The sequence below is a fragment of the Brevibacterium sp. FME17 genome, from assembly GCF_014897515.1.
GTDB lineage: Bacteria > Actinomycetota > Actinomycetes > Actinomycetales > Brevibacteriaceae > Brevibacterium.
The window spans coordinates 1-57,671 of the sequence record NZ_JABUYD010000024.1 but is presented as its reverse complement, the minus strand read 5'-3'; the positions used below and the strand labels follow the sequence as shown (position 1 = coordinate 57,671).

Below are 57,671 nucleotides of genomic sequence, written 5' to 3'. Positions count from 1 at the left end.
AGTTTCCACACGCGAGATTCGGGCAACCACGATTACGGAGGAGTCAAACCAGTCACTGTGTGCACGAAGAAGGTGACTGGGATCAAGATGGCCTCCCAACTGCGCTACAAAAACGCTTTGATGTGGGTGAAAACCGGTATTCAGGTACCGCAAACCGCGCAGGCCAAAGATCTCAAAGTTGGTAAGTATAAATACAAGGACAAGAAAGACTGGGCGGTCAAGTTCCAGCAGAAGAACATGAACTACCTATGCAAAGGTAAGAAGAAGCACAATTGGTCAGCCAGTACGATTGGCCGGCTCCGCTATCACGGACACACATACTGGGCTCGCGTCTACGCAAGCCCACGCAGCGCAAACTGCGGACCGCACTGATTCTCCTAGAGAAAGACTAGAGACATGAGCAACCAAACTGTGTATCTGTTATTCGCTGAACAGACCTCCCCCTTCGACGATGAAGAATTGATCGACCCGTTGGTTGGTATTTTTGCTAGCAGAGCCGAGTGTCTTCGCGTCCAGAAGGAGCAGCCAGAATACAAAATCAGCTGGGAGGAACGTGAGGTCGAGGATGCGGACGACCACACGATCGAATCCGGTGACACCGTTTACGCATACCACTACATGGCGACGTACAGACCGACTCCCGATGGTGGAGAAGCGATCGAGCTCTTGAGCGATGCCGCAGTTGAGGACATCTTCTTCCAAGAAGAGAACGCCCGGAAGAAGCTTGAGGTCGGTGACCTCCAGGTGATCAAGGTCGGTGAACTTCGGCTGAAAGGTGATTTTCAGATTATCGAAGGCTAACGCGCCAGAGTAGTTTCAACCTTGAAGAGTGGCCCACGCAAACGCGCTAGGGCCACTCTCTTTTTGTCTCCCGCGTGTCGTCTCTGGCATCTTTCCCGTGTCCGGTCGCATGCTCCGTGCATGATAGTTCGCAACCTCACCGCCGACGCCCTCGGGAAGACAGTCACCCTCCCGACGTTGGCACACCTCGGTCGCTGCGCACGCGGCACACTCCACAACATCACCCTCGAAGCCGCCACCGACACCTCCACCCTCACCATCGGAGACCACCGGCACTCGGCCCCCAATGACGCGACCATCCACGTCACCACCGAAGTCAGTGGGCTCTGATGGTCAAGCGCAAAGACATCGATCGCAGCGGGTGGGACCCGGCCAAGTGCCAAGGATTCAGCAAGTCCACCCAACGGCAGTGCAACTCCTACCCCGTGCACGGACTCACCGTCTGCCGGGTGCATGGGGGATCCAGCAAGCGCGCCAAGACCGCCGCCACCCGCAACCTCGAGCAAGAGAAGCTCACCCGTGTTGCCCGACGCCTCGGCACACCCCACACCGACCTAGACCCCGCACAGGCACTCCTGGACCTCGTCGCGTCCAAAGCCGGCGAGGTCGAATGGCTCAGGCATCAGGTGGAGCTCCTCGAAACGGACGGTGAACTCTGGTGGGGGAAGACGAAGGAGTCCGAGGAAGACAACCCTATGGGCGGAAAGTCTGAGACCGTCCAGGAAGCCCGCCAGCACGTTGTCTACACGCTGTTGCACAAAGCCCAGGACCAGCTCGCCCGGTACGCCAGCGAAACGTTGAAGGCGGGTGTGGATGAGCGACAAGTCCGCATCGCTGAGCGCACTGGTGAACAGTTCGAAGCAGTCATCACCGCCCTGTTGCCCGCGATCGGTGCCACCCCGGAGCAGATGAAACTCGCGGCAGCCGAGATCCCGAAGATCCTCCGCAACGTCGGGGGAGGCGCCAAGTGACGATCCAGCAGGTGCAAGCCCAACGTGAACGCATCCGCCGTGCTGCCGGTCTCCTCGCGGTCGAACACCATGCGGCAGGCTCCACGCCCGCAGGCATGACGATCAAAGCCCACGCCCTGTCAAGCTCCGGGACGGTTCTATAGATTGTCAAGCGATTCCGAGGTCCACTTTGAGATCATTAAATACCTCTCTAGCAATGAATCGCTTCAAGCCCCGCATGGCGTCCTTCTTCGACAGTCCCTCGCTTTGCCGACGCTCCATGTAAGCGATCGTCCTCTCGTCGTATCGCAGCCGGCAGACTGTCACCATGTGCAGTGCTCGATTCGCTTGCCGGTCACCACCACGATGAAGCCGCATTCGATGCGACTTTCCTGACGAAACTGGTATCGGAACTGTGCCACACAGTCGGGCGAACGCTGCCTCCGACGTCAACCGGTCGATATTCTCTCCGGCAGTGATCACGAACTGAGCAGCGTGCCTGGTGCTGATCCCGACTCGTGACAGCAGAGTCGGTGCCACAATCGTGACCAGCTTGTCCAGATGACCATCGAGCGTGGCGATCTCTGTGTCGAGGTCGCGTACTCGGTGGGCTAGTCCATGCAGACACAGTTTGGCGGCCTGTTCGGGGTCGTCAAGACGATCGCCATCTGCTCGAAGCTTGGCGCACTGTCTGGCCAGCCCTTTGCCCGATCGCGCATCCAAGCGCTCACGAAGAGAAGCGGGAGCAGTGATGGCAACGTCTTGGAGCTGAACAAGAGCCACAGTACGCGCTTTAACCGCCGATGCCCGGACCACGGTTAGCTCTCTGATGGACTCGATGATCTCGGTCGACACCTTTGGCACCGCGGTTGCTTCACCGGCCAGTGTCTTGCGCACATCGACCTCATGATCGACCAGGAATCTTGACAGGCCTGCAGCGTACGAGCCCGTTGATTCCAGTCCGATCTTGTCGACGGCCCCGAACCCAACTACCCAGTCCAGCAGTTTGTTGTATCCGCTGGTGGTGGCGTTGAACTGCCGATCAGCGATCTTTTCGCCTGTCCGGGTCAGTATCGTCACATGGTGAGTGTCCTTGTGCGCATCGACTCCCGCGATGATGGTTTCGTGAGTCGAAACAGGTAAGGCCTTCATGATGTGGTCCTCTCCTTCACGAGTAACGTGTTGGATGACTCGAGCCGGGCCGGGAGGACACAACAGTGATGAGACATGTTGAACAGGGTCCTATGAAGTCACATCCCCGCTCAGCCTGGTCTTCCAGACTTTGCTCGAGGCTCCTGGCGGTATCGACGAGTCCTGGGCAGGACAACTCCGAAAGCCGAAGCGTCAGTTTCATAGGAAGTCAGATCCCGCCAGAAGCCTCACTACCATTCTCGCTGTTTCGTAGAGGCTGTTTTCCTTGGTTTCCTAAGCGGCTACCGACTCGATGTCATCCTGGTTGATCCACGCAGCATGCACCTCGAACGGCGGCCGGTACCCGATCGCCGAATGCAAGCGTTCCTGGTTGTACCAAAAAACCCATTTCGACGTCTCTGCCATCACCTCAATCAACCCCGACCACTCTTTCCGATCAATTAACTCAGCCTTATAAACCGAGTTCAGCGCCTCAGCCATGGCATTGTCGTAGGAATCCCCACGGGCCCCCACAGACGCCACGACCTCTGACTCCGCCAGGGTCTCGCCATAGCGAATCGACCGGAATTGCACGCCGCGATCCGAGTGGTGGACAAGCCCGGATACGTCCTCGCCGGCACGGAATTTCGCAGCCAGAGCCATCGTCAACGCATCCCTGGCTAGAAACTCGCGCATATGGTTCGTCACCTGCCAGCCCACGATCTCACGATGGAAGACATCGAGGATGAACGTCGTGTACACCCACCCAGCAGTCGTCGGCACGTACGTGATGTCAGCGACCCAAAGACAGTTCGGTCCCGCTGCTGAGAACTCGCGTTCGACGAGGTCGTTCGGGCACTCCTCGGCCCTGGCCGAGGCCGTCTTCGGACGCTTCCGCTTCCGACGGATCCCGTCGATGCCCAGCCACCTCATCAACCGCTCGACCGTGCACCGGGCGATGTTGCCGAACCGATCTGCGTAGTCACGGTTGATCGCCTTCCACATCTTGCGTACCCCGTAGCACGAATAGTTCGCCTCATAGACGTCCTTGATGACGACTATGAGTTCCCGGTCCCGAAGAGTCCGGGCAGAGGGCTGCCGCTTTCTGAAGGCGTAATACGAGCTCACAGCAATCCGCGCAGCAGTCCCTGACAGGGCGCGCACGATTGGCTCGACTCCAAACTCGTGTTTGTTCTCGTCGATGAAGTCAACGATCACTTTGATGGGCGGTCGAGCTCCGCCGCGAAGAAAGCCGAGGCCTTCTTCAGGATCTCGTTGGCCCGTCTTGACTCGGCTAACTCGGCTCGCAGACGGCGGTTCTCAGCTTCAAGGTCGACTGACTCCGTCGGCGTAGCTTTACCGGAGTCCTTGTGTTTGCGCACCCAGACTCGCAGGGTTTCTTTGCTCAGCCCGAGTTCGTTCGCGACGCGGGTGATGGCCCCGTTCGCAGTATCGGGGTCAGCTTGGGCATGCATGACGAGCTCGACGGCACGAGCCTTGAGTTCGTCGGTGTATTTCACTGGCACGAGAGAATCTCCTTCTTCCAATCTCCCTGCCTCTATTATCCCCGGAGCGATTCACTTTTCGCATACCCGGGACCCGTGAGATTCCTCTTTTAGCTGATCAGGGATCCACAGGTATGGACTTCCGTCGGCGAAGTGACAATACTCGGTCCCAGGTGCCTTCTGCGTGAAGGACCACGAACTGTGACATCACGATTCGACGAAGAGGAGACGTGTTATGAACACCCCAGAGAGCATTGCCTACACCGCGAAGGCCGAAATCACCGGAGGCCGTGACGGTCATGGAACCACGGATGACAAGGCACTCGACGTTGACCTGCGCAGCCCCAAGGAAATGGGCGGACCCGGTGGCGGAACCAACCCGGAGCAGCTCTTCGCTGTCGGCTACGGGGCCTGCTTCCAGGGCGCAATGGGCCTGGCCGGCAAGGAACTCGGGGTCGACACCTCGAAGTCCGTCGTCAACGCCGAAGTCGGAATCGGCAAAGAGGGCGAGAGCTTCGGAATCAGCGTCAAGCTCACCGTGACCATCCCCGGCGCCGACCAGGACACCGCACAGAAGGTCGTCGATCGCACCCACGAGCTGTGCCCCTACTCGAAGGCCACGCGCGGAAACATCCCGGTCGAGCTCGTCGTCCACGGCTCCTGACCAACATCCACCGACCATGCCGGCACCCGAGAAGCTACTCGGGTGCCGGCATGAGTTGTGGGAGTACACATGAGCATTGACCTCGCTCTCACCGTCGTCGGCAGCATCAACGCTGATATCATGGCCACCACCCAGCGCCTGCCCGCAGCCGGTGAGAATCAGATCGCGGTCTGTGAAGGGGCGAATGCGCATGTGAGCCTCGCCGGGCGAGAATTCCACGCCCATGAGTCCGTGCTCACGCAGCTCGAAATCTCCCTTGACCTCATCACAGAACTGTCACATTCCGTGCGCGGGCGATTCGTCATCAACGCCGCACCGGCATTGCCCTTACCCGCCGAGGTGGTCGAACGCGCCGATCTCATCATCGTCAACGAAACCGAATACGACCTGCTCCCGCAGCTGCCTGAGGCGAAGCTGGTTGCAGTCACGTACGGCTCGCAGGGCTCGGCCCTGTACGAACACGGTCGGCAGGTGGCCTTCGCGAAGGCACTGCCCCGCAGCCCGGTCAACACCGTCGGTGCCGAAGCAGTGATGGACCCGTCTGCCCAACCCGAATTCCACCAGCTCGACCACTACCTGCGATCGGTGGCTTCCACTGACACCGAGGCGACTTCCACGGAGGCTATGACATGACAGATCCAGCAGACCATTCGCGCACACTGTTCACCGGTCTGAGTGCCTTCCCGCTGACCCCGATCCGGGACGAGGAGATCGACGAGGCTGCATATGAAGGACTGATCGGCCGCCTCGTCGCAGCCGGAGTCGATTCGATCACCGCCCTGGGCTCGACCGGGTCATACGTCTACCTCACCCCGGACGAACGTGCCCGGGTCGCCCGACTGACCGTTGACCGTGCCGCCGGGATTCCCGTGTTCGTCGGGGTCGGTGCACTGCGCACACGGGAGGTGCTGGCCAACGTAGGCGCCGCTGAGGCCGCTGGCGCCCAAGGCCTCCTGCTCGCTCCCGTCAGCTATCAGCCGTTGACCGAGGACGACGTATTCGAACTCTTCCGGACGGTCACTTCGGCAAGCGATCTTCCTGTCGTCGTCTACGATAACCCCGGCACGACGCACTTCACCTTCACCACCGACCTCTACGCGCGCCTGGCCGCGCTTGAGGGCGTGGCCTCGATCAAGATCCCCGGACTGGCGATGTCACCACCGGACTTCACCGCTCATGTCGAGGCGATCCGTGCCGCCACCGACAACCAGGTGAGTATCGGGGTCTCCGGCGACGCCTTCGGTGCAGCTGGACTCAATGCCGGCTGCGATGCCTGGTACACGGCAGTCGGTGGGACCCTGCCGAGCCCAATGCTCGCCATCACCCGAGCCGCACTCAACGGTGAGGCGGAGAGAGCATCGGAACTCTCCGCGCAGCTCCAGCCGTTGTGGGACCTCCTCGCCGAATTCGGCGGCAGCCTGCGAGTCACCGCCGCCATCGCAGAACATCTCGGACTAGTCGGCGCCTCGTCCCTGCCCCTGCCGATCCTTGGCCTGACCGATACTCAGAAGGAAAAGGTCGCCGAGGTGGTCGAGACCCTCAATCTCAGCTGATCGACCGAAGGTGCTGATGGGCCACAGGATCAGTCGATCTTGCCGATGGGTTCGCGTTTCTCCGCTTGGAACTGGTCCTCGGCACGACCGCGGGCCCAATAGGCAGAGATCGACAGAGACTCTCGTGGCACCTCGTGTTCCTTGAGGACCTTCCGAATCGTTTTGATCGTCTCCCGCTCGCCATGGGCGAAGACCTGCGGTGTTCCCTCGGGCCAGTTGAGACCGCGAACAGCGGCAATGAGCTCATCGTCATTGTCGACCCAGACCACGGTGATGCCAGCCGGTGTCACCGGAAGCACACGGTCTGCTTCCTCGGCTACGGCGGCGATGACGGTTCCCTTCGCCTCGGTGTCGATGGCTTCGAGGGCCGTGCTCACGGCAGGGATCGCGGTGTGGTCGGCGATGAGCAGGTGCCATGGGGCATCCGGATTCGGCTGGTATTTGCCTCCGGCGCCGACCATGACCAGCGTGTCGCCCGGCTGAACCTGTTTGGCCCAGGGCCCGGCGACGCCCTCATCACCGTGGATGACGAAGTCTAGGGACAGCCATTTCTCGTCCTCGTTGAACTCCCGCACGGTGTAGGTGCGGTTGCGGGGAAGCATCTCCGGGGAGTTCTCGCGCAGTTCCGTCAGATCGTAGGGCGGGGTCAGCCCGTGTGCGGGGTCGGCGAACATGAGTTTGACGTATTTGTCTGTCGCCTCGTTCGGCGAGATCGCGTCGAAGCCGTCGCCACCGACCGTGATCCGAATGAGGTTCGGGGTGATGTCTTTGACCTTTTGCACGGTCAGAACGGCCTGTGGGCGAGGCGGGCGCGGGGCACGAGTCTCTGAGACCGGTGGGTTCGTCATGAAGCTCCTTCTCATTGGATAAGTTAGCCTCACCTTAGCAAAGGGGTTTGTCAGACGGCTCTCTGGGACCAATCCTCACGCAGCCGACGCAGACCCTTGAGCGCCTTGGGGGAGTCGATGTATTCGACGTCGGGTAGGGACGAGCTCGGACTCTTGCACAGGAGCATGTCCTCGGGGTCCATCAGCGCGATGCGCTTTCCGTCCTCCTCGAGCCGACCCATCGCCTCGGTGAGCATGCGCCTGGCCACCGCATTGATCTCGTTGACCCGGCGCAGGTCGAGGACGAAGGCCTCTACATTGGATTCGGGTGCGTCCATGGTCCGGATGACGTTTTCGGCACCGCTCCACTGGATCAGACCCTGCAAGCTGCAGATGCGGACCATGACGCCCTGAGAATCCACGAAGCGGCGGTCACGACGAATGATCGAGCGGGCAGGTTCGGGCGCGTCCATGATGTGCAGACTCAACTCGCGTGAGAGAGTCCGGAAGATATTGGCTCCGCGAACACTCGTCCCGTGCTTGTCCAAGCGCGGAGAGAAGGTGGCGATGCCGACCTGCCCGGGCAGGACCCCGAAGACTCCGCCGGAGACGCCGGACTTGGCGGGTATGCCGACCTCTGTCATCCAGTCACCGGCAGCGTCGTACATGCCACACGTCATCATGACGCCCAGGACATGTCGGTTCACACGGGGTGAGAGCACCTGCTTGTCGGTGATGGGATTGACCCCGCCCGCGGCCAGAGTGGCGGCCATGATTCCCAGATCTTTGGTGGTGACGACGACCGAGCACTGGGCGATATAACCTTGGACCACCTCGTCGGGCTGGTCGGTGTAGACACCATAGGACCGGAGCATATTGGCGATCGCGACATTGCGGTAGGCCTCACCCCATTCGCCTTCGGCCACCGAATCATCGATGTGCAGCTCGCGACCGGCGAACTCGGACAGGCCGGCCCGAACAATCTCGATCCGCTCGGCCAGTGAGGTGCCCGGCTCACCCAGGAGCGAATGGATGACCATGGCTCCGGCATTGATCATCGGGTTCAGCGGCTTACCGGACATCTTGTCCAAAGAGATCTCGTTGAAGGCTTCGCCGCTGGGCTCGACACCGACCATCTCGAGGACCGCTGCCAGCCCTTCCTGCTCGATGGCCATGCCGTAGATGAACGGCTTCGACATCGACTGGATGGAGAACTCGTATTCCGAATCACCCGAGGCATATTCGACCCCGTCGAGGGTGGAGATGCAGATGCCCAGTTTCTCCGGATCGGCCGAGGCCAGATCGGGTATGTAGTCCGCGTTCTCACCGGACCGGTCTGATCTGTGACGATCGAGAGTCTCGTCCAAGAAATCAGGGATAGGGGATCGCATTGCACCTCCTGCAGTGTGATGAAATTCGGCTGAGTGTGTTGGGGCCCGCTGTTGCCCGACTGCTATTCTCACATACCCCTGTGCAGGTGGGGAGACTATCCTGAGTGTGCTGTCCCGTCGAGGCGCAGCACGGTCTCGAGCAGTACCTCGATTCCCGGGAGAATGTCATCGAGTTCGGTGAATTCTTCGGGACAGTGGCTGCGGCCATCGTGCGAGGGCACGAAGATCATGCCCACCTGAGTCATGGCGGCGATGATCCCCGCGTCGTGACCGGCGCCGGAGAACATTGTGGCGCGTGTGTGACCAAGCTCATCGGCCACCTCGGCGATGGTGGAGGTGATCGGTTCGTGCAGCGGCACGGGCGCATCGTCCGTGGTCCACTCCATCTCCACATGCACACCGCGTGCATCAGCATTCTGACTGGCGGCATCGGTGAGCCTGCGCTGCGCCTCATGCAGCCATGAACCGTCGGGGCCGCGGAATTCGCCTTCGACGCTGGCATTGGCCGAGACGACATTCACAGCCTCGGGAGTGAACTGGATCTGACCACTGGTGCCGCGGGTGTTCGTCCCGGACTCGGCGATCGATTCAACGGCGAGCACGGTGCCGGCGGCCGCACACCCGGCGTCGGCGCGGACATCCATCGGGGTCGTACCGGCATGATCCTGCCGTCCGGTGAAGAGCGCTTTGAAGTGATTGATCCCGGTGATCGTCTCAACCACGCCGATCTGTCTGCCCATCCGCTCCAGCTCCGGCCCCTGCTCGATGTGGAGTTCGAGGAACGCGGTGACCTTCGAGAAGTCGTAGCGTGCATCGAGGAAGGCTTCGGGGTCGATCCCGGATTCAGGCAGAGCTTCGGCGAGGCTGCGGCCACTGGTGTCCGTGGCGGCCAGAGTAGTGCGGTCGACGAGTCCGGTCATCGCCCGGGAGCCTACGCAGAAGAAACCGAAGTCGTTGGGCTCCTCGTTGAAGAAGACCACGACCACAAGATCATGGTCGAGTCGAACGTTGTTCTCCCGCAGCAGCCGCACGACCTCGATGGCGCCGAGGACTCCGGTGATCCCATCGAAGCGGCCACCGCCGTCAACGGTGTCGGTATGGGACCCGAGCATGATCTCTCGCCCGCCGAGGCGACCGGGCAGCACCCCGATGACATTGCCGGCCCCGTCGATCCGTGTCGTTAGGCCCGCCTGCTTCATCAGTGTCCGAGCGTAGTCGCGACCGGCGACGTCGAACTCGCTCAGCGCTCGCCTCGTCCACCCCGGACGGTCCGAGTCGACGAGAGTGGAAAGCTGGGTGAGTTCGGACTCGAAGCGTTGTCCTACCGGGGTGATGGTGCTCATCATTGAGCCTTTCTGGTGGTGCCGTCAGAGGTGGTCCACACCCAGAGTAGCGTTCTCTGCCTTGCGGTACCGGCGGTTCCTGCCGCCCAAGACCACCAATGCCAGCAGCGCCGCGATGACCGAGGCGCTGAGAATCGCGACCTTCGCATAGTCGTGGTCCGGGGAACCCGGGGCGAAGCTGAGTTCGGCGACCAGGAGGGACACCGTGAACCCGATTCCTGCGAGCAGACCGACCCCTGCCAGATCGGGCCACTTCAGGCTCTGGTCCAGTCCGGCCGAGGTGAATCGGGTGACCAGCCACGTCGAAGTCAGAATCCCCAACGGTTTGCCCACAATTAGGGCTGCCATGATCGCAAAGGTCAGCGGCTGTGTGAACGCCGTAGCCAGCCCCTCGAGGCCGCCCACGGCGACACCCGCGGCGAAGAAGGCGAACACGGGGACCGCGAACCCCGCGGACAGGGGGCGCAGGCGGTGTTCTATCATCTCAGCGAGGTTGGGCCGCTCTTCGTCGCTCTGAGCGTTGAGGCGGGAGCTCTTCGCCTTGCGAGCCTGACGTGCCTTTCTTCGGCTGGCCAGGGCGGGGATGGTGAACCCGAGCAGCACGCCTGCGATTGTGGAGTGGACACCGGAGGAATGCATGAGCGCCCAGGCGATGAGTCCCAACGGCAGCAGGATGACCCAGGCTGCCCAGGCGCGGTCGACGAAGAATGTTCTGAACCGGGAGGCGATGAGTCCGTAGGCGATGATGACCGCAACGGCCGCCAGGAGGGGGACGAAGGTAATGGTCTCGGTGTAGAAGACGGCGATGATGCCGATCGCCAGCAGATCATCGACGGCGGCGAGGGTGAGAAGGAAGACGCGCAGCGACTTGGGCAGATGGGAGCCGATGATTGCGAGGATCGCGACGGCGAACGCGATGTCCGTCGCAGTGGGAATCGCCCACCCGCGCAACAGCTCCGGGTGGGAGACCATGAGCACCGTGTAGATGAGGGCAGGGACGATGACCCCGCCGGCAGCAGCAGTGATCGGGACGATGGCCGTGCGGAAGCTGCGCAGATCCCCGTGGGTGAACTCGGTCTTCAGCTCCACTCCGACCAGGAAGAAGAAGATCGCCAGCAGACCGTCGGCGGCCCACGTTCCCAGACTCAGCTGCAGGTGCCACGGGGCGAAGCCGACCTCGATGTCTCTGAGCGCGAAGTATGAGTCAGAGAGCGGAGAGTTCGCCCAGATGAGAGCCGTGAGAGCGGCGATGACGAGGAGTCCGCCGCCCACGGTGTCCTTGCGCAGGGACGTGAACAGGCGAAAGCCGGTGGCGGGTGCGGTGGCGGGGGATGGTGAAGTCACGATGGGTCCATTTCATTGCCGGAAGGTGTGCTTCTCCGGCCCGACACTTGTGCGGGTGCTCTGATGAAACAGTCAGTGATCGAACGCCGAGGCGGTCGTGCTCATGACGGCGTGTTCAGAGGGCAGTCTGTTCAGTCAGCAGTTTGCGCAGATAGCGGGCCGGGGTTGGTCACCGGCCAGAAGTGGAGCTGTGCCCGACATCATCAGTCCCCACGAGGTGATGTAACCATTTGTGCCTGAGTGCCCAAGGACCCACACCTGCGGTGTGAATACGGAGTCGGGCTGTGTGGGAATCATCGGGGCCAGTTTACCGGACGCCCCCGCACGTTCACGAGTCCAGCCTGCGGGCTCAGGACCCCAGACCGCCGGAGAGCCGGGCGTGGAGGCGCTCTGTGTACTCATTCATGCCGATGAGTTCTACGCTCTTGCCCAGCTGCTCGTATTTCGTCACGATCGCATCGAGGGCTGCCACGGTCGAGGCATCCCAGACATGGGAGCCGCTCATATCGATGACGATGCGATCGGGATCGTGCGAATAGTGAAACTGTGTTGTCAGATCATTCGACGAGGCGAAGAACAGCTCGCCGGTGACCCTGTAGTGTGCGCTCGCCCCAGCTGCGGCTCCAGCCTCGGTGACCTCTCGGTCGACGGTGACGAAGTGTGCGACGCGTCGGACGAAGAGAACACTGGCGATGAAGACTCCGATGACCACGCCGATCGCAAGGTTTCCGGTGAGAACCACGACGACCACTGTTGCGATCATGACGAAGGTTTCACTCTTGGGCAGCAGCTTCAGAGTCGAGGGGCGGATCGAATGCCACTCGAAGGTGTCGATGGACACGATCATCATGATCGCCACGAGTGCGGCCATGGGGATGATGCTGACGATATCGCCGAGTACGACGACGAGGATGAGAAGGAACGCTCCGGCCATGAACGTCGATATGCGAGTCCGCGCTCCGGAGGCCTTCACATTGATCATCGTCTGACCGATCATGGCGCATCCGCCCATGCCGCCGAAGAGGCCGGAGATCATGTTCGCCACCCCCTGCCCCCAGCTCTCACGGGTCTTGTTCGAATGGGTATCGGTGATCTCATCGACAAGTTTGGCCGTCATCAGCGACTCCATCAGACCGACGAGCGCCATCGCCAGCGCATACGGCGCGATCGTGGTGAAGGTGTCCCACGTCAGAGGAACATCTGGGATGAAGAGTTGGGGCAGGCTGCGGGGCAGTTCACCCTGATCACGCACCGTGGGCACATCGACGGCGAAGAGCACTGTGATGGCGGTGATGAGGACGATGGAGACTAGAGGCGCGGGGACGATCTTCGTGAGTTTCGGCATCAGCACCATGACGAGGATTCCGAGCCCCACCAGTGGGTAGACAAGCCACGGCACTCCGATGACATGGGGCAGCTGGGCGGAGAAGACGAGGATCGACAGTGCATTGACGAAGCCGACCATGACGCTGCGGGGAATGAAGCGCATGAGCTTGGCAACCCCTGAGCCCGCCAGCAAGATCTGGAAGACTCCGGCCAGCATGACGGTTGCGATGAAGAAGTCCATGCCGTAGGTGCGGGCGACGGGGGCGATGACCAGGGCGACGGCCCCCGTCGCGGCCGAAATCATCGCCGGCCGGCCGCCGAGGAAAGCGATCGATACAGCCATGATGAAGGCGGAGAACAGCCCGACCTTCGGATCGACCCCGGCGATGATGGAGAACGCAATCGCCTCCGGGATGAGCGCCAAGCCCACGACGAGTCCGGCGAGAACCTCACGAGTGAGCAGCCGCGGTGAACGCAGTGCAGCGAGCACGGAGGGTTCAGGGCGGTACCGGGCGGGATCGTCGCCTAAGTCAATGATGGGTGATGTCGTCACCAGACGAACATTACCGGCTCGTCTCCGGCGCCGTGTAAGTCAGTTCAGCGAGACGCCGGTGCCGTGGAGGCTGACGACCAGGCCGCTATCGGTGGCCTTGATATCGGTGAGTTCGAGGCCGGCAGGCAGGGAGTCGAGGTCGATGACGATGTCTGAGATCGACGAAGTCAGAAACGAGGGGATCGAATCGATGTCGACCTCAGCTGATCCGAGCCTGATCGTGGTGGCATCGACGACGACCTGTCGGGACTGTGCCTTGGGTTCGATGCCGACGAGCAGATCCTGACCGAGCAGTGAGCCCTTGAGGAAGAGCTTGTCGTCGATCGTGATGAACTTCATGCCGCTGGGCAGCGTGGCGTGTTCGGCGGCCAGCGAGTCGATCGTCTCCAGCGGAATCACCCCGCTTGCCTCCACCGTGCCGATCGGTCGTGAGGTGTCGACGGGAACGTCGAAGAGTTTCGCATCGACGTCGGTGAAGTCGACGTTCTCATAGTGGGCCCGATCGGCAGTGACATGCACTGTATTGAGCTTTCCCCCGGCCATCTGCGTCAGCACCGGGAAGCCATCGACGTTCACATCTGCATCGCCGTAGGGCTTAAGGCCCTCGGTGATCTTCGACTCGGTGGTGAAGTCGACCACCCGGTCGGCGGCGATGAAGCCGATGAGCAGCGTGGCCACGATGATGACCGCGGTGACGATGAGTTTCGTCCGCCGCTTTCGTCGCCGAGGTGGTTCGTGCGGGTACTCCAGAGTTCGAGCCGTCGTCATGGGCACCATTGTCGCGTACCGTGACTGTCCCTGTCGCAGTGGGACCGATTCACTCCTCGACGATGACCACGTCGAGGGTGCGCGGACCGTGGACGCCCTCGACGCGTTTGAGTTCGATGTCGCTCGTCGCCGAGGGCCCGGAGATGAACGTCAGTGCCGCCTCCGGAGTCAGACGTGCGATCCCCTCGGGCACGATATCGACGATGTCGGCGACGCGGACGACACACACGTGATGATCGGGTACGAGCGTGATCGCCCTTCTGCCGCACTCCGGTGATCCGTCGAGGACGATGGTTCCGGTCTGCGCGATCGCCACCGCCGAGGCGGTCACCACTGCCGCCTGCGTGTCGAGTTCGGGGACGCTGAGCTCCTGACCCGGAGTGTCGACCGAGATCTCACCGGAGAATTCCTGCAGCCAGGCCTCGTCGAGTCCGCGGGGCACGACGATTTTCGAACCCGTCTCAAGGAGTCCTGCGATGGTCGCAGCAGGGTCGCCGGTGACGCGGTGGACGTTGGCTTTGTAGTCCTCAAGTCGGTCGACGAGGAGTTCGATGAGGTCCTCGCCGGAATGTGTGCCGGTGCGCAGATAGTCCGCGCTCTGATTGACCATGCCCCCGCCGGCTGCGGGAGTCGTCGAACCGGCGTCATCGGAGGTGTCCTCGGCGCCGTGGCCCGCACCGGTCCTGGACCCCGCAGCTTCAGCGGGTGAACCGGTGGGGACGGTCCCGGAGGCGGAGGAGACGTACTCGCCCCCGCCTCGGCGACCGAGGGCCTGATTGATGCGGCCGAGGATTTCTTCTCGTGCGGTGTCCGTCATGTCTCGTCGTCCTCTTCCTCTGCACGGGCCTCGTCCTGGGTGCGGGCTTCGTCCTCGGACCACAACGCCCTGAAGCTCTTCTCCGGCAGCCCGGGGATGTCACGGCTCGAGGTCCATGCGCCGGCGATGCCCGGCAGCGAGTTGATCGGATTGCCTCCGGTGGCCTTGTGGGCGAGGGGCAGACCGGATTCGGCCGCGGCCATCCTCTTGCCCTCGCTCATCATCCACGACGCTCCGGTCAGCGCTGTGTCGAGCTGGGAGGAGACAGGGGAGTGGTTGGCTTCGACGTCCTCGTTGCGCAGGTGGACGAGGATCTCGGGAATGTTGATCTTGACCGGGCACACGTCGTAGCAGGCTCCGCACAGGCTCGAGGCATAAGGCAGCGACCCGTTCTCCTCGGTCTTCACGCCGGTCATCAGCGGTGAGAGGATAGCGCCGATCGGACCAGGGTAGGTCGATCCGTAGGCGTGGCCGCCGGTGCGTTCGTAGACGGGGCAGACGTTCATGCACGCCGAGCAGCGGATGCAGTTGAGCGCCGTGCGTCCGTGCTCATCGGCCAGGGCGCGGGTGCGTCCGTTGTCGAGGATGACGAGGTGCACGTTCTGCGGACCGTCACCGGGAGTCTTGCCCGTCCAGAAGGAGGTGTACGGGTTCATCCGCTCCCCGGTCGAGGACCGGGGCAGCAGCTGCAGGAAGACCTCGAGATCGTCGAAGCTGGGCAGCAGCTTCTCGATGCCCATCACCGTGATCAGGGTCTCCGGCAGGGTCAGGCACATGCGGCCATTGCCCTCTGATTCGACGACGCCGAGCGTCCCGGTGTCGGCGATGCCGAAGTTCGCTCCGGAGATCGCGACCTTCGTCGTCAGGAACTTGGAGCGCAGATATCGTCGGGCTGCCTCGGCGAGGACCGCCGGTTCGTTCGTCAGCTCATCGGCGTCGGGCATCTTGTCCATGAAGATGTCGCGGATCTCATCGCGGTTGCGGTGGATGGCGGGGACGAGGATGTGGCTGGGCTTGTCGTCGCCGAGTTGGACGATGAGTTCGGCGAGGTCGGTTTCGAGCGCATCGATGTCCTGAGTCTCGAGGTGCTCGTTGAGCCCGATCTCCTCGGTCGCCATCGATTTGACCTTGATCACCTCACGACGCCCCGAGTCGAGGACAGGAGCGTTGGCCTCGACGAGTTCGGTGACGATGGCGTTGGCCTCATCGGCATCGCGTGCCCAGTGGATGATTCCGCCGGCAGCGGTGAACTTCTCTTCGAACTGCGCCAGATACTCGGGCAGGTTCTCCATCACATGATTCTTGGCTCGTGATCCCGCCTCGCGCAGGGCCTCCCAGTCATCAAGTTCGGCCACGACCTCGGCGCGTTTATCGCGGATCGAGGCGGTGGCATGTCCGATGTTGTCGCGCAGCTGTTGGTTCGACAGATGTCGGTGCGAGACCTTCGCGAAGGACTCGTCTTCGATGATGTTGCCCTGCCCACCGGGGATCTCATGGTCGTCGTGGTGTGTGGACCGCAGCAGCGGCATTCCCAGAAAGGTCATCGCAGGCTCCCTCCACTCACGGTTGCTCCTTCACTTTGGACACGCAATGGGTCCTCCTTGGTCGAAGCGAGGATCCGAGCCAGGTGGACCGTGGACTGCCCGACTCGCAGACCCGACTGGACTTTGCTCGGCTCCGTCGGGCGCGTGCTGTCTCCGCTCGAGCCCAGGTGGTCATCGCCACCAGCGCCCACGACAGCCGTGAGGTGGTCCGTATTGTCATCGCTATTGTCATCGCACGGATCGTTTGAGCTTGTGTGCTTCACATGCACGGCCGTGACGTCTGGGGTGCCCTCGAAATTCCCGGTGCGTTGGAAGCGGGACATTCCGCCGCCCATGTGCAGGAGACAGGACGCGTCTCCGCCGGTGCAGACCTCGGCGCCGGTCGACTGGACGGTGCGGATCTTATCGGCGAGCATCGTCGAAGAGACCTCCGGGTTCTTCACCGAGAACGTCCCTCCGAAGCCACAGCACGAGTCCGCGAGCGGAAGTTCGACGTAGTCGATCCCCTCGACGGAGCGCAGCAGATCGGACTGCCGATCACCGAGACGCAGCAGGCGCATCCCGTGGCATGAGGGGTGGTAGGTCACGCGGTGGGGGAAATACGATCCGAGGTCCGCTGTGGCATCCGTGACGCCTTGGACATCGGTGAGGAACTGGGAGAGTTCATAGGTGCGTCCGGCCACTTCGGCGGCTTCCGAGGCCAGGGCATCGTTGCCCATCCGGCTGGCGACCATGGGCTGTTGGTGTCCCAGCGAGGCCACACAGGAGGCGGAAGGGGCGACGGCGACGTCCCATTCGGTGTCGGTGAAGGCCCGAACGTGGTTGGCGATGACCGGTTCGGCCTGCGCGAACTTGCCGGAGTTGATGTGCATCTGACCGCAACAGGACTGGCCTTCGGGGAAGATCACCTGATGTCCGAGTCTGCGCAGAATCGTCACGGTCGCCTGAGCGACCTCCGGGTACATGGCATCGACGATGCACGTGGCGAACAGTGCAATCTTCATCTGACCTCCAAGCCGAGTTGCCTGCAGCGCCAAGAATCGGATCCGGGGCATGGCCTCTGGGCGGAGGTCGATCGAATGCGACGGAAGTGGTTCTTGTCACAAATGTGGTCAGACCATATCATAGAGGAAAGTTCCAGCAAAGACCTCGGTGCTGGTGACATCGGCACCGCGCAGATGCCGGGCCTTCTGACTGACTCACGGACGGCGAAAAGACAATTACGATGAATAAGGCTTATGAAATAGTGCTTGCCGGAATCGAGCGTGCGTTCCTCGACGGCAGCCTCACCCTGGGCGACCGGCTGCCGGGGGAGCGGAGCCTGGCCGAGCGCTTCGGCGTTTCGCGCTCCAGTGTGCGCGAAGCCATCCGCATCCTCGACGCCGTCGGCCTCATCCGCTCCGGCGTCGGATCGGGGCCAGGAGCCGGATCGGTCATCGTCTCCGAGCCCTCGGTCGGCCTGTCACGGGCCCTGAAGCTGCACGTCTCGGCCCGACATATCGCCCCTGCGGATGTGCTGACGACACGAGTCGTTCTCGAATCCGATGCGGTCGCCACCGCCGCAGAAGCTGTCGCCGCCGGTCACGATGAGGCCGGGGCAATCGTCCCAAATGGGGGACTGGGTGAGGCCCACCTCAAGCGAGCGGATGAGCTCCTGGCTAAGATGCGCGAACCCGGCATCGTCAAGGAATCCTTCCACGATCTCGACGCCCGATTCCACCGTGAACTGTGCGCTGCCGCAGGCAACCCGGTCACCGACATCATCCTCGCCTCACTCTCGAGCAGCATCATCGACTATGTCTCGTCGGCGGCCGCCGCGACCCAAGACTGGGCCTGGGTGCAAGCCGAACTTACGAAACAACACGCCGGTCTCCTCGACGCCATTCTGACCGGCGATGCTGACCGGGCGCGGCGCGAATGCGCGGCCCATATCCATTGGTTCGCCAGCACCACCGACATCGGTGCGGCACGAACATGACCAGCACAACAGGAACCTGACCCTAGGATTGGCACCATGAACCCTTCACGCACACAGAACATCAGGACCGTCTCTTCGCGTCTCAACTCATTCCACTCGGCCATGTACTTCTCCGAGACCGTGGGGCAGGAATATGCCAAACACGGACTCGAAACCGGAGTCGAAGGGACCCTGGCGGCACGGTCGGCGCCCTTGGGTCGCGTGAACGCCGGGGTCGTCAGCGCCGCCTACTACAACTACTCACACGCCTTCCTCTCAGACCAGTTCCCGAAGCTGTGGGAGAAGGTCTCACCGGAAACCATGGTCCAAGCTCGCTTCGATGCGGTGGCCGTCTTCATGGCCGAACTCTTCGAATCCCGCGAGGACATAGCCCTGCTCACCGAGGCGGCCACGGAGCTGGCCACAGCCATGACGCCGGTGCTGGCGAATATGGACTTCTCGGGTCGGGTGTTGGCCCAGGCCACAGCGGACGCAGTCTCCGCGCACACGGCCAACACCGCGTTCGAGCAGCTATGGGACGTGGCGACGATTGCCCGAGAATTTCGGGGAGACGGCCATGTGGCCTCGCTCGTGACGGCAGGTGTTCCAGGCATCGACGCACTCATGCTCGATGTCGCCACGGGCGCCTCGTTCAAGCCGCGTGCGGCGCAGAAGACCCGTGGATTCACCGATGAGGAATGGAAGAGCGCGCAGACGCGCCTGGCCGAAGCCGGACTCATCACCGTCGATGCCGACGAGCGCGGCTTCGACCTGCCGGCCATCACCGATGCCGGCCGCGATCTCAAGGAACAGGTCGAGCAGCTCACCGACGGCACGGTCGCCGCCGCCTGGTCAGCACTCAGTGATGAGGAGATCGAGGCACTCGTGTCTCCGAGCCGCAGCCTGATCAAAGTCCTGGCCCAGTCGGGTGCCTTCCCGGCCACGATCTTTGCCCAGCCGGCCAAGAAGGCCAGCTGAGCGTCGGACCAGCGTTGGGTCTGACTCGAGACAGCGTCGAATCAGCATCGAGGCAACTTCGAGCCAGCCTCGTATCAGCGTCGAGTTGAGGCCCTCTCCACGTGGGAGCGGGCGTGCTCGATCGCACAGGGCAGGTCATCGAAGAGGTGCCTTTTGTCCCTGAGCGCACCGAGGACACCGACGTGCCGAAACAGATCGACGTGGGCGTCCTTGACGCCCTTGATGAGCACCGTGATTCCGCGGCGTTCGAAGGTGTGGACCACCTCGGCGAGGATGCGTGCACCGGAGGCATCGACGAGTTCGAGCTGAGACATCCGCAGGATCACGACGAGGATCCCGTCGAGTTCCATGACCTCGTCGAAGACCCGATCGGAGGAGGCGAAGAACAGCGGCCCATCGAAGCGCACGATCGAGATCGAGTCGTCGCCGGGCTGCGTGTCCTCTCCAGCGGAGACCTCTTCGATCGTCACTCCTGTCGTCCGGGACAGATTGCGCAGCGCGAAGGCAGCGGCCACCACCATGCCGATTCCGACGGCGATGATGAGATCGAAGGAGATCGTGATCAGCGCGGTGATGACGAAGCCTGCGGCATCGGAACGCGTGGAGCGCATGATGGCACGCACCGTGGTCAGATGAACCATCCGCACCGCGGTGACGAAGAGGACTCCGCCCAGTGCCGCGAGGGGAATCTGGCCTACCGGCGCGGCCGCGGCGAGGACGATGGCCAGCAGAACGAGGGCGTGGACGATCGATGCCAGCCTGGTGCGACCACCGGCCCGGATATTGACCGAGGTGCGAGCGATCGCACCCGTGGCGGGCATGCCGCCGAAGAGTGAGGAGCCGATGGACGCGATGCCCTGTCCGACCAACTCCCGATCTGGACGGTAGGCGCCCGCATCCGACATCGAGGAGGCCACCCGTGCCGAGAGCAGCGATTCGATCGCGGCCAGCGCCGCGATCGTCCCCGCCGCCGGCAGCAGCCCACCGATGGCACCGAGGTCGATGGCCGGGACAGAGGGCAGGGGCAGCGAGCGTGGAATCGCTCCGATGGTCGCCAGAGGATTGGGCACGAGAGCGGCGAGGACCGTGGCGATGACGATGCCGACGAGCGAACCCGGGATCGAGGAGTGGATCTTCGGTGCCAGGACCATGCACACGACGACGATCGCGACCGCCGTCAGAGAATAGGGCAGATAGGACCAGTCAGCCTCGCCGATGAGCTGAGCGGCCGCGACGAGCGCATTCGTACTGTGCTCACCGGGCCGCGAATCTGCCGGCGTGGTGACGAACGGGACCTGCTGCAAGAAGATGATGGAGGCTATGCCCAGGGTGAACCCCTCGATCACCGGCCAGGGAATGAATGAGACCGCGCGCCCCAGACGCAGCAGCCCGGCAGCCACGACGATGATCCCGGCGATGAGCGTCACCACCACCACAGCCTCGGCGCCCTGAGAGGCGACGATGGGCACGAGCACGACCGCCATGGCACCGGTGGGTCCCGAGATCTGGACATGCGAGCCACCGAAGACCGCAGCGAGCAACCCCGCCACGATCGCAGTGATCAGGCCCTGCTCCGCCGTGAGGCCCGAACTCACACCGAAGCCGAGCGCCAGCGGAAGGGCGACGATGCCGACGGTGACACCGGCAACGAGGTCCTTGGGCCAGGAACGGCGGGTCTCGCTGTAGTCGGAGACGCCCGGCAGCAGAGAACGCACCCGCTGGAAAGCGGCCCGCAGGGTCGCCGAGGTGGTGGTAGGCGAAGTCATGACGTGGGCTCGCCCGTGGCCGCGGTGCTGCCCGCAGTCGCGGCGTTGTCCACAGCTGCAGGGCCACCTGGAATCTGCGGCAGCGTCTGGGCCTGGGCTAAGCGGCCCCCATCGTCTTCGAGCATCGACAGCAGCAGCGACCTGGCCACGGAGAGCAGTTCGGCGGTGCGCCGGTCGGCAAGGCGGTAGTAGACATGGCTGGCCCGACGCTCCGATTCGACCAGGCGGTGTCGGCGCAGAACGGCAAGATGCTGGGACAGATGGGAGGCTTCGAGCTCGGTCTCGGCCTGCAGATCGGTGACACTGACCTCCGGAGCACCGGCGAGGAGCTCGAGGATCCGGATTCGATACGGGTGGGCCAGGCCCTTGAACAGGTTCGCTTTGACCTCATACAGAGGCCGCTGCATGTGATTTAGTGGCATGATGAAGTCATCATTTCACAAGTACGAAGAAAACGGCGCATTGCGCGGTTTTCTTAAATCGGTGCGGGAGCGCTGCGATGCCGGCTCAGCGCGAGATATGTGACCCCACCTCGGCGGCAATGGACTTCGCCTCTTCTGACGTCGGCCCCTCAGCTGAGAAGACGGCCTTCCGGTAGTACTGGAGCTCCATGATCGAGTCGAGGATGTCGCCGAGGGCACGGTGGCCGCCGTGCTTCTCTGGGGACTGGAAGTAGGCGCGGGGGAACCACTGCTTGCTCAGTTCCTTGATCGAGGACACATCGATGATCCGGTAGTGGAGGTGATCGACGAGCTCAGGCATCTGCTTCGTGAGGAACACCTTGTCGGTGCCCACGGAATTGCCGCCCAATGGTGCCTTGCCGGCCTCCGGGACATGCTGCTTGATGTACTCGAGCACCCGAGCCTGCGCGTCGGCGACCGTCGTACCCGCATCGAGTTCGGTGATGAGTCCCGAACTCGTATGCATCTGGGTGACGAAGTCGTTCATGTTCTCCAACGCCGCAGCGGAGGGCTTGATGACGATGTCGATGCCCTCGTCAAGGGGATTGAGGTCGAAGTCGGTGATCACAGCCGCCACTTCGATGAGCTCGTCCCTGACTTCGTCGAGGCCGGTCATTTCACAGTCGATCCACACAATTTTGTCGTTGCTCACCAGCCCAGCTTAAAGCAGAGCGTGGGCCGTGGGCATCTCGCTTCGCTGTGCGCACCGACACACGCTGAGTACACGCACAAAAACAATACGCGCGCAGTGACTTAAACTTGGACTGTCCCACGGGTCAACGTGGGACCAGAAGAGACTTTGTTGAGGGAAGGGTTCGTACGTGCGCTACACACTTGCTGTGATTCTCATGGTGGTGGGTGTCGTTGTCGGAGGCCTCGGAATTCTGCAGAAGACCCTGTGGGCGCCGGACGACCAGATCACCGCGACCACAGAGATCGATGCAGACACACCGGCTGTCGTCGTCGACCCCGGAATGCTCAATCTCTACGAAACCCCCGCGACCCTCGAGGCCAAGGGCTCCGGTGATCTGACGATCGCTCAGGCCCCGATCGAAAACGTCGACGCCTGGACCGGAAACTCCCCAGTCGCACACGTGACGGGACTGGCACCCGATGGCGGACTGACCGTGAAGCCCGAAAACGGCGATGCCAAGATGCCCAGCCCGGCCGGAGCCGACCTCTGGACCGCCGAAGTCACCGGAGCAGACTCGGTCAAGCTCGACTGGACCGATGATGCGAACCGGACAGGCTTCCTCATCGCCGGCAGCGGTGAACCAGGCGACGTCAAGACCGTCACCATCTCCTGGCCCAACCACGCGGAGACCCCTTGGGCCATCCCCCTGATGATCATCGGCGGGGCACTGTTCGTCGGCGGCATCGTCGTTCTCTTCTTCAACCGCAAGAGCGCGAAGAAGGAGAAGAATCGGCGCACGGCCCGCCAGGAACGCCGCCGCAAACTGGCGGAATACGGAACCGCATTCGCGATCGTGCCGGTGCTCGCTCTGAGCGCCTGCGGACCTGAAGAGCTGCCCAAGCCTGAGCCCTCGGAGGCCCCGAGCACTGCAGCAGCCGGCGTCAACGACGACCAGGCCAAACGAATCCTCGACTCCGTGGCCGACGACATCAAGGCTGCGGATAAGAAGACTGACAGCGCCAAGCTGAAGAAGCGTGCAACCGGGCCTGCCCTGCAGCAGCGCGAAGACGCCTACAAGGTGCAGGAGAAGGTCGAGAAGCAGAAGCTGCCGCCGGCAGTGGCCAAAGAGAAGGTCGTCGTCAACTACACCGCGGCCACCGATTCTTGGCCGCGCATGACCAGCCTCATCACCTCGGCGGGCAATGACACCCAGCTCCTCGTCCTGACCCAGGAAGATCCGCGCTCCGACTACAAACTGTGGTCACAGACCCAGTTGGTCCCGGGCACCAAACTTCCCGACATTCCCGACTCCCGACAGGGATCGGCACTCCTTGATCCGAAGACCAAGGACTTCGTGACGACCCCGGAGAAGGCAGTCTCCGACTACGCCAAGGCGCTGGGTTCGGGGAAGGACTCGAAGGAAGCCAAGAAGTTCGAGACCGATGACTTCTCGAAGTCGATCTGGAAGAACCAGGCAGCACAGAAGAAGAGTGCCGAAGACGGCAAGGCCGAGGTCGACTACAAGTACACCTCGGGCAAGGAGATCGTCGCGCAGGGGACTGCCGGAGACGCCGCCGTCGTCACCGGAGTCGTCGAGGCCGAGTCCACGATCTCTCCGGAATCCGTTGACGGACGCACCGGAACCTTGACTCTGTCCACCCCGCAGAAGGAGCTGACCGGATCCGACAGCACCCAGAAGCCGGTGACGACGAAGACAACCCAGGTCCTGACGTTCCTCGTGCCCAAGGATGGCAAGGTCCGCCTCATCGGCGGCCTGGAGACTCTCAGCGGCGTCGAACTGAAATAGCCCGGGCTTAGAATAGTCGGCTGGTCCCGAGGCTGAATAGTCGCAGGGCCGCAGTTTGAAATAGTCGCGGGCCCGGCGGTGTTGATACGTTCTATGCTGGATGTCATCAGCACCGTCGGAGCTTAAGAATTCCCGACGGACCTCAGCACTGTAGGATTCCCGACGGATACGCACCACGCACCGTACGAATTCGCACTTCCCGCAACAAAGGAGACCACGTGTCAATGGATCCCTCGCAGGACAACGCACAGCCGAACCAGGGACTCGACCTGTCCGCGGTGCGCAGCAAGAATCTGCCGCACGAGGAGCAGCGCGGTGGACCGGGGCAGGTTGCCAACGCAGCGGCGGACCCGAGTGCGGTTCCAGTACCGGCCTTGGTATTCGACGTCGACGAGGCCAGCTTCAACGACGTCATCGCGATCTCTGACCGGGTTCCCATTGTCATTGACCTGTGGGCTGATCGCAGCGAGGAGAGCAAACAGCTCTCTCCGGTCATCGCACGCCTCGTCGAGTCCTTCGGCGGTCGGCTGGTCCTGGCACGCGTCGATGTCGACGCCAATCCGCGCCTGCAGCAGGCCTTCGGCGTCGAGTCGATCCCGAACGTCATCGCCATCGTCAAGGGCCAGCCCGTACCTCTGTTCCAAAGTGTGCTGCCCGAGCCGCAGGTGAAGGCCTACTTCGATGAGCTGCTGAAGCTGGCCGGCGAGAACGGTGTCACCGGTCATGCTGTGGTTGCCGGAGCCGAGCAGGAACCAGCGGGCCCCGCCCACCCCGAGGCAGAAGAGGCCCTGAGCCAGGGAGACTTCGACACAGCCGAATCCCTGTTCAAAGCTGCCCTGGCCACATCGCCGGCAGATGAGGAAGCGAAATTCGGTCTGGCCAGAGCCGGACTGGGGCGTCGCCTCATCGATGCCGATCCTCAGCAGCTCATTGCCACCGCCGATGCGAATCCGAAGGACGCCGAAGCGGCCAAGGCGGCTGCCGATGCAGAGATCGTGGGAGGCAACCCGAGCAGTGCCTTCAATCGACTGATCTCTCTGATCCGCGTCAGCGCAGGCGATGAGAAGGAAGCGCTGCGTCTGCGGGTTCTCGAACTCTTCGAAGTCCTGGGCGCGGATGATCCGGCCGTGACCAAGGCACGCACAGCATTGATGAGGGCCTTGTTCTGAACCAGAGAATCCGTCTCACCACAGCCATTCTGTTCGCGGTCGCAGCGGTGATCGTGGCAGTACTGGTGATCTCAGCGCTGTCCGTCGTCGGCACCGACGAGGTCACCGAGACCGACGCCTTCAAGGTCAAGGACGGCGCCTATGCCGTCGTCCTCGACGAGGCGATCGTTCCCTATTCGGGCACCAGCGTCACCGTTGAGGCCGCGAATGCCGACGGTAAGAAGCTGTTCGTCGGCACCGCCAACGGCGTCGACACTGACAGCATCCTCGATGGTGTGGCACAGGAGCAGATCAGCAACGTCGAGTTCCCGAACACTCTCGAGCACCGATTCATCCCCGGCGACGCCGCTCCCGAAGCGACGCTGACAGACAGGGACTGGTGGACCAGCAAGGACACAGGGGAGAAGGTCGCGAAGACCTTCGACCTCGACGCCGACCCGCAGGTGCTCGTCATCTCCGCCGCAGACAAGGGCGAGAATCTCGATGGAACCACGGTCTCGCTGAAGATGCGTGTGGAGGGAGTCCTGGCATTGAGCCTGCTCGGCATCGCATTGGGCATCATCTTCGCCGGATTCGCGGCCTACTTCTTCCTGCGCTGGTTCAATTGCCGGATCCGACCGGAGAAGAAGCCGGTCGCGCGAAAGACTGACCGCGGGTCGGGTCCAGGGGCCGGCCTCGGCGCTGGGGCGAACGCACAGGATTACACGACGGGCACCGGTCGGGTGCGAAGCTCCCGCCTCGTGAAGAACCCTGATGAGGCGAAGGCAGAGCCACCTCGGCGGAGGAACACACGAGGCAGGCGCTCACTGCGCTCGGTCACAGCGTTGAGCCTGACGACGGGAATGGCCTTGAGCGGATGCAGTGCGCTGCCCGTGGCGCAGCCGCACAGCCCTGAGATCACGCCCTACGAGCGCACAGCGATGCGCCCGGGTGAGGCCGGGAAATTCATGACCGACTACACCGAGTCGCTCGATAAGATCCTCGACGACGGAGGCACCGACCTCGAGAAGATTCAGGGCGAACCCCTGATCGATCGGACCCGCGCCCAGATGCAGATCGCGAAGAAGGCTAAGCAGAAGCTGCGGGCACCGAATTTCAGCGAGGTCGTCGCCGGTAGCCCGAGCTTCACCGAGTACCCGATGTGGTTCTACGCCTTCGGCACCTCCGACGGTGATAAGAAGCTCACACAGGTCCAGCTCGCGACCCGGGAATCGGCGGCGGCGGATCCGATCGTGCGCACCGCCTCCTACATCCCGACCGATCAGACGCCGACGCTCATGGCCGACGGGCACGGGGCAGTCAAGCCCGGGCCCAAGGGATTCGACGATGAGATGACGAAGACCGCGGACCAGGTCTCGAAATTCCTCGCCGACGGCAAGGCCGATAAGGCCGATGCCAAGGGGCTGAAAGAAGGCGGGTTCAAGGATTTCAGGGGCTACCTGGGCGACCTGCGGGGTAAGGACTCCGGATTCGACAAGGTCGATATCTCCTGCAAACCCTACGAGAAGCTCGACTTCACCTCGATGACCCTGAGCACCGAGCACGGCGCCATCGGGATGGGCGAGGTCCGCTGCACCCTGACGATCAAGGTCCCCGACGACTATTCGGTCGACCTGGGTGACACCATCGAGGCAGTGAAGACTAACGACAAGGACGGCAACACCGTCAAGGTCGACACTGCCCATCCGTATGTGCTGATGAAGACCAAGGATGAGCTGAGCGCCGTGTCCACCGACTGGAACGTGCTGTCCTCACACATCGAGTGACAGTCTCGTACATCGAGTGAGACTCACGCATCAATTGACAGTCAGGCCCCGCCGCGGTTGGGCCTGACTTTTCAATTTGGGTGGTCTTCGCTGGTGCGGCCTCGGTCGGTGTGACCTCAGCTGGCGCGGATTCTGCGGCCCACGAGGGAGAGCCACCAGAGTCCGACGAGCGGCAGGATGAGCGGGATGAACCCGTAGCCGCTGCCGAAGGACGACCACACGGAGGGCTTCGCGAAGTCTTCCGGATGGGTGAAGCTGAGGATGCCGACGACGATGACGCCCACGAACTCGATCACGCAGGCGCCGATCGCAATCCGGTGCGAGATGCGGTTGCCGATGACCAGGCAGATTGTGGCCACGATGTAGATGATCGCGGCGATCACGGACAGCGAATACGCGACCGGTGCCACGTCGAACTCGCGGATGACCTGATAGCCCGCGCGAGCTGTGGCCGATAGAGCGAAGACTCCGTAGACGGCAGTCAGTGCCCGGCCCGGGCCGGTGTGCATCGCCGAATACGGTGAGCGATTGCGTTTCGCGGCGCGGTCCTTCTTCGCCGAGGCGGCCGCTGAGCGGACACCGCCACCGTCGTGTCGCTTCTTCAGTGCCAAATCTGGTCCAATCTCTCGATCATGACGATCACCGTCAGTCCTGCTGCTGCGAGCACGCCCGGCCCCCATCTGCTCAGTTCCGCGAACGCCCAGAAACCAGCCAAGGCGATGACGAGGATCGCGGTGATGACGTAGCCGAAGTACAAGAGCGGATCGACGCCGTGGGTCGACCCGAACGTGGCGATCGAGAGCACCAGCTGCACGATGAGCAGCAGCAGAAGCAGTGCAGTCGCGCCGAGCAGCAGTTTGCCGGCGGGTCTGTTGCGGATGGTTTCGACGATCGACCAGATGGCCAGAACGGCGGAGACGGCATAGAGCACGATGGTGAAAACGGTGAACACCCGACCCAGTTTAGTCGGCACCGGACTAAGAACTGTCACCGGAGCACTCCTAAGCACTCAACGGTGCGCAACAGAGCACTCAACTGTGCGCGAAGAGAGTCCGCGCCCAGATTCCACGGACCTGTAGAACAATAGATGTTGTTGATACTGTCGGAGCATATGCCTGACACCTTCGATGACTTCTTCCCACGCACCTCGACAGTAATGGACCGTGGGGACCGCCTGCGCAGAGTTCCTTGGGCCGCGTTGGTCACCTTCGTCGCCGTCTCCTTCGGACTTGCCTGGCTGGTGAGCATGCCTCTCTGGCTGGCCTCAGGGGACAGCCAGGCATCGGCTCTGTTCAACCGCATATTGCCGGTGGTTACGATGTTCACTCCGCTCATTGCAGCAGCGGTCGTGGTGTTCGTCATGAAGGTGCCCCGTCGCGAGTGGGCACGGTTCCTTGGCCTGTGGCCGCTGCGGCCCGCCAAGCGAGTCGTCTGGTTCGCGGTCATCATGACGGTGGCGCCCATGGTGCTGGTGTTTGCATGCATCGCCATCTCGGCCCTCTTCGGGTGGATCCACCTCGATCTCGTTCACTTCTCCGGCTTCCAAGAGACGCTCGATGCCCGTATCGAAGAGTCCATGCTGCGGCCGATTGCCCTGGCTTCGGTGGCGGTCATTCCACTGGCGTCGGTCTTCAACGCGCTGCCGGCCTTCGCTGAGGAAGCAGGCTGGCGGGGCTGGCTGTTGCCCGCATTGCGGCCACTGGGAACCTGGCCGGCACTGCTGCTCAGCGGGGCCATCTGGGGGTTGTGGCATTCGCCGATCATCCTTCTGGGCCAGAACTTCGATGAGCCGAACATCTGGGGCGTGCTGCTGATGACCGGCGGTTGCATCGCCTGGGGAGTGCTCTTCGGCTGGCTTCGTCTGCGCACCGGGTCCATCTGGCCCGCCGTCATTGGTCACGGCTCACTCAATGCTTCGGGCAACCTCGTCTTCCTCGTAGGTACGGCGGGCGACTCCGCGAATCTTCCTCTGGTCAATCCGCTCGGTGTCTCCGGCTGGATCGTCATCGGCATCGTCGTCATCGTTCTTGCCCTGACCGGACAGTTCAAACGCGAGCCGCAGCTCCGCCGACAGTCGGTCCGGCAGTGACTATGAGATGCGGCACTGATCCTGGCCGAAGTGCCGATCACGACCTAAAATAGGGAGAGTGCCGATTTACCTTGACCACGCAGCCACCTCGCCGATGCCGGCAGAGGTGCTCGACGTCTACACCGACGAACTGAGCCGACGGGCCAATCCCTCGGCTCTGCACACCGTGGGTCAGGCCGCGCGGATGCGTATCGAGACCGCCCGCGAGGACATCGCCCGTGGTGTCGGCGCAGCCACATCATCCGAGGTCATCTTCACTTCCGGCGGCACAGAAGCCGATAACTTCGCACTCAAGGGCCTCTACCTGGCCCGCAACGACTCCACCTTCGAAGCACCGGTTCGCCCGCGCGTGCTCACAACGACGATCGAGCATCATGCGATCCTCGACTCGGTGGAGTGGCTGGGCACTCAGGGTGCCGAAATCGTCTACCTCGACGTTGACGAAGAAGGCCACCTCGATCTCGATGCCGCCCTGACCGAACTGCGCCACGCTCCCGAGCGCACCGCTCTCGTCTCCATCATGGCCGCGAACAATGAGATCGGCACCCTCCAGCCGATCGCCGAAATCGGCTCGTGTGCCAAAGATCTTGGTGTTCCCTTCCACATCGACGCCGTGCAGGCACTGGGCCAGATCCCGCTGAACTTCGCCGAGCTCGGCGCGACCGCCATGTCGATCACCGCCCACAAGATCGGCGGGCCCGTGGGCATCGGCGCACTGCTGCTCGACCGCGCCGCCGTTCCTGCGCCCATCCTCCACGGTGGGGGACAGGAACGTGGAGTCCGTTCCGGCACACTCGACGTGGCCGGTGCCGTGGCCTTCGCGAAGGCCGTGGACCTCGCCACTGCCGATATCGACGCCCGAGCCGCCCGCTTCTCATTCCTGCGCGACCGGCTCATCTCCGGCATAGAGGACACGATTCAGGGCGCCACCCTCTCCGGTCGCCGAGGTGGAGGCAGGCTCCCCGCGAACGCGCACTTCACATTCTCCGGGTGTGAAGGCGATTCCCTGCTCTTCGGCCTCGATGCGAGAGGACTGGCGACCTCAACGGGCTCAGCCTGCTCGGCCGGGGTCTCCCGTCCCTCCCACGTGCTGCTGGCCTGCGGCATGAATGAGGACGTCGCCAGATCAGCACAACGATTCAGCCTCGGCCACGACTCGACCGAAGACGAAGTCGATCGCCTTCTCGAGGTTCTGCCCGAAGTCGTCGAACAAGCACACCAGGCTGGAATGGTCTCGGCCACTCCACGCTGGATGCAAGGAGCATCATGAAAATTCTCGTCGCCATGTCCGGCGGAGTCGACTCATCAGTCGCCGCAGCACGCGCCGTCGACGCAGGCCACGAAGTCGTCGGAGTCCACCTCGCCCTGTCCCGCATGCCCGGAACCTTGCGCACTGGTTCACGCGGCTGCTGCACCATCGAAGACTCCCGGGACGCCCACCGTGTGGCCGGAATGCTCGACATCCCGTTCTACGTGTGGGACTTCTCCGAGAGGTTCAAAGAGGACATCGTCGATGACTTCATCGCCGAATACGCGGCCGGGCGCACACCCAACCCGTGCATGCGCTGCAATGAGCGCATCAAGTTCGCGGCCCTCCTCGATCGTGCCCTGGCACTGGGCTTCGACGCCATCGCCACAGGCCATTACGCCGAGGTGCTGCGCGACGAGAACGGACTCCCCGAACTTCACCGCGGAGAGGACCTCGCGAAGGATCAGTCCTATGTCCTCGGCGTACTCTCCGGCGATCAGCTCGAACACTGCTATTTCCCGATCGGCGCCACCGCATCGAAGGCGGAAGTCCGCGCCGAGGCGGCCGAGCGTGGGTTCTCCGTGGCCAACAAGCCTGACTCCTACGACATCTGCTTCATCCCCGACGGCGATACGAAGGCGTGGCTGGCGGACAAGATCCCCATGCGTCCGGGCCTCATCAAGGACGCCGAAGGTGAAACCCTGGGCGAACACGATGGTGCGATGACCTACACCATCGGCCAGAGAAAGGGCCTGGGCATCCAGAAGCCCGCCGCCGATGGTCAGCCGCGCTTCGTCACCGGCCTCGACCCGGCCTCGAACACGGTCACGGTCGGCTCCCGCAGTGATCTCGGGGTCTCTCACCTGACCGGCATCCGAACCACCTGGGCCGGTCCGGCACCGGCCGATATCGGCACCGAACCTGCAACCGCCATCGACTGCGAGGTCCAGATCCGGGCGCACAGTGACCCGGTTCCGGCCAGGGCGTGGCTCGGCGACTACATCTCCGAGGCGCCCGAACATGAAGTCAACCCGATCGTCGATGAGGTCGAGGTTCCGGCCGCACGACCTGCCGGGCAGCTCATGCACATCGACGTCGATGAGGAACTCTCTGGCGTTGCTCCCGGGCAGACCATGGTCATCTACCGCGGAACCCGGGTTCTCGGGCAGGCCACCATCGACGTGACAGCCAAGGACCGCCTCGGCGTCTGAGGACGATTCGTCCGGCTCGGCGTCCGCGAGCAAAGACTGCCGCAGCGTCTGAGCTGTGGTCTTCGCCCCTGCGTTAACCTGGGGGTATGAAGGAATTTCCCCAAGATGTCGTCACGGCACCTTTCGGAACCTGGTCGTCTCCGCTGAGCGCGACGGAGGTGGCTGCGGGCTCCGCACCGATCTTCGATGCCGCATTCCGTGGTGAGCACATCTACTTCTCGACGAAGGTCCCAACGGAGAATTCGCGCACAGGCCTGATCCGGACGTCACTGTCACATCCGGGGCTGAAGGAGCAGGTGCTGCCCGCAGACTTCAACATCAGGTCCTCGGTCCACGAATACGGGGGAGGCGCATGGGCACTGGATCCCAACAGCGATGTCATCTACTTCGTCAACGCCTCAGACCAGCGGATCTGGCAGATCATTCCAGGCCGATCTCCGCACGCACTGACCCCTGATACTTCCGGCCGCATCCGGTACGGCGACCTGACGATGACCCGCTGGGGTCTGCTGTGTGTGCGCGAGGACTGCCGGTCCACCCGCAGAGAACGAGCCATCGTCCTGATCACCAGGCACGGGACGACGAATGTGCTCTCACGCCATTCCTACTTCATGGCGTGGCCCCGCCTGTCACCGGATGGTTCGACACTGGCGTTCATCGGCTGGGAACATCCCAACATGCCCTGGGACCAGACGAACCTGTGGCTCATCGACGTTCGCACCCAAGACACTCCCGTCGCCGGCGTCATGCGCGGACACGATGTATCGCTCCTGCAACCCGAATTCACCTCGGACTCCTCGCTCATTGTGAGCTCGGACCACAACGGTCACTGGGCCCTGTACTCATTGGACTTCGAACCGATCGACTGTCTGGTGCGCGACCGCCGGGCTGCCAAAGAGTCCAGGCAGACGAGCACAGACTCCACGGATAAGTTCAAGGACTCCACGCGGACAAGCGAATTCGCTGATGAGCTCGACGTCACCGCTCTGCGACCGCTCCTCGACACCGGCAGCGAGATCGGCGGCCCACTCTGGCAGCTGGGAGCGATCTGGCATCTGAATGATGACGAGGAGATCTGGGCCCACTCCCAGTCAGCGACCTCTTCCCTCGTCAGAACACGACTCCCACGGTCGGGCAACGACGTCCTCAGCAGTGACTTCGAAGAGATCACCGCACCGGGAGAGCCGTTCGGCAGCCTCGAACTCCACGACTTGAGCCACAGCCATATTCTCCTGACCGCGAAGTCCGCGGACTCGACCGGTGCCCTCTACGCCGTGGACCGGGCCACCGGCACCTTCATCGAGATCGCCCAGGAACGCCTCGACGCACACCAGGATTACTGCTCGCGGCCTCGAACGCGAGAGCTCGGCGGCGTCCCTGTCGTCATCCACCCGCCGCACAACCCACGATTCACCGCCCTTGAGAGCGAACGCCCGCCCTACGTGATCTCCATCCACGGAGGACCGACAGGTCAAGCGACCCCCGACATGTCCGCCCGGTTCAGCTACTTCACATCCCGAGGCATCGGGGTGATGGAGGTCAACTACGGCGGTTCGACCGGCTACGGCAGGGCCTGGCGCAACCGTCTGCGCGGCCAATGGGGCATCGTCGACGTCTCCGACACCCTGGCCGCGGTCGACGCATTGGTGGCTGAAGGGCTGGCCGACCCCCACCGGATTGCGATCTCCGGAGCCTCCTCAGGCGGGTGGACGGTGCTGACCGCGTTGGCCTCCTCAGAGACCTTCGCCTGCGGCACCTCCTACTTCGGGGTCACCGACCTGATGCGCTTCGTCGTGGACACCCACGACTTCGAGAAGCACTACATCGACGGACTGGTCGGCCCCTGGCCGGAGGCCCAGGACGCCTACATCACCCGGTCACCGATTCGACGTACAACGCACATCACTGTCCCCGTGGCCATCATGCAAGGCGATCGCGACCCGATCGTCCCACCCAGTCAGGCCCAGGAATTCGTCGATACCTTGGAATTGACCGGAGTGGAGTACATTTACCGTCTGTACAAGGGCGAATCCCACGGGTTCGTCCGAGCTGAAACCATCATCGATTCCCTGGAAAGCGAGTTCGGGTTCTATGCCGACGTCTTCGGAATCCCACACAGCCGCAACCATGGCTGAACCGACCGAAACCCCTGCCACCCTCGCACCCGCGGGAACGACCACCGGCATCTGGATCCCCGGCCCCCGGCCCGAGGCCGAAGCTGGTTCCCTGTCCGGGGCCGCCGGCTACATCGCGAACAGCCCCGTCCGTGAGGCGGCCGCAGCGGCGTTTGATCACCTCGGCGAGCAGCTGCCGCCCGTACCGCTGAATGCTCACCGGGCCGAGGACCGGTGGGGCGCAGACGCGATCGGGCGAGCTGTCGGTCTGCTCACCGACCTTCACGTCGACCGAGCGTCCTTCGGTTGGCGCCTGACGAGCGCAGCGGGTCGCGACGAACGACTCGAATTCTCTGCACTCAGCGAGGCCTTCGACGCCATCGCCGAGTACGGTGACGGCTACACCGGTCAGGTCCAGGTCTCCCTGCCCGGACCGTGGACCGTGGTCACCGCCCTGAGCCTGGCCTCCGGGGCCCCTGTCCTCGGTGATCTCGGTGCCCGCCGCGATGTCATCCAGGCCTATGCGTTCGGACTGGCAGCCTTCGCCGACAAGCTCTCCACACTGGGCATGGCGCCTGTGATCCGCCTCGTCGAGACCCGCCTGCACCCGGTCCTCACCGGCACCTGGCCCACGGTCTCCGGCTGGGCCACCCTGCCCGCGGTGTCCGAGAATCAGGTCTACGCCGCTCTGCAGTCGACGCTGCGGCATCTGCCCCCGGTGCTGCTCAGCCTCCCCGATTTCGATTCCCTTGCGCTGCAGGGCAAGGAGATCACCGCCGCCGAGGTGGTCCGCAATTCCGGTGCCACCGCTGTGTCAGTGCCGTTGGCTAGCCTGAAGGCACACGGGTGGGAGCAGCTGGCCATGATCTCCGAAGCGGGAGTCGGGACATGGATGGGTCTGCCGCCGGCCGCAGGAGCGCGTCCGAAGGAGGTCAAGCACTGGTTGAACAGGATCATGACGCCGTGGAACCGCATCGGCATGAGCACTAGAAGTCTGCGTGATTTCGGAGTCCTCGCGGGCGAAGAGCTTCCGATGACCTATCCGCCGCTGCTGACCTCGGTCGACGGAGACGGTGCCGAGAACATCAGCACGGGAACGATGATGATCGCCGCAGGTCTGCGGCGTGCCTTTGAGGAGATCGAATGACAGACACGCCCGATAACTCAGACCTGTCGGATGCCAGCTCCCGGGCTCAGGCGCATGCGGAACTCGTGGAGAAGATCGAAGAATATCGTGGGGCGTACTACCAGGACTCCCTGCTCGTCTCCGACACCGAATACGACGATCTCGTCCACCGCCTCCAAGACCTCGAGGAGAAGTTCCCCGAGCTCATCACCGACTCCTCACCGACCCAGACCGTCGGCGGCGTCATCGACACATCGACCTTCGACCCGGTCGAGCACATCGGCCGGATGTACAGCCTCGACAATGTCTTCGACGTCGAAGAACTCAGAGGATGGTACGACCGGGTCCGCGCGGCCACCTCGGCGAAGTCGAAGTTCCTCTGCGAACTCAAGATCGACGGACTCGCCGTCAACCTCCTCTACCGCAACGGTGAACTCGTGCGCGCCGCCACCCGCGGTGACGGACGTATCGGTGAGGACATCACCGCGAATGTCCGCACCATCTCCGACATCCCGGACAAACTCGACACCGACTACCCACCCGCCGAGGTCGAGATCCGCGGGGAAGTGTTCTTCCCTCTGGAGAAATTCACCGAACTCAATGCCGCTCTCGTCGCAGAGGGCAAGGCCCCATTCGCGAACCCCCGCAACTCCGCCGCGGGATCCCTGCGCCAGAAGGACCCCGCCGTCACCGCTGTACGTCCGCTGCACATGCTCGTCCACGGCATCGCAGTTTGGACACCGGCCGATGATTCGCATCCCGAACCCGCACATCAGTCCGAGGTCTACGAGGCGTTCAGAAGCTGGGGACTGCCCATCAGCGAATACTTCAAGGTGCTGGACACGGTAGACGAGATCGAAGACTTCATCACCTACTACGGTGAACACCGCCACGATGTCACCCACGAGATCGACGGCATCGTAATCAAGATCGACGATATCGCCGTCCAGGAGACCCTGGGCTACACCTCACGTGCACCGCGCTGGGCGACAGCCTTCAAATACCCGCCCGAAGAGGTCACCACGAAGCTCCTCGATATCCAGGTTCAGGTGGGCAGGACCGGTCGAGTAACCCCGTTCGCGGTGATGGATCCGGTCACCGTGGCCGGATCCACGGTGGAACGTGCGACCCTGCACAACGGCTACGAGGTGGCCCGCAAGGGCGTGCTCATCGGGGACATTGTGACCCTGCGCAAGGCCGGCGACGTCATTCCCGAAGTCCTCGGTCCGGTCGTCGCCCAACGCAACGGCAACGAGTACGAGTTCGTCATGCCCACTCACTGCCCCTCGTGCGGCACGAAGCTGGGGGAGCAGAAGGCAGGCGATAAGGACAAACGCTGTCCTAATGCCCGGTCATGCCCGGCCCAGCTGGCTAATCGCATCTTCTACCTGGCATCCCGTGCGGCCTTCGACATCGAGGCCCTGGGTGAAGAGGCGGCTCTGGCTCTGACCGCTCCAGCCGAGCCCGAGGCGCCGCCGCTGACCTCCGAAGCGTTCCTCTTCGACCTCACGGCTGAAGATCTGGCCGAGGTGAAGATCTGGCGCAACAAGAAGGTCAAAGGTGTGGAGACGGGGGAGCGCGAACTCGTGCCCTATTTCTACACCCGCGCAACTGCGAAGAAGCCGAGTGCTCCGAGCGCGAACACGAAGAAGCTCTTCGATGAACTCGACAAGGCCAAGGACCAGGACCTGTGGAAGGTCCTCGTCGCACTCTCGATCCGTCACGTGGGTCCAACTGCAGCACGCACCCTAGCCGGACATTTTCGAACCCTCGAAGCCATCCGGGCTGCTGAACTCGAAGAGCTCTCAGCCGTCGACGGAATCGGATCGACGATCGCGGCGAGCATCCGTGATTGGTTCGCCGTGGATTGGCATATCGAGATCGTTGAGGCCTGGGCAGCCGCCGGAGTCCGGATGGAGGACGAGCCTCAGGAAGCCGGAGCCCAGACTCTGGAAGGTCTCACGATTGTGGCCACCGGTTCACTGTCCACGTTCACCCGTGACGGAATCAAAGAGGCGATCCTCGGCGCCGGCGGCAAGGCGGCGAGTTCCGTGTCGAAGAAGACCGACTATGTGGTGGCTGGGGAAAACGCCGGGTCGAAGTTGGAAAAGGCCGAATCGTTGGGCGTCAGGGTCCTCGACGAGGACACGTTCCGCACGCTCCTGGAGACTGGCAGCTTCGACTGACGATCTGTGACGAGCCGTGATCTGGCGCACTCCTGCCACGGATTCGTCACCGAACATCAAGGATCATCTCAGCAGCAGTGAAGTGGGGAAACAGTTTGATCTGGAAGAGTGATGGTATGAAAGCAATTCCCCGATTGATTGCCGGCACTGCCGTCGTTCTCGCCGCAGTACTCACCACGGCACCGGTGACGGCAGGCATTGCCGACTACATCCTCAACCCCGGACAGCAGCCGACCAAACGTGCGGCTCCCGCACTGACCGGTTCCTCAGCTTCACCGCTCGCCCCCGCCCGAACCCGCGATGACGACAAGTCTCGCAACGGTGACACCACCGGCGACGACAATCGCGACGGTGATCAGAATCGTGAGAGTAACCACGCCGCCAATGCGCAGCCCCACACGGAGACGACGCCCGACGGCGGGCTCGACTTCGTCAGCGCCACGGCACCGAGTGAGAGTGCCGGTCTGGTGGCACACACCGTTGCCGACGCTCAATCACGAGTCAATGACCTCGCCGGCGATCTGCAGGCAGGAGTCGCGTCCGGAGAGTTCTCCCAAGCTGACGCCGACAGGGTGCTCGGGGACATCTCGAGCTACATCAGAGGCGAACGCACCTGGCCCGAACAGTCCGCCACCTGAGTGACCCGCCTCGGCGAAGCCACGCACTGATGCCCCGGCGAACCTCACATCGTTCCCTTCAGAACCGGTCCGGCAAAGAGACTAGACTTGCTGACGAGTAAACAGACCGATGAAAGGCAGGGAATGACGGAGTCCTCCGCAATCACCCCCGAGCAAGTCGAGCATTTGGCTTCGCTGTCTCGGATCGCCATGGGCGAAGACGAGCTGAAATCGCTCGCCGGTGACCTGAGCACCATTTTGAGCAATGTTGCCAGGGTCAATGAAGTGGCCGGCGATGATGTGCCGGCAACCAGCCACCCGATCGCACTGTCGAACGTGCTGCGCCCCGACGTCGTGGGTGAGACCCTGACCAACGAGCAGGCTCTGGCCTCGGCCCCAGCATCTGCTGACGAGAAGTTCCTGGTCCCACAGATCCTTGGGGAGGAATGATGAGCGAACTGATCAATAAGAGCGCCCTCGAACTCGCCGCAGGATTGAAAGCCGGCGAGTTCTCCTCCGTCGCGGTGACCCAGGCTCACCTGGATCGCATCCACGCTACCGAAGCAGACTTCGGTTCGTTCATCACCGTCACCGACGAACTTGCGCTGGAGACGGCGAAGTCGGTCGACGCCAAGCGCAGCGCCGGCGAAGAGGTTCACGCCCTGGCCGGAGTGCCCGTGGCGCTCAAGGACCTCATCGTCACCGAAGGTGTGGCCACGACCGCGGCGTCGAAGATGCTCGAGAACTGGGTGCCACCCTACGAATCGACCGTGCACAACAAGGTCAAGGCCGCCGGACTCCCTGTCCTGGGCAAGACCAACCTCGACGAGTTCGCCATGGGTTCGACGACCGAGCACTCGGCATTCGGCACCACCCGCAACCCGTGGAACCTCGAGCACGTGCCCGGTGGGTCCTCCGGCGGCGCCGCGGCAGCCCTCGCTGGCTTCCAGGCTCCGCTGTCGGTCGGCACGGACACCGGCGGTTCGGTGCGACAGCCCGCGGCGTTCACCGGCACAGTCGGTGTGAAGCCTACCTACGGTTCGATCTCCCGCTTCGGCATCATCGCCATGGCCTCAAGCCTCGACCAGGTCGGCCCGATGGGTCGCAACGTTGCCGACGCCGCAGCTCTGCACGAGCTGCTCGCCGGTCACGACCCGCTCGACTCGACCTCGCTGCCGGACCCGGTGGCAGGGTTCGTCTCGGCGGCACAGACATCGAACCTGGGGGGCAAGAAGCTCGGCGTCATCAAGCAGCTGCGTGGTGAGGGCTACCAGGACGGCGTCCGCGATGTGTTCTCGACCGCCCTCGACGTGGCGGCTGCGGCCGGTGCTGAAATCGTGGAGGTCGACTGCCCCTCGATCTCCTACGCACTCGACGCCTACTACCTCCTCATGCCCTCCGAAGTGTCGTCGAACCTGGCCCGCTACGACGGTATGCGCTACGGACTGCGGGTCGAGCCCGAGTCCGGTCCGGTCACCGCTGAGACGGTCATGGCAGCGACCCGTGCTGCCGGTTTCGGTGATGAGGTCAAACGCCGCATCATCCTCGGCACCTATGCACTCTCCGCCGGCTACTACGACGCCTACTACGGGTCTGCCCAGAAGATCCGCACCCTGGTGCAGAATGACTTCACCAAGGCGTTCGAGTCCTGCGACGTCCTCGTCTCACCGACGGCACCGACGACGGCTCTGAAGTTCGGCGCGGAGGCGGCATCCGACCCGATGGCCCTCTACCTCGGCGACGTGGCGACGATCCCAGCCAACCTGGCCGGAATCCCCGGACTCTCCCTGCCAGCAGGACTGGCCGACGGTCTGCCCGTCGGATTCCAGATCCTCGCCCCGGCACGACAGGACGTGAAGATGTACGAGGTGGCCGGCCCACTCGAAGCCGCCTTGGAAGCCTCCGGGACTCGAGTGCTCGATACTCTCGCGGAAGGACTGACCACCAAGTGAAATACGAAGACGCGATCAAGAAATACGATCCGGTCATCGGCATCGAGGTCCACGTCGAACTGGGCACCGCGACGAAGATGTTCGACGCCGCACCCAACACCTTCGGCGGGGGACCGAACACCAACATCACCCCCACCTCCTTGGGGCTGCCCGGCTCACTTCCCGTCGTCAACGAGAAGGGCGTCGAGTACGCGATCAAGATCGGCCTGGCACTGGGCTGCGAGATCGCGGAGACCTGCCGTTTCGCCCGGAAGAACTACTTCTACCCGGACGTGCCCAAGGACTTCCAGACAAGCCAGTCCGATGAGCCCATTGCGGCCGAGGGACAGGTCGAGATCGAACTCGAAGACGGAACGATGTTCACCATCCCTGTCGAGCGCGCTCACATGGAGGAAGACGCCGGCAAGAACACCCACATCGGCGGCGCCACCGGTCGCATCCACGGAGCCGACCATTCCCTGGTCGACTACAACCGTGCCGGTGTGCCCCTGGTTGAGATCGTGACCCACCCGATCACCGGGACAGGGGATCGGGCCGCCGAGGTGGCTTCCACCTACGTACGGACCCTGCGCGACATCTTCCGTGCCCTCGACGTCTCCGAAGCACGCATGGAACAGGGCAACGTCCGTGCCGACGTCAACGTGTCCCTGCGCGAGAGCCCCGATGCTCCACTGGGCACCCGCACAGAGACGAAGAACGTCAACTCCTTCCGCTCGATCGAACGTGCGGTCCGCTACGAGATCGCCCGCCAGGCGACCCGTCTGGAAGCCGGCGAGAAGATCGTGCAGGAGACCCGTCACTTCCACGAAGGCACGGGGGAGACGTCATCGGGGCGTCCGAAGTCAGATGCCGATGACTACCGGTACTTCCCGGAGCCGGACCTCGTTCCGCTTGTGCCCAGCCGTGATTGGGTCGAAGAGCTGCGGGCGACTCTGCCCGAGCTGCCGGCCCAGAAACGCCGTCGCCTTGCAGGCGTGTGGGGCTTCTCCGATCTGGAGATGCGCGACGTCGTCAACGCAGGTCTGCTCGAAGCCATTGAGGACACTGTGAGCGCGGGCGCCAAGCCCGCCGCAGCACGCAAATGGTGGACCGGTGAGGTGGCCAGGTTGGCCAACCAGAAGGAACAGCATCCCACTGAGCTTGTCACACCGGACCAGGTCGCAGCCCTGATCGGGCTGATCAACGACGGCAAGCTCAACGACAAGCTCGCGAAGGACGTCCTCACAGCTGTGGCCGACGGAGAAGGCGAACCCGCCGAGGTGATGAGCGCCCGTGGTCTCGAGATCGTCGAAGACACCGGTGCACTCGAAGCCGCAGTCGAGGAGGCCATCGCTGCCAACCCCGACGTGGTCGAGAAGATCAAGGGCGGAAAGATGCAGGCCATCGGTGCCCTGATGGGACCGATTATGAAGGCCACCCGCGGTCAGGCCGATGCCGGAAAGGCCAAGGATCTGATCCTTGCCAAGATCAACGGCTGAGTTCGCAGTCGTCTGACAAGGATCGGTCGACTGAACAGGATCAGGCGACTGAACAGAACTCAGGATTGATCCAGCCACACCCTCTAGACTTGAACATCAAAGAAGTCCGGAGGGTGTGGCTGTTCTCATTCTCACGGGCCAGGTGCTGACTTCGCCGGGCATAGAACCGGTGGATTCGGCGTGCGGGTGCCATCCGTATGTGGAGGTGAATGCGGTGTCCCAGTCGTGGAAGTCGTTGTGGAAGAGCGAATGCGGGAAGTCTCTCCCGGTCTATCGCGTCCTCGTGCCCGAAAGCGTCAACAAGGGCATCATGAAGGCCTGGAATGCTCGCGGGTACCGCTACACCGCGGGGTCCCCGAGCGCGATCATGCTCACCGGGGGAATGCGCCGAAACTTCTTCCGCTCCAGCATGCTCTTCAAAGGCGGAACCGGAACCGGAGCCGCTGTCACAGCCGGCTTTGCCGCCCCCGGTGGACTGGCACTGCTGTCGGGCTTCGCCGATGCTGCACTGGCTTTCGGGGCGCTCGGGGGAGTGACTGCAGTGGGAACAGGTGTGTTCGCGGCAGTCACCGGACCGAAGTACTTCCGTGACCCCAAACGGTTGAGCCGGAAGAACCGCGCTCAGGTAGGACAAGCGCAGTGGATCACTCCGGCGTCGCTGGGATTCCAACCTGGCCGCAAGGAAGGCCGCGACACCGACGAACAACGACTGTTCCACCTCGCAGTGACCATCGCGCGCAAGATTGTTCGCACACGAGCCTGGACCCACCCGATCCTGCGTGACCATGTCTCACGTGTCGATCTTGACCATGCTGTCGCCTCAATCGGTGTGCGGTTGGCCGAACTGGTTCGGCTGCGTGAAGAGATTGAGAGCATCAGGGACGAAGGAACCGCGAAGTCGGTGGAGACGTACCTGTCGAAACTTGCTGTGGCCTTCACCTCGATGGCCAACCGGGTGCTGTCCATGCATGAGTACTACGAGCGTCTGACCGAACTCGACCAGCAGCTGATGCTGCTTCACAATTCCGAACGCTCACGTGAACTCGGCGACCGGGTCCTCGATGTTCTGTCCCGGACAGCGGCCGATGACTCCGCGGACTGGCAATTCAGAGAGCTGCGGATCGACGCCGAGTCGCAGTCATCGATCATCTCCGGTCTTGTCGCCGAGCTAGACCAGACCGCAGACGACTTCGACGATTTCGACGCACGTCTGGCCGCTGCCCAGGAGTCGATCGACGCACTGGAATCCGCACCGTCCTCCTCATTCTCACCGGAAGACGACCGCCGGCCGGAGTGATCCGTCTGCAGTCAGCCGGGCGAACTCAGTGCCGACTCAGTGACCGAACGGATCGGGGTCGACGCCGGGCATCCATGAATGCCCGGGAACGGTGTATCCGTTGGCGGCCTGCTCCTTCTTCCACCTCTTCGACCAGCGCTTGTCGAGACGATCGACATAGAGCATGCCCTGCAGATGATCGTATTCGTGCTGCATGATGCGCGCGAACCACCCTTCGGCGGTCAGAGACACCGACTGGCCGGTCTCATCGAGACCATTGACCGTGACCCGCTCCGCGCGTTTGAGCGGAAAGTCGAGGCTGGGCACCGAGAGACATCCCTCGGTCTCCTCGTCGGGATCCGGGCGGGTATCGGGAACCTTCGAGGCGATGAGCAGCGGGTTGATGAAGGTACCGCGTCTGCGGACTCCGTCATCATCCTCGGCGTTGAAGACGAAGATGCGTTTGCCCACGCCGATCTGGGGAGCGGCCAGACCGACACCATTGCTGGCGTCGAGGGTCTCGTGCATATCAGCGATGAGGGTTGCGAGTTCGTCGTCGAAGTCAGTGACCTTCTCCGCACGCTGATGCAGAACGGGTTCTCCGTAGATGACGATGGGATGAATAGCCATGAGGACAATCGTATCGGCTTTCCCGCCGCGTTCCGTCTGCGAAGAGTTCATCCGAGCGCTCACCTGCCCGCCTGTCGTTCCACAAGGAATTCTGCGCTCCGACCAGCACCTTCACGACCATCTCCCTGACCACCCCGGCGTCTCATATTCGCGTCTGAGCAGCCGTGCGGCTGGGCTGGCGATGGGCACCGGAACCGTAGAGTTAAGAGAGCTGACAGTGAAGAAATCAACCACAATTGTTCAGCGGTTCGGCCGCTCGACGCGTTCAGCGCCACGGTGCGAGGCGCGCAGTTGATCGCCTATGACGCGCCATGACATCATATTTCGCCGGAAGCGAACATGGATTGTTGAGCAACCATCTCGGGAACAACAGCAGGTGGCGGGTGGTTATGATGGTGTCGAACCGTCTCGGTCCACGAGATGAGATCAGCAGCTGAAGCCTTTGGCTGGTGGTTGAGTGACGTCTTCGTCACAGCCCTCACTGCCGGGCGAACAATTAAGCGTGAAAGGACATGTCTTGACCATCTTCAACAATGTTTCCGAACTGGTCGGCCGCACACCGCTGATTCGTGTGAACAAGGCCAGCGAACGCTCCGGCGCGGAGATCGTCGCCAAGCTGGAATCCTGCAATCCTGCGAACTCGGTCAAGGACCGCATCGGCGTCGCGATGATCGATGCCGCCGAAGCTTCGGGAGAGCTCAAGCCGGGCGGAACGGTCGTCGAGGCCACGTCGGGCAACACCGGTATCGCATTGGCGATGGTGGGCACTTCGCGCGGATACAAGGTTCTGCTGACGATGCCGGAGTCCATGTCGAAGGAACGCCGCGCCCTGCTGCGTGCCTTCGGTGCCGAGCTCGTCCTCACCGACAAGGCCCAGGGCATGAAGGGTGCTGTCGACAAGGCTGAAGAGATCGCAGCAGATGGTGCCGTCCTCGTCCGCCAGTTCGAGAACCAGGCCAACGCTGACATCCATCGCACCACCACCGGCCCCGAGATCCTCGCCGACACCGACGGCAAGGTCGACATCTTCGTCTCGGGCATCGGAACCGGCGGAACCATCACCGGTGCCGGAGCCGCACTGCGCGAGGCGAACCCTGACGTCAAGATCGTTGCCGTCGAACCCGCTGCATCGGCACTGCTCTCCGGTGGTAAAGCCGGCCCGCACACCATTCAGGGACTGGGCGCGAACTTCGTCCCCGGCGTGCTCGACACGAAGATCTACGACGAAGTCGTGACCATTGAGAACGATGACGCCTTCACCCGCGCCCGCGAGGTTGCGAAGGAAGAGGGGCTGCTCGTCGGAATCTCCTCCGGTGCCGCACTCGTGGCGGCCGAAGAGCTGGGTGCACGCCCGGAGAACGCAGGCAAGCGCATCGTCGTGATTCTGCCCGACTTCGGTGAGCGCTACCTGACCACACCGCTGTTCGCCGAGTACATGGACTGAACAGAGGAATTTGGACTGGGCACTGCCTGAGGCGGATGCCGATTCCGCGGTGTGAGGGCGTCAAACACATGTTTGGCGCCCTCACGGCATAGAGGATTGACGATCACGAGCACGAAGGACTGTTGAGATGAAGGCACTGTGGACTGCAGCTGCTGCAGCGATCGGCGCGGTCGCCTATGGGCTGAGCCGCCCGGGGGTGCGCGCAACTCTGCGCGAAGACCTCGATACCGTGCGCAGGCGTGACCCTGCGGCCACCAGCGATTTCGTCTCGCTGGTCTCCTATCCGGGCATGCATGCGATCTGGGCGCACCGCGGTCTGCACCGACTGTGGCAGAACGACACCACGAAGGTGCCCGCCAGGCTGATGTCTCAGGCCGTGAGGACCCTGACGGGAGTGGAGATCCACCCCGGCGCGCAGATCGGGCGACGCTTCTTCATCGACCACGCCAACGGGGTCGTCATCGGAGAGACCTCGGAGATCGGGGACGACGTGATGCTCTACCACCAGGTCACACTGGGTGGGACATCGATGGAGCAGGCGAAGCGCCATCCGACCATCGGCAATCACGTCCTCGTCGGGGCCGGGGCGAAGATCCTGGGCCCTGTCGTCGTGGGCGACAATTCCTCGGTCGGCGCGAATGCTGTCGTCGTCAAAGACGTCGCCGCCGACTCGAGTGCGGTCGGAATCCCCGCGAAGGTCAGGCCGTATAAGAAGTCCACCGGCGCCGAGGCGGTCGCCACGGAATCCGGTGACACCAGTTCCAAGTACGCCGACTTCGAACTGATCGACCCCGCCATCTGGATCTGAGCCGGAGGCCCACTCACCGAGGCCACCCGTCACCACTGCCACCCGCAGCAACAGTCATCGCCGGGTCCACCCAGCCGACATCCCTGGAGGATTTCGACTGGGAGGGCCTGGCGGTTTTCGACTCTGAAGGGTCGGCGATTGCTGTGTCTCGGCTTCCCCGAATCTTGTGTGACAGGGCTCGGGAATACTTTACGCATACTGTCTGTTAAACTTTCAACTAGTTACTTCAAAACTGAAGCAATTCAGTTCGACGAGGGTTCGCGAGCGGCGAGCAGAGGGAGCAGACATGGAATTGGGAATCTTCACCATCGGAGACGTCACCACCGATCCCACCAATGGGACTACGGTGTCGGAGCACCAGCGGATCAAGAACACGGTCGAGATCGCGAAGAAGGCAGAAGAGGTCGGCCTCGACGTCTTCGCCACCGGTCAGCACCACAACCCGCCGTTCGTCGCACCCGCGAACCCGCCGGTCCTGCTCTCACATATCGCAGCGCAGACGGAGAAGCTGCGTATGTCAACAGCCACCACACTGATCACCACCACCGATCCGGTGCGCATCGCAGAGGATTACGCCTATGCTCAGCACCTTTCCGATGGCCGCATCAGCCTGGTCATGGGACGCGGCAACACGGGTCCAGTCTACCCCTGGTTCGGCAAGGACATCCGTTCGGGCATTCCACTGGCGGTCGAGAACTACAACCTGCTCTACCGCCTCTGGCGTGAGAAGAACATCGATTGGGAAGGCAAGTTCCGCACGCCTCTGGGCGGGTTCACCGTGACACCGACACCACTTGATGACGTTCCACCCTTCGTGTGGCATGGCTCGATTCGCAGCCCCGAGATCGCTGAACAGGCTGCCTACTACGGCGACGGATACTTCCACAACAATATCTTCTGGCCCGTGTCGCACACCGCCCGCATGGTCCAGCTCTACCGCCAGCGCTACGAATACTACGGACACGGCGCGGCGCACCAGGCGATCGTCGGACTCGGCGGTCAGGTGTTCATGCGCAAGAACTCGCAGGACGCCGTCAACGAGTTCCGTCCCTACTTCGACAACGCACCGGTCTACGGGCATGGACCCAGCCTCGAAGACTTCTCTACGCAGACCCCGCTGACCGTGGGATCGCCGCAGCAGGTCATCGAACGCACACTGAGCTTCCGCGACTGGGCCGGGGACTACCAGCGTCAGCTCTTCCTCATCGACCATGCGGGACTGCCGCAGAAGACGGTGCTGGAACAGCTCGACCTCCTCGGCGAGGAAGTCGTGCCGGTCTTGCGGAAGGAATTTGCGAAGGACCGTCCGGCCGATGTCCCCGATGCACCGACACACGAATCCCTCGTCATCCGCCACCGCGAGGGTCGGGACCCTATCCCCGGCGGTGGCCCCGGATCGCGTGCCTATGCCGATCGTCAGGCCAGGGCAGCGGAGCAGACTGCCACGGAAGGAGCTGATCGCTGATGCGGATTCTCAGCATCACGACCTCGTTGAGCGAGGACTCAACCACACTGAAACTGTCGAACAAGATCATCGCAGCGGCCACTTCTGCGGCAGACGATGCGGGATTGAGCGCGGAGACCGAGCACATCAACGTGCGCAATCTGAGCTCGGACCTCACCGATATGGCACTGACCGGATTCCGCTCGGAGAACCTCGAAGAGGCATTCGCCAAGGTTGCCGAGGCGGATGTGATCGTCACCGTCGCACCCGTGTATAAGGTCGCGCCGGTGGGACTGCACACCTTGTTCTGGCAGCTCATCGACGAAAAGGCCCTGGCGAACAAGCCCGTGCTCATCGGCTCCACCGGTGGCACACCGCGGCACTCGATGGCGGGGGAGACCGTGCTGCGCCCGATGCTGTCCTACCTCAAGGGCATCGTCGTGCCGACGACCATCTTCGCCGCGACCGATGACTGGGGCAGCATCGAGGGCGGCCGCAACCTCAACGCTCGGATCGCCCAGGCCAGCGACGAACTGATCGGTTTGGCCGCGAGCCTGCACAATGTCGCTGCTGATTCGGCTGCCGACAACGCAGACAAGCCCGACGACGCCGGTGCAGCGTCGGCGACGACCGGTGAGTTCGGAAGCCGCGGCTCGCGGCGGAATCCGAGTATCAATGATGAGTTCGATCCCGAGCTCATCACGCCGTTCGCCCAGTTGCTTGAGGGCTGACGATGGTCGACATCAAGCTCGGCCGGGACAGTGACGCACTCGCGCAGGAGTCGTGGCGTGCCTACTTCGAGACCTCACAGCGCATCCGGCAGAACTTGGAGGGCAACCTCAAGGACAGGGCGGGTCTGACCGTCAGCGACTACAACACATTGCTGCTCCTGTGGGAGGAGCCGACCCATCTGCTGACGATGAGCGTGCTGGCCAAGAAGCTCGTGTTCTCGCCATCACGGCTGAACTACCGGATCAAGGTGCTTGTAGACGCCGGCCTGGTGACGAAGACAGAATGTGCGGACGACAAACGGGCACACAACGTCGGCCTCACCGAGGTCGGTGCTCAGGTTTTCCTCAATGCGGGACGCCAGCACCGGGAGAACATCGACGATGTCTTCCTCTCCCACGTCAGCGATGAGGAACTCGAAGTCATCGGGGCTGTGTTCGCACGAATCGGCCGCGCCCTGCCGGAGTGAGACTGTCGCCCTGTCCGAGTGAGACTGTCGGAATAGGTCTGGCGGACAGCCCTGCCCGAGTGGGACAGTTCGTGGGACAATGTGGCTATGTCGATCAAGACCATTGCCTTCCCAGATTCTGAACTCCGCAACCGCGTCATCGCCCGGATTCCGGCGCATCAACGCGCCAACGTCGACCTCGTCGTTTACTCGGATGCCGAGAAGTCGGCGAAGCTGAGCCGAGACGATGTCGATGTCGTCGTGCTCCCGTACCTCAATTCGGGACCGACTATCGAGTTGCTCGACGATCTGCCGAACCTGGGTTTGGTCATCACCCAGACCACCGGCTACGATCCGGTTGCGCACCTGCCTGAGCGTGGCATCGAGGTGGCCACCGCCTCGGGCGTGCACACCGGCGGAACCGCAGAACTTGCGCTGACGCTGACCCTGGCCAGCTTGCGCGGCATCGACGATGCCGTGCGTGCCCAGAGTGCACGCATCTGGAACCACAAACGCAACCGCTCCCTGCAGGACCGTCGCGTCATGATCATCGGCGCCGGTGAGATCGGGTCGGCTATCGCCGATCGGTTCGCACCCTTCGAAGTCGACCTCACGCGGGTCGCGACGAAGGCACGTGAGGACGATCGTGGCCACATCCACGGCGTCGATGATCTGCCGAAGCTGCTTCCTCACACCGAGGTGGTCGTGCTCATCACACCGCTGACCGAGTCCACGAACAAGCTCGTCGACAAGGACTTCTTGGCCCAGCTGCCCGACAACGCTCTCATTGTCAACGTCGCTCGGGGCAAGGTCGTCGACACCGAGGCACTCGTCGCCGAACTGAGCACGGGCCGTCTCCATGCCGCTCTCGACGTCATGGATCCCGAGCCGCTGCCGGAGAACCATCCGCTGTGGGGGACACCGAATACCCTCATCACACCTCATGAGGGAGGCGACACCTCAGCGTTCGAACCACGGGTGGTGCAGATTCTGGCCGAGCAGGTCCGCCGCCTCAACGATGGCGAAGCGCCGCTCAACCTCGTCTCGACGGAGTGATCGCAGCAGTTCTCGATCTATCGCTCAGCGGTTCTTCTCGAACCGCTGAGCGGTTCTCGTTGCACTGCCTCATCAGTTCTCGCTGACCGGTTCAAAACTAGTTCCAACATGCGAGAAATTGGCCTATACATGGTGGACTCCGGCGTAGAGTGCCTGCATGAGCATTGATACGAATTCCACCAACCCAGACATCAAACCACGTTCTCGCGACGTCACCGACGGCCTCGAAGCCACTGCCGCACGCGGCATGCTCCGAGCCGTCGGCATGGGCGACGACGACTGGGTCAAGCCACAGATTGCCATTGCGACCTCGTGGAACGAGATCACCCCGTGCAACATGTCACTGCAGCGCCTCGGCGCGGCCGCCAAGGAAGGCGTGCACGAATCAGGCGGATTCCCCCTGGAATTCGGCACCATCTCCGTCTCCGACGGCATCTCCATGGGCCACGAGGGCATGCACTACTCGCTGGTCTCACGTGAGGTCATCACCGACTCCGTAGAGACCGTGATGAGCGCCGAACGACTCGACGGATCCGTCCTCATGGCCGGCTGTGACAAGTCGATCCCGGGCATGCTCATGGCATCGGCCCGCCTCGGCCTCTCCAGCGTCTTCCTCTACAACGGCTCGATCATGCCGGGCACCGCGAAGATGTCGGACGGGTCCGAGAAGGAAGTCACCCTCATCGACGCATTCGAAGCCGTCGGTGCCTGCCGCGCCGGAACCATCACCCAGGGTGACGTCGACGCCATTGAACGCGCTGTCTGCCCAGGTGAAGGTGCCTGTGGCGGCATGTACACCGCGAACACCATGGCCTCGGCCGCCGAGGCGATGGGCATGTCACTGCCCGGTTCGGCCGCCCCACCGGCCATCCACCGCGACCGCACGATGTTCGCGCGCAAATCCGGTGACGCCGTCGTCAACCTGCTGCGTCAGGGGATCACGACGAAGGACATCATCACGAAGGAATCGCTGCACAACGCGATCGCTGTGGTCATGGCCTTCGGTGGATCGACCAACGCGGTTCTCCACCTGCTGGCCATCGCCCACGAAGCCGGAGTCGAACTCGCCCTCGATGACTTCAACCGCATCGGTGACAAGGTTCCGCACCTGGGCAACGTCAAGCCCTTCGGTCAGTACGTGATGAACGATGTCTTCAAGATCGGCGGCGTGCCCGTGATCATGAAGGCTCTGCTCGACAACGGCCTGATCAACGGTGACTGCATGACCGTGACAGGCAAGACCGTGGCCGAGAACCTCGAACACATCAACCCGCCGGATCCCGACGGCAAGATCCTGCGCGCGATGGACAACCCGATCCACGCCACCGGTGGCCTCACCGTGCTCAAGGGCTCGATGGCGCCCGAAGGCGCGGTCGTGAAGTCCGCCGGCTTCGATGCCGATGTCTTCGAAGGCACTGCGCGCGTGTTCAACCAGGAGAAGCCGGCCATGGACGCCGTGCTCAACGGTGAACTGAAGAAGGGCGATGTCGTCGTCATCCGCTATGAGGGACCCAAGGGCGGCCCCGGCATGCGCGAGATGCTCGCCATCACCGGCGCGATCAAGGGCGCGGGCATCGGCAAGGATGTCCTGCTGCTCACCGACGGTCGCTTTTCGGGCGGCTCCACCGGCCTGTGTATCGGCCACATTGCCCCCGAGGCTGTCGATGGCGGCCCCATCGCACTCGTCGAGGACGGGGATAAGATCACCGTCGACATCGCGGCCCGTTCGATCGAGCTCGATGTCTCCGAGGAGGTCCTCGCTGAGCGTCGCAAGACTTGGACGATCCCCGACAACCACCGCCTGACCGGTGTGCTCGGCAAGTACGCGAAGCTCGTGCAGTCGGCCTCCACCGGAGCGGTCTGCTTCTGAGCAGAGAACACCCGATGATCTGATCATCGAAGAGCTGACCCGCCTCTGCGTGGGGGAGCGAGTCATCGCCGAGGCGGTACGGACGAATGTCCGCACCGCCTCGGCGTTTCTGTGCCTGAGGAAGCGAAATACCAACTGTTGTTACCTAAATGTAACCACGGCGTGTCGCCCGAGAATCTGCGGCACGGGCGGTAGGAGAAAAAGAAATTGAGCAAGGTTCTTTGTGCGGAGGATCACACATGGATGCAGTTCATCTTACGTTCAGTTGTTTGTGATGGTTCATGGAGGAACTGTGCAAAATCACTGAACTGACAACACTTGACGCAAAGGAACTTTGATTGCAGATGACTCGTCAACCCCTCGAGATTCGCAAAGAGATCTATTCCCTCATCCCCGGGCCGATGCATCAGCCAGAGACCGATCACGGAAGCTCTCACGCTGCAGCTGCTTAGGTCTGGGCATGGGCAAATACGTTCTTCGACGTTTCGTCAACTATTTCATCTTGGCCTTCATCGCTACTGTCACCGCCTACATCACCTCGAGTGCCTTCATGGATCCGGCCGCCCGGTATCGGGGCCAGAATCCGCCGCTGTCGGAAGCCTCGATCAAGTCCATCCTCGACGGACACGGGACCAACCCGGATGTTCCGATCATCGAACGCACGTGGTCATGGCTGACGAATATCTTCCTCCACGGAGACTTCTCGACGACGGTCCACAACAATCCTGTCTTCCAGGAGATCATGACTCGGGCAGGTGTCAGCCTCAAGCTTCTGCTCATCGGTTCCATCCTCGGCGCCATCCTGGGTGTCGTCCTCGGCGTGTGGGGTGCCGTTAGGCAATACAAGGCCTCCGACCAGGCCGTGACTTATGCGTCCTATCTGATCATCGCCACACCGACATTTGTCATCGGTGTGGTACTAATGATCATCGCCACTGCTTTCAACGGTCTCATCGGCACAAGTCTTATTCGCTTCTCGGGCGTATACACGGCGGACATACCGCCTGGCGTCTTCCCGTGGTTCACCGATCAGCTCTCTCATATGCTGTTGCCGACTTTGGCATTGGTGATGATGGGCGCTGCCACATACTCGCGCTATCAGCGGTCGGTCATGCTCGATGTGTTGGCCTCCGACTTCATCCGCACCGCACGCTCGAAGGGACGCACCCGCAAGACCGCCTTGGTCAAGCACGGTGTTCGCGTGGCTCTCATCCCGATGTCTACTTACTTCGCTTACGCCTTCGGCACACTTGTCGCGGGTTCGGCGATGCTCGAGGTGGTGTTCTCCTGGCACGGCATGGGTGAGTTCACCATCAACTCGATCCTGCAGTCCGATATCAATGCTGCTGCCGGGTCCGTTCTTTTCATCGCAGTGCTGACTCTGATCTCTTCGACTCTTTCGGAGGTTCTCTACGCTGCCCTCGACCCGAGAGTGAGGATCTGACATGGCTACCGATCTTCCGATCTCCACGACTCCCGACACCGAGGTTGTGCCTCGTCGTTCGAAACCCACCTCCCGTCTGGCCCTGGTCTGGCGCCGACTGCGCTCGACTCCGCGCTTCTGGGTCGGCGGCATCATGCTCGCCTTCTTCGTTCTCTTCGCGCTCTTCGGCAATTCGATCAACATTTACACGCCCACCGACCAGGACATCTACGCACTCAACAAAGCGCCGAGCGCACAGCACTGGTTCGGCACGAACACCATCGGCCAGGACATCTATGCCCAGACTGTTGCAGGCCTGCAAAAATCTCTGCTCATCGGCATCATCGCCGGGCCTGCAGCGAGTCTTCTGGCAGCGATCATCGGTTCGACAGCAGGCTACTTCGGTGGTCGCGTCGAGGTCATCATCGTGTGGTTCATCAACCTGCTTCTCGTCCTGCCTTCATTCTTCATCCTCGTTCTCCTAGCACCGATGCTGCGTCAACTGTCGTGGATGGCGATCGTCGTCTTCCTTGCACTGTTCGGATGGATGATCATGGCCCAGGTCGTGAGGAACCAGACGAAGGCCATCAAGGACCGTGGCTTCGTCAAGGCGGCACGATACATGGGGGTCTCCACTCCACGGATCCTGAGTCGGCACATCATTCCCAACGTCGCATCGATCCTCATCGTCGATGCCACTTTGGGTGTGGTTTCGGCGATCCTGACTGAAACCTCGCTGAGCTACTTCAACCTCGGAATCCAGAAGCCCGATGTCTCCATCGGCACACTCTTGGCCGAGGGGTCCGGGGCGGCTGTGACCCGACTGTGGCTCTTCGTCTTTCCCGCCGGCGTCCTCGTTCTCATGCTCTTCGCCATCAGCTTGATGGCTGATGCACTCCGTGACGCCATCGACCCCACCTCAGGAGCCAATCGTGACTGAGACTCTCAGCTCCAACCGATCCACACCACCTGCACAGGCCCCGATCCTCGAAGTCCGAGATCTGACCGTGACCTTCCCCAATCCGAAGGGGGATGTGCAGGCGGTTCGCGGCGTCAACTACGAAGTCATGCCCGGTGAATTCCTGGGCATCGTCGGAGAATCAGGCTCCGGCAAGTCCGTGTCGTCGATGGCTGTGATGGGTCTGCTTCCCTCCACGGCCCAAGTCGATGGCTCCATCAGATACCGCGGACGATCACTGTTGGACATGGACGACCATGCGATGTCGAAGCTGCGCGGTTCCGAGATCGCCATGGTGTTCCAGGACCCGCTGTCGGCACTGACTCCGGTCTATTCGATCGGCGAACAGATCTCAGAGGGTCTACTCCTCCACGATCCGAGCCTGTCGAAGGAGGCAGCGCACAGCAGGGCGATCGAGCTGCTGCGCGTGGTCGGCATTCCAGGACCCGAACGAAGGGTCAGGGCATACCCCCACGAGTTCTCCGGAGGAATGCGCCAACGAGCCATGATCGCGATCGCGATCGCCAACGATCCTGACCTCATCATCGCCGATGAGCCGACCACCGCTCGCGACGTCACGATCCAAGCCCAGATCCTCGACGTCCTGCAGAAGGCGCGTGAGATCACTGGAGCAGCTATTGTGCTCATCACGCACGACCTCGGCGTGGTGGCCGGCAATGCGGACCGCATCGCCGTCATGTACGCCGGTCGCCTCGTCGAGACAGGGCCGGTCGAACAGGTCTTCGCTCGACCACAGATGCCCTATACGACCGGGCTGCTGCGTTCGGTGCCGAACCTGGCGACGGCCGGAACCCAGCGACTCGTTTCCCTCGAAGGGAAGCCGCCTTCGCTGTCGAACATGATCCCGGGCTGTCCCTTCGCTCCGCGGTGCCCGATCGCCCTCGACATCTGCCATGAGGTCGAACCCGAACTCGTCTCACACGGCACACCCGATGTTTCCGCCGCCTGCCACCGGGCCGATGAGATCGCCTCGGGAAGCCTGACCGCCGGCACGATCTTCCCCCGACCCGAGCCGGTCGAGAAGCGGGTGAAGAACAGCGAAGCCGAACGGGTCCTCGAAGTCACCGGGCTGCAGAAGCACTTCCCGCTGCTCAAGGGAGCAGTCTTCAAACGGCAGATCGGAACCGTGCGAGCCGTCGACGGCATCGATCTGGAGATCAGAGAAGGACAGACACTCGGTCTCGTCGGAGAGTCCGGCTGCGGCAAGTCCACGACCATCGGTGAGGTCCTGGAGATGGTGGCGCCTCAGAAGGGACAGATCGTCATCAACGGCGTTGACGTTTCTGAGCTGTCAAAACGAGAGCGTTTGGCGATGCGCAAGGATGTCCAGGTCGTGTTCCAGGATCCGATGGCCGCGATCGATCCGCGGTTGCCGATCGGCGAGGTGATCGCGGAACCACTGACCGTTCACAAGGTCCCGGCCAAGCAGCGTCATGACACCGTCGCAGAGATGCTCGAACTGGTGGGCCTCGACGCGAACATGGCAGATCGGTATCCGCACGAATTCTCCGGAGGCCAGCGTCAGCGCATCGGCATCGCCCGGGCACTCGTGACCAACCCCGAAGCTGTTGGTGCTCGACGAACCGGTCTCCGCCCTTGACGTGTCCGTACAGGCTGGTGTCATCAACCTGTTGGAGGACCTGCGCGACTCACTCGGGCTGTCCTACCTGTTTGTCGCCCATGACCTGGCGGTCGTGAGACAGATCGCCGATCACGTTGCGGTGATGTACTTGGGCCGTATCGTCGAATTCGGCTCCTCTGAAGATCTCTACGACAACCCCCAGCACCCCTACACCAGGGCGCTGATGTCGGCGATTCCGGTGCCCGATCCGAAGATCGAACGATCGCGTGAGCGAGTGCTGCTCTCCGGTGACCTCCCGAGCCCGACCGACGAGATCTCCGGGTGCAGTTTCCGCACTCGGTGCCCGCTCTTCTCGCTGCTGCCCGAGAGCGAGCAGCACAGATGCACGCACGAGGATCCCCAGCCTCGGCGGGCGGAGGCGACCCTGGTAGCCTGCCATTTCTCCGAACGTATCGGCGAACTCGAACGCTCGGACTGAGCGAGCCCGACCCAGCACTCACCCATCGATTCCCACACAGAGAACAGGAAAGAGGAACTCATGAAGATGAGGAACAAGGCGACAATGGTTGTCGCCGCGACCGCGGCATTGGGGCTCGCCCTCTCCGGCTGCCAACAGGACAACAAGGACTCAGCAGGAGTCGACAGCGACAAAGCGAACGAGGAGATCGCGGGATTGCCGTCTGTCGATTACCAGAAGGCAGACTATGACGAGATTGACGATGGTGGAACCCTCACCTATCCGATGACCGAGATCCCGGCCAGCCTCAATTATTACCATGCTGACGGTGCACACGTGGACAATAACAATCTCTACAGCACCTCGCTGGGCGGACCGGTCAAGATCAAGGAAGATGGTAGCTGGGAAGTCGACAAAGACTATGCAGAGAGCGTGGAGATCGCCAGCGAAGATCCTCTCGTCATCAACGTCAAGCTCAACAAAGACGCAGTCTGGGAAGACGGCACCCCGATCGACGTCGAGGACTATGAGGCGTTCTGGAAGACGCAAAGCGGTGAGAACAAGAAGTTCGAGGTCGCTTCGACCAAGGGCTTCGAGGACATCAAGAGCATCAAGTCCGGTAAGGACAAGTATGACGTCAATGTCACGTTCAAGACCCCGAACATCGACTGGCCTAACTACATCGGTGCCTTCATCCCGAACGAGATCGCGGAAGATCCCAAGACATTCAACAAGGACTACGTCAAGAAGGTGCTGCCCTCGAACGGGCCGTTCAAAGCCAAGAAGGTCGATAACAAGTCTGGCGTCATCACCATGGTCAGGAACGACAAGTGGTGGGGTCAGGAACCCAAACTGGATAAGGTCGTCTTCAAGATCGTCTCGCAGGCGCAGCAGGCCCAGGCCTATGCGAACAAGGAGATCGACCTCGTTGACATCGGCACCGACGGCGACGCATATGAGACGGCTGGCAAGCGCAAAGACGGCGAGATCTTCAAGACTCAAGGCATGCAGTGGACGCACGTGACCATGAACGCAGAGAAGGGCGCCCTCAAGGAGCAGGAAGTCCGGGACGCGATCGGTCACGCCATCAATCGCGAGGCCATCGCCCAGGCAGCCATCGGCCCCGTCGAAGCACCGGTGACACTGGTCAACAATGTCACCTTCATGCCGGGCCAGGACGGTTATCAGGACAATACTGACGGCAGTCTCGACTTCGATCAGGATACCGCGAAGAAGATCCTCGACGATGCAGGCTGGAAGGCCGGCGATGACGGGGTGCGTGAGAAGGACGGTGAGAAGCTCAAGTTCAATATCGTCGTCCCCGCAGACACCGCCTCCAACGCCCAGCGCGCGGAGCAGATCATGAAGGATCTCAACGAGGTCGGCTTCAAGATCAAGATAGAGACCGTCCCGGTGGCTGCGTATTTCGCCGATCACGTGCTCAACGGCAACTTCGACATGGCCACGTTCACCTGGGAAGGCACAGCTTTCCCGATCTCGTCGGGGTCGAACCTGTTCTACCCGGCCGATTCCGAGCAGAACCATTCGAAGATCTCCAGCGATGCGATCGGTGAGAAGTTCAAGGCCGCAACGAAGACCCTCGACCCGGACGAGGCGAAGAAGCTGGCGAACGAGGGTGATGCCGAAGTGCTCAAACTCAAGCCTCTGATCCCGTTCTATCCGACCCCATACGTTTGGGGCGTCAAGGACGACATTATGAATCTCGGGCCGCGTCAGCTCGAGACTCCCGATTGGACGAGCATCGGCTTCAAGAAGTGATTGTGAGGCTCACCATCTGATCAATCCACGTGATCAAAACGATCACCCTCAATCGCCGGCCCCGTGGACTCACGTTCTCCCACGGGGCCGGCTCCATTGACCCACACGTCTACAGGCTGCCGAAGACGACAAGCAGGATGAGGACGAGGCAGACTCCCAGGACGCCGAGGTTCCACACCGTTGTGGTGGTGCCGGGGGTGTTGGTAGGTTTCGCGAGATTCGAACCCTGGTGATTGTTCTCCCAGCGGCGGAGCAGTTCGAAGGCAGGGTGGTTGTCGACGGACTCAGGGCGTGTGCCGCCGGTGAGCCCCGAGTCGATCTTGCGGCGGGGCATCCCGGGCGCATTCCACGGGCGGTATGTGCGGGTGGTCCCATTCGGTGCGATGGCCATGATGGAGACGACCGTGCTCAGCCGGATGTCAGTGATGTCGGCAAAGGGCACAGTGGTGGTGCGCAGGATTTCACGAATCACGACATGCTCGGATTCGACGATGACTGCTGGCCGCCACAGGAGCATGAAGACGAGCCACCCCACCAGAGCTAGGGGTGGAAGGAACGTTCCCACGGTGTCCCAGGAGCCGCGCACGATCGCATCAACCAGAAGCAGGGCAAGGTGCGCTCGTCAAGTTTTTGAGACAGTTCGTTGATGATTTCTCTTACGCCGCCAGG

The 57,671-nt window shown here is 62.5% G+C and carries 52 protein-coding genes, 2 pseudogenes and 1 other annotated feature (1 of these 55 running past the window's edge); of the genes and pseudogenes, 35 read left to right on the top strand and 19 right to left on the bottom strand.

Going from position 1 to position 57,671, the window contains the following annotated elements; genetic code table 11:
- From INT40_RS17315 to INT40_RS17295, 5 genes are all read left to right on the top strand, one after another.
- Positions 1-372, top strand: partial view of a hypothetical protein gene (locus INT40_RS17315; protein WP_101574203.1) — the 3' portion only. The gene continues 264 nt to the left of window position 1, outside the view; only the last 372 of its 636 coding nucleotides appear in the window; its start codon lies beyond the left edge, outside the window; it ends in the stop codon at positions 370-372.
- A 24-nt stretch (positions 373-396) separates the two neighbouring features.
- Complete coding sequence (locus INT40_RS17310) at positions 397-801, top strand: hypothetical protein (RefSeq protein WP_101574204.1); 405 nt, start codon at positions 397-399, stop codon at positions 799-801.
- 120 nt (positions 802-921) lie between these two features.
- On the top strand, positions 922-1,131 hold the full coding sequence (locus tag INT40_RS17305; RefSeq protein WP_101574205.1) for a hypothetical protein: 210 nt from the start codon (positions 922-924) through the stop codon (positions 1,129-1,131).
- Entirely contained in the window at positions 1,131-1,772 is a 642-nt protein-coding gene (locus tag INT40_RS17300; protein WP_193071801.1) for a hypothetical protein, read from the top strand. The genes INT40_RS17305 and INT40_RS17300 overlap by 1 nt, the downstream gene beginning before the upstream one ends.
- Entirely contained in the window at positions 1,769-1,915 is a 147-nt protein-coding gene (locus INT40_RS17295) for a hypothetical protein (protein WP_180959058.1), read from the top strand. The genes INT40_RS17300 and INT40_RS17295 overlap by 4 nt, the downstream gene beginning before the upstream one ends.
- Before the next feature lie 4 nt (positions 1,916-1,919).
- Here the strand turns inward: INT40_RS17295 and INT40_RS17290 are convergent, their stop codons facing one another.
- The 3 genes from INT40_RS17290 to INT40_RS17280 form a co-directional block, all read right to left on the bottom strand.
- Positions 1,920-2,903: an IS110 family transposase gene (locus tag INT40_RS17290; RefSeq protein WP_193071800.1), complete on the bottom strand. Its 984-nt coding sequence runs from the start codon at positions 2,901-2,903 to the stop codon at positions 1,920-1,922.
- A 273-nt stretch (positions 2,904-3,176) separates the two neighbouring features.
- The gene (locus INT40_RS17285; protein WP_193071799.1) at positions 3,177-4,100 is read right to left on the bottom strand and encodes an IS3 family transposase; all 924 of its coding nucleotides are present in this window, start codon (positions 4,098-4,100) and stop codon (positions 3,177-3,179) included.
- Positions 4,020-4,136, bottom strand: a sequence feature (AL1L pseudoknot). It overlaps the preceding gene by 81 nt.
- Positions 4,097-4,408: a transposase gene (locus INT40_RS17280; RefSeq protein WP_193071798.1), complete on the bottom strand. Its 312-nt coding sequence runs from the start codon at positions 4,406-4,408 to the stop codon at positions 4,097-4,099. (Overlaps the previous feature by 40 nt.) The genes INT40_RS17285 and INT40_RS17280 overlap by 4 nt, the downstream gene beginning before the upstream one ends.
- 214 nt (positions 4,409-4,622) lie before the next feature.
- Between INT40_RS17280 and INT40_RS17275 the strand changes: the two genes are divergently transcribed.
- From INT40_RS17275 to INT40_RS17265, 3 genes are all read left to right on the top strand, one after another.
- Positions 4,623-5,051, top strand: coding sequence for an organic hydroperoxide resistance protein (locus INT40_RS17275; protein WP_193071797.1), 429 nt, complete (start codon positions 4,623-4,625; stop codon positions 5,049-5,051).
- Between the two features lie 69 nt (positions 5,052-5,120).
- The gene (locus tag INT40_RS17270) at positions 5,121-5,684 is read left to right on the top strand and encodes a hypothetical protein (protein WP_193071796.1); all 564 of its coding nucleotides are present in this window, start codon (positions 5,121-5,123) and stop codon (positions 5,682-5,684) included.
- On the top strand, positions 5,681-6,604 hold the full coding sequence (locus tag INT40_RS17265; RefSeq protein ID WP_193071795.1) for a dihydrodipicolinate synthase family protein: 924 nt from the start codon (positions 5,681-5,683) through the stop codon (positions 6,602-6,604). Before INT40_RS17270 ends, INT40_RS17265 begins: the two co-directional genes overlap by 4 nt.
- Positions 6,605-6,633: 29 nt before the next feature.
- Here INT40_RS17265 and INT40_RS17260 read toward each other — a convergent pair whose 3' ends face one another.
- The 9 genes and pseudogenes from INT40_RS17260 to INT40_RS17220 form a co-directional block, all read right to left on the bottom strand.
- The gene (locus tag INT40_RS17260) at positions 6,634-7,452 is read right to left on the bottom strand and encodes a siderophore-interacting protein (protein ID WP_193096574.1); all 819 of its coding nucleotides are present in this window, start codon (positions 7,450-7,452) and stop codon (positions 6,634-6,636) included.
- 50 nt (positions 7,453-7,502) lie between these two features.
- Positions 7,503-8,822 carry a glutaminase gene (locus tag INT40_RS17255; RefSeq protein WP_193096573.1) on the bottom strand — a complete coding sequence of 440 codons (1,320 nt, stop codon included), beginning with the start codon at positions 8,820-8,822 and terminating at the stop codon, positions 7,503-7,505.
- A gap of 95 nt (positions 8,823-8,917) precedes the next feature.
- A complete protein-coding gene (locus INT40_RS17250; protein WP_193096572.1) occupies positions 8,918-10,168 on the bottom strand; it encodes a M20 family metallo-hydrolase in 1,251 nt (416 codons plus the stop codon).
- Between the two features lie 21 nt (positions 10,169-10,189).
- Entirely contained in the window at positions 10,190-11,509 is a 1,320-nt protein-coding gene (gene nhaA, locus INT40_RS17245) for a Na+/H+ antiporter NhaA (protein ID WP_193096571.1), read from the bottom strand.
- A 349-nt stretch (positions 11,510-11,858) separates the two neighbouring features.
- Positions 11,859-13,388: a SulP family inorganic anion transporter gene (locus tag INT40_RS17240; RefSeq protein ID WP_257930240.1), complete on the bottom strand. Its 1,530-nt coding sequence runs from the start codon at positions 13,386-13,388 to the stop codon at positions 11,859-11,861.
- Positions 13,389-13,427: 39 nt separating this feature from the next.
- A complete protein-coding gene (locus tag INT40_RS17235) occupies positions 13,428-14,156 on the bottom strand; it encodes a DUF2993 domain-containing protein (RefSeq protein WP_193096570.1) in 729 nt (242 codons plus the stop codon).
- A gap of 49 nt (positions 14,157-14,205) precedes the next feature.
- Positions 14,206-14,973 carry a LutC/YkgG family protein gene (locus tag INT40_RS17230; protein ID WP_226831590.1) on the bottom strand — a complete coding sequence of 256 codons (768 nt, stop codon included), beginning with the start codon at positions 14,971-14,973 and terminating at the stop codon, positions 14,206-14,208.
- A complete protein-coding gene (locus INT40_RS17225) occupies positions 14,970-16,517 on the bottom strand; it encodes a lactate utilization protein B (RefSeq protein WP_413463558.1) in 1,548 nt (515 codons plus the stop codon). Before INT40_RS17225 ends, INT40_RS17230 begins: the two co-directional genes overlap by 4 nt.
- A gap of 314 nt (positions 16,518-16,831) precedes the next feature.
- Positions 16,832-17,521, bottom strand: a pseudogene (locus tag INT40_RS17220) ((Fe-S)-binding protein); the annotation flags it as partial.
- A gap of 221 nt (positions 17,522-17,742) precedes the next feature.
- Here INT40_RS17220 and INT40_RS17215 point away from each other — a divergent pair.
- Positions 17,743-18,495 carry a FadR/GntR family transcriptional regulator gene (locus tag INT40_RS17215; RefSeq protein WP_101574218.1) on the top strand — a complete coding sequence of 251 codons (753 nt, stop codon included), beginning with the start codon at positions 17,743-17,745 and terminating at the stop codon, positions 18,493-18,495.
- 36 nt (positions 18,496-18,531) lie between these two features.
- Positions 18,532-19,452 carry an SCO6745 family protein gene (locus tag INT40_RS17210; protein WP_101574219.1) on the top strand — a complete coding sequence of 307 codons (921 nt, stop codon included), beginning with the start codon at positions 18,532-18,534 and terminating at the stop codon, positions 19,450-19,452.
- A 74-nt stretch (positions 19,453-19,526) separates the two neighbouring features.
- On the opposite strand, the gene INT40_RS17205 is transcribed toward INT40_RS17210, so the two are convergent.
- The 3 genes from INT40_RS17205 to orn form a co-directional block, all read right to left on the bottom strand.
- Complete coding sequence (locus tag INT40_RS17205) at positions 19,527-21,218, bottom strand: SulP family inorganic anion transporter (protein WP_101574220.1); 1,692 nt, start codon at positions 21,216-21,218, stop codon at positions 19,527-19,529.
- Positions 21,215-21,640 carry an ArsR/SmtB family transcription factor gene (locus INT40_RS17200; protein ID WP_101574221.1) on the bottom strand — a complete coding sequence of 142 codons (426 nt, stop codon included), beginning with the start codon at positions 21,638-21,640 and terminating at the stop codon, positions 21,215-21,217. Before INT40_RS17200 ends, INT40_RS17205 begins: the two co-directional genes overlap by 4 nt.
- Before the next feature lie 85 nt (positions 21,641-21,725).
- Positions 21,726-22,331, bottom strand: coding sequence for an oligoribonuclease (orn, locus tag INT40_RS17195; RefSeq protein ID WP_101574222.1), 606 nt, complete (start codon positions 22,329-22,331; stop codon positions 21,726-21,728).
- Between the two features lie 169 nt (positions 22,332-22,500).
- Between orn and INT40_RS17190 the strand changes: the two genes are divergently transcribed.
- The 3 genes from INT40_RS17190 (at position 22,501) to INT40_RS17180 (ending at position 27,055) form a co-directional block, all read left to right on the top strand.
- Positions 22,501-24,120, top strand: a complete 1,620-nt coding sequence (locus INT40_RS17190) for a hypothetical protein (protein ID WP_193096568.1) — start codon at positions 22,501-22,503, stop codon at positions 24,118-24,120.
- A gap of 224 nt (positions 24,121-24,344) precedes the next feature.
- Positions 24,345-25,289, top strand: coding sequence for a tetratricopeptide repeat protein (locus INT40_RS17185; RefSeq protein ID WP_193071809.1), 945 nt, complete (start codon positions 24,345-24,347; stop codon positions 25,287-25,289).
- Positions 25,290-25,342: 53 nt separating this feature from the next.
- Entirely contained in the window at positions 25,343-27,055 is a 1,713-nt protein-coding gene (locus INT40_RS17180) for a hypothetical protein (protein ID WP_193096567.1), read from the top strand.
- A 116-nt stretch (positions 27,056-27,171) separates the two neighbouring features.
- Here the strand turns inward: INT40_RS17180 and INT40_RS17175 are convergent, their stop codons facing one another.
- Both INT40_RS17175 and INT40_RS17170 read right to left on the bottom strand, forming a co-directional pair.
- Positions 27,172-27,660 carry a hypothetical protein gene (locus INT40_RS17175; RefSeq protein ID WP_413463559.1) on the bottom strand — a complete coding sequence of 163 codons (489 nt, stop codon included), beginning with the start codon at positions 27,658-27,660 and terminating at the stop codon, positions 27,172-27,174.
- Positions 27,657-28,046 (bottom strand): hypothetical protein, encoded by a 390-nt coding sequence (locus tag INT40_RS17170; RefSeq protein WP_319022017.1) that lies wholly within the window; start codon positions 28,044-28,046, stop codon positions 27,657-27,659. Before INT40_RS17170 ends, INT40_RS17175 begins: the two co-directional genes overlap by 4 nt.
- Positions 28,047-28,166: 120 nt before the next feature.
- Between INT40_RS17170 and INT40_RS17165 the strand changes: the two genes are divergently transcribed.
- The 11 genes from INT40_RS17165 (at position 28,167) to INT40_RS17115 (ending at position 42,374) form a co-directional block, all read left to right on the top strand.
- Positions 28,167-29,144 carry a CPBP family intramembrane glutamic endopeptidase gene (locus tag INT40_RS17165; RefSeq protein WP_226831588.1) on the top strand — a complete coding sequence of 326 codons (978 nt, stop codon included), beginning with the start codon at positions 28,167-28,169 and terminating at the stop codon, positions 29,142-29,144.
- Positions 29,145-29,202: 58 nt separating this feature from the next.
- Positions 29,203-30,414, top strand: a complete 1,212-nt coding sequence (locus tag INT40_RS17160) for a cysteine desulfurase family protein (RefSeq protein WP_193096566.1) — start codon at positions 29,203-29,205, stop codon at positions 30,412-30,414.
- On the top strand, positions 30,411-31,604 hold the full coding sequence (mnmA, locus tag INT40_RS17155) for a tRNA 2-thiouridine(34) synthase MnmA (protein WP_101574226.1): 1,194 nt from the start codon (positions 30,411-30,413) through the stop codon (positions 31,602-31,604). Before INT40_RS17160 ends, mnmA begins: the two co-directional genes overlap by 4 nt.
- Before the next feature lie 86 nt (positions 31,605-31,690).
- Positions 31,691-33,739: a S9 family peptidase gene (locus INT40_RS17150; RefSeq protein WP_193096565.1), complete on the top strand. Its 2,049-nt coding sequence runs from the start codon at positions 31,691-31,693 to the stop codon at positions 33,737-33,739.
- Positions 33,732-34,865: a hypothetical protein gene (locus tag INT40_RS17145; RefSeq protein ID WP_193096564.1), complete on the top strand. Its 1,134-nt coding sequence runs from the start codon at positions 33,732-33,734 to the stop codon at positions 34,863-34,865. The genes INT40_RS17150 and INT40_RS17145 overlap by 8 nt, the downstream gene beginning before the upstream one ends.
- Complete coding sequence (gene ligA / locus INT40_RS17140; protein ID WP_193071782.1) at positions 34,862-37,030, top strand: NAD-dependent DNA ligase LigA; 2,169 nt, start codon at positions 34,862-34,864, stop codon at positions 37,028-37,030. Before INT40_RS17145 ends, ligA begins: the two co-directional genes overlap by 4 nt.
- A gap of 116 nt (positions 37,031-37,146) precedes the next feature.
- Entirely contained in the window at positions 37,147-37,668 is a 522-nt protein-coding gene (locus INT40_RS17135) for a hypothetical protein (protein WP_193071781.1), read from the top strand.
- 123 nt (positions 37,669-37,791) lie between these two features.
- The gene (gene gatC, locus INT40_RS17130; protein ID WP_101574231.1) at positions 37,792-38,097 is read left to right on the top strand and encodes an Asp-tRNA(Asn)/Glu-tRNA(Gln) amidotransferase subunit GatC; all 306 of its coding nucleotides are present in this window, start codon (positions 37,792-37,794) and stop codon (positions 38,095-38,097) included.
- A complete protein-coding gene (gatA, locus tag INT40_RS17125; protein WP_193071780.1) occupies positions 38,097-39,599 on the top strand; it encodes an Asp-tRNA(Asn)/Glu-tRNA(Gln) amidotransferase subunit GatA in 1,503 nt (500 codons plus the stop codon). The genes gatC and gatA overlap by 1 nt, the downstream gene beginning before the upstream one ends.
- Positions 39,596-41,077 (top strand): Asp-tRNA(Asn)/Glu-tRNA(Gln) amidotransferase subunit GatB, encoded by a 1,482-nt coding sequence (gene gatB, locus INT40_RS17120; RefSeq protein ID WP_101574233.1) that lies wholly within the window; start codon positions 39,596-39,598, stop codon positions 41,075-41,077. Before gatA ends, gatB begins: the two co-directional genes overlap by 4 nt.
- 115 nt (positions 41,078-41,192) lie before the next feature.
- The gene (locus tag INT40_RS17115) at positions 41,193-42,374 is read left to right on the top strand and encodes a hypothetical protein (protein WP_319020894.1); all 1,182 of its coding nucleotides are present in this window, start codon (positions 41,193-41,195) and stop codon (positions 42,372-42,374) included.
- 36 nt (positions 42,375-42,410) lie between these two features.
- On the opposite strand, the gene def is transcribed toward INT40_RS17115, so the two are convergent.
- Positions 42,411-42,983, bottom strand: coding sequence for a peptide deformylase (gene def, locus INT40_RS17110; RefSeq protein ID WP_193071779.1), 573 nt, complete (start codon positions 42,981-42,983; stop codon positions 42,411-42,413).
- A 517-nt stretch (positions 42,984-43,500) separates the two neighbouring features.
- Between def and cysK the strand changes: the two genes are divergently transcribed.
- The 11 genes and pseudogenes from cysK to INT40_RS17055 all read left to right on the top strand — a co-directional run bounded on the left by cysK (position 43,501) and on the right by INT40_RS17055 (position 57,002).
- A complete protein-coding gene (cysK, locus tag INT40_RS17105; RefSeq protein ID WP_193096563.1) occupies positions 43,501-44,427 on the top strand; it encodes a cysteine synthase A in 927 nt (308 codons plus the stop codon).
- Between the two features lie 127 nt (positions 44,428-44,554).
- Positions 44,555-45,235, top strand: coding sequence for a serine O-acetyltransferase EpsC (gene epsC, locus INT40_RS17100; RefSeq protein ID WP_101574236.1), 681 nt, complete (start codon positions 44,555-44,557; stop codon positions 45,233-45,235).
- A gap of 286 nt (positions 45,236-45,521) precedes the next feature.
- Positions 45,522-46,700, top strand: coding sequence for an LLM class flavin-dependent oxidoreductase (locus INT40_RS17095; protein WP_193096562.1), 1,179 nt, complete (start codon positions 45,522-45,524; stop codon positions 46,698-46,700).
- Positions 46,700-47,410: an NAD(P)H-dependent oxidoreductase gene (locus INT40_RS17090; RefSeq protein WP_193096561.1), complete on the top strand. Its 711-nt coding sequence runs from the start codon at positions 46,700-46,702 to the stop codon at positions 47,408-47,410. The genes INT40_RS17095 and INT40_RS17090 overlap by 1 nt, the downstream gene beginning before the upstream one ends.
- Before the next feature lie 2 nt (positions 47,411-47,412).
- Positions 47,413-47,877: a MarR family winged helix-turn-helix transcriptional regulator gene (locus INT40_RS17085; RefSeq protein ID WP_101574239.1), complete on the top strand. Its 465-nt coding sequence runs from the start codon at positions 47,413-47,415 to the stop codon at positions 47,875-47,877.
- A gap of 87 nt (positions 47,878-47,964) precedes the next feature.
- Positions 47,965-48,912: a 2-hydroxyacid dehydrogenase gene (locus INT40_RS17080; protein ID WP_101574240.1), complete on the top strand. Its 948-nt coding sequence runs from the start codon at positions 47,965-47,967 to the stop codon at positions 48,910-48,912.
- A 157-nt stretch (positions 48,913-49,069) separates the two neighbouring features.
- The gene (gene ilvD, locus INT40_RS17075) at positions 49,070-50,782 is read left to right on the top strand and encodes a dihydroxy-acid dehydratase (RefSeq protein WP_101574241.1); all 1,713 of its coding nucleotides are present in this window, start codon (positions 49,070-49,072) and stop codon (positions 50,780-50,782) included.
- Positions 50,783-51,242: 460 nt separating this feature from the next.
- Entirely contained in the window at positions 51,243-52,226 is a 984-nt protein-coding gene (locus tag INT40_RS17070; RefSeq protein WP_193096560.1) for an ABC transporter permease, read from the top strand.
- A 1-nt stretch (position 52,227) separates the two neighbouring features.
- The gene (locus tag INT40_RS17065; protein WP_193096559.1) at positions 52,228-53,145 is read left to right on the top strand and encodes an ABC transporter permease; all 918 of its coding nucleotides are present in this window, start codon (positions 52,228-52,230) and stop codon (positions 53,143-53,145) included.
- Positions 53,096-55,244 (top strand): annotated as a pseudogene (locus INT40_RS17060) (dipeptide ABC transporter ATP-binding protein). Before INT40_RS17065 ends, INT40_RS17060 begins: the two are co-directional and overlap by 50 nt.
- A gap of 60 nt (positions 55,245-55,304) precedes the next feature.
- Positions 55,305-57,002, top strand: a complete 1,698-nt coding sequence (locus INT40_RS17055; RefSeq protein WP_193096558.1) for an ABC transporter family substrate-binding protein — start codon at positions 55,305-55,307, stop codon at positions 57,000-57,002.
- Positions 57,003-57,111: 109 nt separating this feature from the next.
- Here the strand turns inward: INT40_RS17055 and INT40_RS17050 are convergent, their stop codons facing one another.
- Positions 57,112-57,588 (bottom strand): PH domain-containing protein, encoded by a 477-nt coding sequence (locus tag INT40_RS17050; RefSeq protein WP_193096557.1) that lies wholly within the window; start codon positions 57,586-57,588, stop codon positions 57,112-57,114.
- Positions 57,589-57,671: the final 83 nt, after the last annotated feature.

Excerpts from the sequence above, each read along its gene's own strand:
- INT40_RS17290 (WP_193071800.1), bottom strand. The coding sequence starts at position 2,903 with ATGAAGGCCTTACCTGTTTCGACTCACGAAACCATCATCGCGGGAGTC.
- INT40_RS17260 (WP_193096574.1), bottom strand. The coding sequence starts at position 7,452 with ATGACGAACCCACCGGTCTCAGAGACTCGTGCCCCGCGCCCGCCTCGC.
- INT40_RS17065 (WP_193096559.1), top strand. The coding sequence starts at position 52,228 with ATGGCTACCGATCTTCCGATCTCCACGACTCCCGACACCGAGGTTGTG.
- ligA (WP_193071782.1), top strand. The coding sequence starts at position 34,862 with ATGACAGACACGCCCGATAACTCAGACCTGTCGGATGCCAGCTCCCGG.
- INT40_RS17205 (WP_101574220.1), bottom strand. The coding sequence starts at position 21,218 with ATGACTTCGCCTACCACCACCTCGGCGACCCTGCGGGCCGCTTTCCAG.
- INT40_RS17215 (WP_101574218.1), top strand. The coding sequence starts at position 17,743 with ATGAATAAGGCTTATGAAATAGTGCTTGCCGGAATCGAGCGTGCGTTC.
- ilvD (WP_101574241.1), top strand. The coding sequence starts at position 49,070 with ATGAGCATTGATACGAATTCCACCAACCCAGACATCAAACCACGTTCT.
- def (WP_193071779.1), bottom strand. The coding sequence starts at position 42,983 with ATGGCTATTCATCCCATCGTCATCTACGGAGAACCCGTTCTGCATCAG.
- INT40_RS17230 (WP_226831590.1), bottom strand. The coding sequence starts at position 14,973 with ATGACGGACACCGCACGAGAAGAAATCCTCGGCCGCATCAATCAGGCC.
- INT40_RS17235 (WP_193096570.1), bottom strand. The coding sequence starts at position 14,156 with ATGACGACGGCTCGAACTCTGGAGTACCCGCACGAACCACCTCGGCGA.
- INT40_RS17085 (WP_101574239.1), top strand. The coding sequence starts at position 47,413 with ATGGTCGACATCAAGCTCGGCCGGGACAGTGACGCACTCGCGCAGGAG.
- INT40_RS17255 (WP_193096573.1), bottom strand. The coding sequence starts at position 8,822 with ATGCGATCCCCTATCCCTGATTTCTTGGACGAGACTCTCGATCGTCAC.
- INT40_RS17135 (WP_193071781.1), top strand. The coding sequence starts at position 37,147 with ATGAAAGCAATTCCCCGATTGATTGCCGGCACTGCCGTCGTTCTCGCC.
- gatC (WP_101574231.1), top strand. The coding sequence starts at position 37,792 with ATGACGGAGTCCTCCGCAATCACCCCCGAGCAAGTCGAGCATTTGGCT.
- INT40_RS17305 (WP_101574205.1), top strand. The coding sequence starts at position 922 with ATGATAGTTCGCAACCTCACCGCCGACGCCCTCGGGAAGACAGTCACC.
- INT40_RS17185 (WP_193071809.1), top strand. The coding sequence starts at position 24,345 with ATGGATCCCTCGCAGGACAACGCACAGCCGAACCAGGGACTCGACCTG.
- mnmA (WP_101574226.1), top strand. The coding sequence starts at position 30,411 with ATGAAAATTCTCGTCGCCATGTCCGGCGGAGTCGACTCATCAGTCGCC.
- gatA (WP_193071780.1), top strand. The coding sequence starts at position 38,097 with ATGAGCGAACTGATCAATAAGAGCGCCCTCGAACTCGCCGCAGGATTG.
- INT40_RS17225 (WP_413463558.1), bottom strand. The coding sequence starts at position 16,517 with ATGACCTTTCTGGGAATGCCGCTGCTGCGGTCCACACACCACGACGAC.
- INT40_RS17070 (WP_193096560.1), top strand. The coding sequence starts at position 51,243 with ATGGGCAAATACGTTCTTCGACGTTTCGTCAACTATTTCATCTTGGCC.
- INT40_RS17165 (WP_226831588.1), top strand. The coding sequence starts at position 28,167 with ATGCCTGACACCTTCGATGACTTCTTCCCACGCACCTCGACAGTAATG.
- INT40_RS17250 (WP_193096572.1), bottom strand. The coding sequence starts at position 10,168 with ATGATGAGCACCATCACCCCGGTAGGACAACGCTTCGAGTCCGAACTC.
- INT40_RS17265 (WP_193071795.1), top strand. The coding sequence starts at position 5,681 with ATGACAGATCCAGCAGACCATTCGCGCACACTGTTCACCGGTCTGAGT.
- INT40_RS17300 (WP_193071801.1), top strand. The coding sequence starts at position 1,131 with ATGGTCAAGCGCAAAGACATCGATCGCAGCGGGTGGGACCCGGCCAAG.
- INT40_RS17270 (WP_193071796.1), top strand. The coding sequence starts at position 5,121 with ATGAGCATTGACCTCGCTCTCACCGTCGTCGGCAGCATCAACGCTGAT.
- INT40_RS17275 (WP_193071797.1), top strand. The coding sequence starts at position 4,623 with ATGAACACCCCAGAGAGCATTGCCTACACCGCGAAGGCCGAAATCACC.
- INT40_RS17150 (WP_193096565.1), top strand. The coding sequence starts at position 31,691 with ATGAAGGAATTTCCCCAAGATGTCGTCACGGCACCTTTCGGAACCTGG.
- INT40_RS17090 (WP_193096561.1), top strand. The coding sequence starts at position 46,700 with ATGCGGATTCTCAGCATCACGACCTCGTTGAGCGAGGACTCAACCACA.
- INT40_RS17145 (WP_193096564.1), top strand. The coding sequence starts at position 33,732 with ATGGCTGAACCGACCGAAACCCCTGCCACCCTCGCACCCGCGGGAACG.
- INT40_RS17310 (WP_101574204.1), top strand. The coding sequence starts at position 397 with ATGAGCAACCAAACTGTGTATCTGTTATTCGCTGAACAGACCTCCCCC.
- INT40_RS17200 (WP_101574221.1), bottom strand. The coding sequence starts at position 21,640 with ATGCCACTAAATCACATGCAGCGGCCTCTGTATGAGGTCAAAGCGAAC.
- epsC (WP_101574236.1), top strand. The coding sequence starts at position 44,555 with ATGAAGGCACTGTGGACTGCAGCTGCTGCAGCGATCGGCGCGGTCGCC.
- INT40_RS17210 (WP_101574219.1), top strand. The coding sequence starts at position 18,532 with ATGAACCCTTCACGCACACAGAACATCAGGACCGTCTCTTCGCGTCTC.
- INT40_RS17080 (WP_101574240.1), top strand. The coding sequence starts at position 47,965 with ATGTCGATCAAGACCATTGCCTTCCCAGATTCTGAACTCCGCAACCGC.
- INT40_RS17055 (WP_193096558.1), top strand. The coding sequence starts at position 55,305 with ATGAAGATGAGGAACAAGGCGACAATGGTTGTCGCCGCGACCGCGGCA.
- INT40_RS17095 (WP_193096562.1), top strand. The coding sequence starts at position 45,522 with ATGGAATTGGGAATCTTCACCATCGGAGACGTCACCACCGATCCCACC.